Genomic DNA, 55,125 nt, shown 5'->3' on the forward strand with positions numbered 1-55,125 from the left:
GCGCCGGATCCCGGTCCAGTACGCGAAGCGCATGATCGGTCGCCGTGCGTACGGCGGTACCTCGACCTACATCCCGCTCAAGGTGAACCAGGCGGGCATCATCCCCGTCATCTTCGCCTCGTCGCTGCTCTACATCCCGGCGCTGGTCGTGCAGTTCAGCGGGTCCACCGCGGGCTGGGCCACCTGGATCCAGAAGCACTTCGTCAAGGGCGACCACCCGTACTACATCGCGGCCTACTTCCTCCTGATCGTCTTCTTCGCGTTCTTCTACGTGGCGATCTCGTTCAACCCCGAGGAAGTTGCAGACAACATGAAGAAGTATGGTGGGTTCATCCCGGGCATCCGCGCCGGTCGGCCCACCGCCGAGTACCTCAGCTACGTACTCAACCGGATCACCTGGCCGGGGTCGCTGTACCTGGGTCTCATCGCTCTTGTGCCGACGATGGCGTTGGCCGGCTTCGGAGCGAACCAGAACTTCCCGTTCGGCGGGACGAGCATCCTGATCATCGTGGGTGTGGGTCTGGAAACCGTGAAGCAGATCGAGAGCCAGCTCCAGCAGCGTAATTACGAAGGGTTCCTCCGCTGATGCGAATCGTCCTCGTTGGACCGCCCGGTGCGGGCAAGGGAACGCAGGCCGCGTTCCTCGCCAAGAACCTGTCGATTCCGCACATCTCCACGGGTGACCTGTTCCGGGCCAACATCAGCCAGGGCACCGATCTGGGCAAGCAGGCGAAGGCGTACATGGACGCCGGCGACCTGGTTCCCGACGAGGTGACCATCGGCATGGCCAAGGACCGTATGGAGCAGCCGGACGCCGTGAACGGCTTCCTGCTCGACGGGTTCCCGCGCAACGTCTCGCAGGCCGAGGCGCTCGACGTGATGCTCCAGGCCGAGGGCATGAAGCTCGACGCCGTCCTCGACCTGGAGGTCGAGGAGGACGAGGTCGTCAAGCGGATCGCCGGTCGGCGGATCTGCCGCAACGACTCCTCGCACGTCTTCCACGTGACCTACGCCCCGGCGAAGGCCGAGGGCGTCTGCGACACCTGCGGCGGCGAGCTGTACCAGCGCGGCGACGACTCCGAGGCCACCGTCCGCAACCGGCTGGAGGTCTACCACACGCAGACCGAGCCGATCATCGACTACTACAAGGCCCAGGGCCTGCTGGTGACCATCCCGGCCCTCGGTGAGGTCGCGGACGTCACGAAGCGCGCGATGGACGCCCTCAAGAAGTAGTAACTCTTCGTGTGCAGGTACGGCCGCGGTGTCCCCGGGACATCGCGGCCGTACTGTTGAGAAGACCCGAACAACGCAGATCCGAAGGTGGAAGGCATTTCCCATGGTCCAGATCAAGACCCCCGAGCAGATCGCGAAGATGCGCGAGGCAGGGCTGGTCGTCGCGGCGATCCACGCTGCGACCCGTGAGGCGGCCGTACCGGGCGCCACGACGCGTGATCTGGACATGGTGGCCCGCAAGGTCATCGCGGACGCCGGGGCGAAGTCGAACTTCCTCGGTTACGGCGGCTTCCCCGCGACGATCTGCACCTCGGTGAACGAGGTCGTCGTCCACGGCATCCCGGACGACAAGACCGTCCTCAAGGACGGCGACATCATCTCGATCGACGCGGGCGCGATCGTGGACGGCTGGCACGGCGACGCCGCGTACACCGCCTTCGTGGGCACCGGGCACGCCCCTGAGCTCGTGGAGCTGTCCCGGGTGACCGAGGAGTCCATGTGGGCCGGTATCGCCGCCATGAAGCTCGGCAACCGCCTCGTGGACATCTCCAAGGCGATCGAGACGTACATCAAGCGCCAGCCCCGCCCCTCCACCGGTGAGCACAGCCTCGGCAAGTTCGGGATCATCGAGGACTACGGCGGCCACGGCATCGGGTCCGAGATGCACATGGACCCGCACCTGCTGAACTACGTCTCGCGCAAGCGGGGCAAGGGGATCAAGCTGGTTCCGGGCCTCTGCCTGGCGATCGAGCCCATGGTCTCCCTGGGAACCGCCCAGACGGAGGTCCTTTCGGACGACTGGACGGTCATCACGACGGACGGCACCTGGTCCTCGCACTGGGAGCACTCCATCGCGCTGACGGAGGCCGGTCCCATCGTCCTGACCAGCCCGGACTGCGGCAAGGCGAAGCTGGCGGAGTACGGGGTCACCACGGCTCCGGACCCCCTCGGTTAATGATCTAGACTCTGGGGCAAACTTTCCGGATTCGTCTTTCTGGGTGCCCTGACGTAGACTGACTCGTCGGCTCTCGTGCACTTCCATGTCTGCATGGCGCACGGAGCCGATCAAGGTAGCCGATTCGAAAGGCGAAGCGTGGCCAAGAAGCAAGGTGCCATCGAAATCGAGGGCACCGTGATCGAGTCCCTCCCGAACGCCATGTTCAAGGTGGAACTCCAGAACGGTCACAAGGTCCTCGCGCACATCAGCGGCAAGATGCGTATGCACTACATCCGCATCCTCCCCGATGACCGGGTCGTTGTGGAGCTGTCTCCGTACGACCTGACGCGTGGCCGGATCGTCTACCGATACAAGTAGATCTTGCTCTCACTCCTGCCTGGGCGTCCGTCCCGGTGCGGGTGGTGGCACTGACCCGGAGAACCTCACCAACATGAAGGTCAAGCCGAGCGTCAAGAAGATCTGCGACAAGTGCAAGGTGATCCGCCGTCACGGCCGGGTCATGGTCATCTGCGACAACCTGCGCCACAAGCAGCGCCAGGGCTGACGCACGCCGACCGACCTGCCTTCCGCAGTTCTTCGCGCGACGTAAGAAAACGTACATACGCAGAACCCGCCCAGCCCTGCACGGGGCCGGCGGTACCTCCGGCGGGGGCCGGGGACCCGGGCGTACCATCACCCACTTCGGGGTGGTCGGCGGTCGGGGTCGGTTCTGCTGAAGACCCCCGAACACACAGGAGCCATTGAATGGCACGCGTTTCCGGTGTTGACATCCCGCGCGAAAAGCGCGTGGAGATCGCACTCACCTACGTCTTCGGTATCGGGCGCACCCGGTCCAAGGAGATCCTCGCCTCCACCGGCGTGAACCCGAACACCCGCGTTCGTGACCTGGCCGAAGAGGACCTGGTCAAGATCCGCGAGTACGTGGACGCCAACCTCCGTACCGAGGGTGACCTCCGCCGCGAGATCCAGGCCGACATCCGTCGCAAGGTCGAGATCCAGTGCTACCAGGGTATCCGCCACCGTCGCGGCCTCCCGGTGCACGGTCAGCGCACCAGCACGAACGCGCGTACCCGCAAGGGCCCGCGTCGCGCGATCGCCGGTAAGAAGAAGCCGGGCAAGAAGTAGTCCTGTTCAGCGGTCTTGCGCTGTAGGACCGACCACCTCCCGTAGGAGATTTAGATGCCCCCCAAGGGTCGTCAGGGCGCTGCCAAGAAGGTGCGCCGCAAGGAAAAGAAGAACGTCGCTCACGGGCACGCCCACATCAAGAGCACGTTCAACAACACCATCGTTTCGATCACGGACCCGTCCGGCAACGTGATCTCCTGGGCCTCCGCCGGCCACGTCGGCTTCAAGGGCTCGCGCAAGTCCACCCCCTTCGCCGCGCAGATGGCCGCCGAGTCGGCCGCCCGTCGCGCGCAGGAGCACGGCATGCGCAAGGTTGACGTCTTCGTGAAGGGTCCGGGCTCCGGCCGCGAGACCGCGATCCGCTCCCTCCAGGCCACCGGCCTCGAGGTCGGCTCGATCCAGGACGTCACCCCCACCCCGCACAACGGCTGCCGCCCGCCGAAGCGCCGCCGCGTCTGACGCAGCGGACGCACCTGTGCGTTCTTGAGTGTCCGGGCGGTACGACCCCTTCGGGGGACGTGCCGCCCGTACCCTTGCAGTAGCCGTACCCCCGGTACGGCATCCCGTCGGGCGTCAAATAGTGGGCGTCCACGAATGAAGGAACACAGACATGCTTATCGCTCAGCGTCCTTCGCTGACCGAAGAGGTCGTCGACGAGTACCGCTCGCGGTTCGTGATCGAGCCCCTGGAGCCGGGCTTCGGTTACACCCTCGGCAACTCCCTGCGCCGTACCCTCCTGTCCTCCATCCCGGGTGCCGCTGTCACCAGCATCCGCGTGGACGGCGTCCTGCACGAGTTCACCACCGTGCCGGGCGTCAAGGAAGACGTCACCGACATCATCCTCAACATCAAGCAGCTGGTCGTCTCCTCGGAGCACGACGAGCCGGTCGTGATGTACCTGCGCAAGCAGGGTCCCGGCCTGGTCACCGCTGCTGACATCGCGCCCCCGGCCGGTGTCGAGGTGCACAACCCGGACCTGGTCCTCGCCACGCTCAACGGCAAGGGCAAGCTGGAGATGGAGCTGACCGTCGAGCGCGGTCGCGGCTACGTCTCCGCCGTCCAGAACAAGCAGCTGGGCCAGGAGATCGGCCGCATCCCGGTCGACTCCATCTACAGCCCGGTCCTCAAGGTCACCTACAAGGTCGAGGCGACCCGAGTCGAGCAGCGCACCGACTTCGACAAGCTGATCGTCGACGTCGAGACCAAGCAGGCCATGCGCCCGCGTGACGCCATGGCGTCCGCCGGTAAGACCCTGGTCGAGCTGTTCGGTCTGGCGCGCGAGCTCAACATCGACGCCGAGGGCATCGACATGGGCCCGTCCCCCACGGACGCCGCCCTGGCCGCCGACCTGGCGCTGCCGATCGAGGAGCTCGAGCTCACGGTCCGCTCGTACAACTGCCTCAAGCGCGAGGGCATCCACTCCGTGGGTGAGCTCGTCGCCCGCTCCGAGGCCGACCTGCTCGACATCCGCAACTTCGGTGCGAAGTCGATCGACGAGGTCAAGGCGAAGCTGGCCGGCATGGGCCTGGCCCTCAAGGACAGCCCGCCCGGATTCGACCCGACCGCCGCCGCCGACGCCTTCGGCGCCGACGACGACGCGGACGCCGGTTTCGTCGAGACCGAGCAGTACTGAGAAAGCTTGCGGGGGGCTCACGCCCCCCGCACCCACCCTCTTGCGACCGCTTGGGGGAACTGACACCGGTACCTGACACGGCCGGTGCAGATTTGAAGGAGTAACAATGCCGCGTCCCGCTAAGGGTGCCCGCCTGGGCGGTTCCGCCGCGCACGAGAAGCACCTGCTCGCGAACCTCGCGAAGGCGCTCTTCGAGCACGGCCGCATCACCACCACCGAGGCCAAGGCCCGTCGCCTGCGTCCCTACGCCGAGCGTCTGGTCACCAAGGCCAAGAAGGGCGACATCCACAACCGTCGCCTGGTGCTGCAGACGATCACGGACAAGAGCATCGTGCACACGCTGTTCACCGAGATCGCCCCGCGCTACGAGAACCGCCCCGGTGGTTACACGCGCATCACCAAGATCGGCAACCGTCGTGGCGACAACGCCCCGATGGCGGTCATCGAGCTGGTCGAGGCCCTGACGGTCGCCCAGCAGGCCACTGGTGAGGCCGAGGCCGCCACCAAGCGCGCCGTGAAGGAGGCGGAGGCCGCCGAGGCTCCCGCCGCCGAGGAGACCAAGGAGGCCTGATCCCTCCCGGGATCACGCTGAAAAGGCTCTGAACGGGCCCGCCCCTCTCCGGGGCGGGCCCGTTCTGCATGTCTGAGAGGATTCAGGGGTGAGTGACGAGGTGGAGCCCGGGCACGTCCGGGTGCGGCTGGACCTGTCGTACGACGGCAAGGACTTCTCGGGCTGGGCCAAGCAGCGCACGCTGCGCACCGTCCAGGGCGAGCTGGAGAGTGCCCTGCAGACCGTGATGCGGCTGAAGGACCCGGTCGAGCTGACCGTGGCCGGGCGTACGGACGCGGGCGTGCACGCCCGCGGACAGGTCGCCCAGTTCGACATCGCCGACGAGGTGTGGGCCGAGCACCACGACAAGCTGCTGCGCCGCCTCGCGGGCCGGCTGCCGCACGACATCCGGGTGTGGAAGGTCGCCGAGGCCCCCGAGGGCTTCAACGCGCGTTTCTCGGCCATCTGGCGCCGTTACGCCTACCGCGTCGGTGACCACCAGGGCGGCGTCGACCCGCTGCGCCGCGGGCACGTGCTGTGGCACCAGTGGCCGCTCGACGTGGACGCCATGAACGAGGCCGCCGCCCCGCTGCTCGGCGAGCACGACTTCGCCGCGTACTGCAAGAAGCGCGAGGGCGCCACGACCATCCGCACCCTCCAGCAGCTCAGCTGGGAGCGCGCCGAGGACGGGATCGTCACGGCGACCGTCCGCGCCGACGCCTTCTGCCACAACATGGTCCGCTCGCTGGTGGGCGCCCTGCTGCACGTCGGCGACGGGCACCGGCCCACCGACTGGCCCGGCAAGGTGCTGGCGGCCGCGGTACGGGACTCCTCGGTGCACGTGGTCAAGCCGCACGGCCTGACCCTGGAGGAGGTCGGCTACCCCGCGGACGAGCTGCTGGCCGCCCGCAGCAAGGAAGCGCGCAACATGCGGACCCTGCCGGCCGCCGGCTGCTGCTGAGCGCTCCCGGCGGCGTCCGGCTAATCCGTTTGGGCGGATCGGCGCCGGACCGGGACAATGCGCGGCATGGGACATCTCGAAGCCAGCCACCTGGAGTACTACCTTCCCGACGGGCGGGTACTGCTTCCTGACGTCTCCTTCCGCGTGGGGGAGGGGTCGGTCGTCGCGCTCGTCGGGGCGAACGGGGCCGGCAAGACCACTCTGCTGAAGATGATCTCCGGCGAGCTCCAGCCGCACGGCGGCGGGATCACCGTCTCCGGCGGCCTCGGTGTGATGTCGCAGTTCGTGGGCTCGGTGCGGGACGAGACGACCGTTCGGGACCTGCTGGTCTCGGTGGCCCAGCCGCGCATCCGGGAGGCCGCGAAGGCCGTGGACCGCGCCGAGCAGCTGATCCTGACGGTGGACGACGAGGCCGCCCAGATGGCCTACGCGCAGGCGCTGAGCGACTGGGCGGACGTCCAGGGGTACGAGGCGGAGACCCTGTGGGACGTCTGCACCATGGCCGCGCTGGCGATCCCGTACGACTCCGCGCAGTTCCGCGAGGTGCGCACGCTGTCGGGCGGTGAGCAGAAGCGCCTCGTCCTGGAGGCGCTGCTGCGCGGGCCCGACGAGGTGCTGCTGCTCGACGAGCCGGACAACTACCTGGACGTCCCCGGCAAGCGCTGGCTGGAGGAGCAGCTGAAGGCCACCCGCAAGACGGTGCTCTTCGTCTCCCACGACCGGGAGCTGCTGACCCAGGCCGCCGAGAAGATCATCAGCCTGGAGGCGAGCCCGACGGGCTCCGACGTCTGGGTGCACGGCGCCGGCTTCGCCACCTACCACGACGCCCGCAAGGAGCGCTTCGCGCGCTTCGAGGAGCTCAAGCGGCGCTGGGACGAGGAGCACGCGCGGCTGAAGGCGCTGGTGCTGCGGCTGCGCAACCAGGCCGCGAGCAGCCCCGACATGGCCTCGCGGTACCGCGCGATGCAGACCCGCTTCCAGAAGTTCGAGGAGGCCGGCCCGCCGCCGGAGCCGCCGCGGGAGCAGGACATCAAGATGCGGCTCAAGGGCGGGCGCACGGGCGTGCGCGCCCTGACCGTGGAGAACCTGGAGCTGACGGGCCTGATGAAGCCCTTCTCCCTGGAGGTCTTCTACGGGGAGCGGGTCGCGGTCCTCGGTTCGAACGGTTCGGGCAAGTCGCACTTCCTGCGGCTGCTGGCCGGTGAGGACGTCAAGCACACCGGTGACTGGAAGCTGGGCGCACGGGTGGTTCCCGGCCATTTCGCGCAGACCCACGCCCACCCGGAGCTCTTCGGGCGGACCCTCGTCGACATCCTGTGGACGGAGGCGGCGAAGCCGCTGGGGCAGGCGATGGGGGCGCTGCGCCGGTACGAGCTGGAGCGCCAGGGCGACCAGCCGTTCGAGAAGCTCTCGGGCGGTCAGCAGGCGCGTTTCCAGATCCTGCTGCTGGAGCTGGCGGGCACCACGGCGCTGCTGCTGGACGAGCCGACGGACAACCTCGACCTGGAGTCGGCGGAGGCGCTGCAGGACGGACTGGAGGCGTACGACGGCACTGTGCTGTGCGTCACGCACGACCGCTGGTTCGCGCGCACATTTGACCGTTACCTGGTCTTCGGTTCGGACGGTGTTGTGCGGGAGACTCAGGAACCCGTCTGGGACGAACGTAGGGTCGAACGCAAGCGCTAGGGGGAGCCCGTGGCCCCCTCGGTCGAGTGAGGGGCAGGGCGTCGTGGGGCTGCGGCCTAGCATCTGGCTGATGAAGTGGGAGAACCAGGTCGTCGGGAACCGGGATGCCGGGGACGGGGGCACGGGCGGCGGGGGGAGCGGGAGCAGGCTGATCGGCTGGCTGCTGCAGCCGGCCGCCCGGTCCTGGCAGGTGGTCTCCCTCGCGGTGCTCCTCGGGATCGCCGTCTCCACGAGCCTGCGGGCGAACTGGGGCTCCGACAACGCGTTCGTGGTCAAGGCCGCGGAGACGCTGCTGGCGGGCGGGTCCCCGTACGAGGACAAGCGCTTCCTGTACCTGCCCAGTGCCGTGCTCATGGCGGTCCCCGAGGCGCTGCTGCCGCGCGAGGTGCTGCGGTGGGTGCTGCCGCTCGGGATGTCGGGGCTGCTGGGCATCGGCTGGCTCGCCGCGCTGCGGATATTCGCGGTGCCGCTGCGCTCGCGCCTCGCGGTCGGCGGCTTCGCCGTGTTCGCCCTCGTCTACAAGCCGTACATCAACCTCGTGCTGATCGGGAACTGGACCGCCATCTCGGCGGCCGCCCTGCCGGTGGCGCTGCTGCTCGCGCAGCGGCACCGGTGGGGGTCGGCCGGGCTGGTGGTGGGGCTCGCGATCGCGTGCAAGCCGATGCTCGTGCCGCTCGGGCTGCTCTTCCTGGTCGCCCGGCGGTGGCGGGCGCTGGCCGCGGCCGTGCTGGTGCCGCTGGGGTTCTCGCTGGCCGGCGCGCTGGTGATGCCGAGCCCGTCGCTGTTCTTCACCAAGACCCTGCCCTTCCTGCTCCAGGGGCAGGATTCGTACGCGCTGCCGTGGGACGCCTCGCCGATCGCCGTGCTGCCGCGGCTGGGCGTGCCGGCGCCGCTGGCGGTGCTGGTGGCGTTCGCGGGGGCCGGGGCGGGCCTGTGGGCGGCCTGGGTGCGGTGGCGCCGGGAGGACGCCGACGGGGGCGAGCTGCGCCTGGTGGAGACGGCCTGCATGGTGATGCTCGCCGCATTCCTGGTGTCGCGGCCGTCCTTCGACCACTACCTGCTGGTGGTCCTGCCGCTGCTGATGGCCTCGGTGGTGCGGCCGGACGCGGCGGCGCGTTCGCCCTGGTTCTGGGCGGTGCTGGGGCCCCAGGTGGCGGGCATTCCGTGGCCGTCGGAGCTGGAGGCCAAGCGGCGCGCCTTCAAGGACTGCGCCACCCTGTGCGGGCTGGCCTTCGTGCTGGCGCGTCGTGCGCTGCGCCCGGGACGGGTTACTCTGGAGCCCGTAACAACTGCGGGGTCCCCACCCAGGACCGAACCGGAGTGCGCCGCGACGCCAGCAGAATCGGCTTCGCGGACCGCGTTTTGACCCGTATGGGTCTGCTTGGGTATCCTGCTGGTTTGTTATGCGTATTGGCTTTCTCATTCTCACGTGAAAGGGCCTTGCGCCGGTCCACCGGACCGATGACCAGCAGCTTCACGCGGGTGCGTCCCCGCTGTGAACGAGGGCTGTCGTGATCGTCCGTGGTGACCCTGTCAGGACCTTCCCGTGGGGCTTGCGCCCCTGGGATACCACCACTGAAGAAGCGAAGGCATACGCGTGCGTACGTTCAGCCCCAAGCCCGGCGACATCTCGCGCCAGTGGCTCGTCATCGACGCCCAGGACGTTGTCCTCGGCCGTCTGGCGACCCAGGCCGCTGCCCTCCTGAAGGGCAAGCACAAGCCGACCTACGCCCCCCACATGGACATGGGTGACTTCGTCGTCATCATCAACGCCGACAAGGTGCACCTGTCCGGTAACAAGGCGTCGCAGAAGATGGCGTACCGCCACTCCGGCTTCCCGGGCGGTCTCCGCTCCGTGCGTTACGACGACCTCCTGGCGAACAACCCGGAGAAGGCCGTCGAGAAGGCCGTCAAGGGCATGCTCCCCAAGAACACCCTGGGCCGTCAGATGCTCTCGAAGCTGAAGGTCTACTCGGGCGACCAGCACCCCCACGCTGCCCAGCAGCCGGTGCCGTTCGAGATCACCCAGGTCGCGCAGTAGTTCCGGCCACCCCCTAAGACGTAGAAAATTCTGAGGAGCATCGTGGCCGAGACCACCGCCGAGACGACCGTCGAAGAGTTCGAGGGCAACGTCGAGGAGTACACCAGCGAGTCTGAGGTCGTCGTCGAGGGCGACTACACCTCCGAGTCCCTTGCCGGTCGCTTCGGCGACCCCCAGCCGGCCGCCGGCCTGGGCCGTCGCAAGAACGCCATCGCCCGCGTCCGGATCGTTCCGGGCACCGGCAAGTGGAAGATCAACGGTCGCACCCTTGAGGACTACTTCCCCAACAAGGTGCACCAGCAGGAAGTCAACGAGCCCTTCAAGCTCCTCGAGCTTGACGGCCGCTACGACGTCATCGCCCGCATCTCGGGTGGCGGCGTCTCCGGTCAGGCCGGCGCCCTGCGCCTCGGCGTGGCCCGCGCGCTGAACGAGGCGGACGTGGACAACAACCGCCCGGCGCTGAAGAAGGCCGGCTTCCTCTCCCGCGACGACCGTGCGGTCGAGCGCAAGAAGGCCGGTCTCAAGAAGGCCCGTAAGGCTCCGCAGTACAGCAAGCGTTAATCTGCGCCTGCTGTTCTGCAACGAAACCGCCCCGGCAGCACTCTCTGTGCTGCCGGGGCGGTTCGTTTACCGCCACAAGCGGCAAATATCTGTCACAAGCGGTCATACGCGAAGCGGAAACTCGGGAGGACAACAGTGGGACGACTCTTCGGGACGGACGGTGTACGCGGCGTCGCCAACGCGGATCTGACGGCGGAGCTCGCGCTCGGCCTCTCCGTGGCGGCTGCCCACGTACTGGCCGAGGCGGGCACCTTCGAGGGCCACCGGGCGACCGCGGTGGTCGGCCGGGACCCCCGCGCCTCGGGCGAATTCCTGGAGGCCGCGGTCGTGGCCGGCCTCGCGAGCGCGGGCGTGGACGTCCTGCGCGTCGGTGTGCTGCCCACCCCGGCGGTGGCGTATCTCACCGGTGCGCTGGGCGCCGACCTCGGCGTGATGCTCTCCGCCAGCCACAACGCCATGCCCGACAACGGCATCAAGTTCTTCGCGCGCGGCGGCCACAAGCTCGCCGACGAGCTGGAGGACCGCATCGAGTCGACCTACGAGCAGCACCGCACCGGCGCCCCCTGGGACCGGCCCACCGGCGCCGGCGTCGGCCGCGTCTCCGACTACACCGAGGGCTTCGACCGGTACGTCGCCCACCTCATCGGTGTCCTCCCGAACCGCCTCGACGGCCTGAAGGTCGTCCTCGACGAGGCCCACGGCGCGGCCGCGTACGTCTCGCCCGAGGCCTTCACCCGGGCCGGCGCGGAGATCGTCACGATCGGTGCCGAGCCCAACGGCCTCAACATCAACGACGGCTGCGGTTCCACCCACCTCGACCTGCTCAAGGCGGCCGTGGTCGAGCACGGAGCCGACTTCGGCATCGCGCACGACGGCGACGCCGACCGCTGCCTGGCCGTGGACGGCGCCGGCGAGGAGATCGACGGCGACCAGATCCTCGCCGTGCTGGCCCTGGCCATGCGCGAGGCCGGCCAGCTCCGCGAGAACACCGTGGTCGGCACCGTGATGTCCAACCTGGGCTTCAAGCTGGCCATGGAGGCCGAGGGCATCCACGTCGTGCAGACCGGGGTCGGCGACCGCTACGTGCTGGAGTCGATGAAGGAGCACGGCTACGCGCTCGGCGGCGAGCAGTCCGGCCACGTGATCATCCTCGACCACGCGACGACCGGCGACGGCACGCTGACCGGCCTGCTGCTGGCGGCGCGCGTCGCGGCCACGGAGAAGTCCCTCGCCGAGCTGGCGGGCGTCATGCGGCGGCTGCCGCAGGTGCTCATCAACGTCCCCGACGTGGACAAGTCCCGCGTCACCACCTCCGCCGAGCTGGCCGCCGCGGTCGCCGACGCCGAGCGCGAGCTGGGCACCACCGGCCGGGTGCTGCTGCGTCCCTCCGGTACGGAGCCGCTCGTCCGCGTGATGGTCGAGGCCGCCGACATCGAGCAGGCCCGCTCGGTCGCCGGCCGCCTCGCGGACGTCGTGAAGTCGGCGCTGGGCTAGTACTACCGACGGGCTCCGCCCGGCCCGTGTGGCGCACCCGGCTTCCGGACCATCCGGCCCTGCTGGGTGCGCCACAGCAGTTTCCAGCAGACGAGGGTGGCCGTTCCGGCGAGGATGATGCCGCCCAGGTTCACCGCCAGCTGTACGGCCGAGCCCCACATCTGGGAGAAGTCGCCGTAGCTGAGGGCCACCGCCGCGTTCGCGCCCGCCGGGACGGTGGTGACGGAGATCGCCACGCCCACCAGCGCTCCGGCCTTCGCCGAGGTCAGCGACAGCATGCCGGCCACCCCGGCGAGCAGCGCCACGACGAAGGAGAACGGGTCGGGCTGCCAGATGAAGCTGGTGTTCGGCCGGGGGTTCTCCAGCATCCCCTCCTGGAACAGGCCGAGCGCGTTCATCCCGAGGCTGAAGACCGTCGTGGCCACGATCGCCGCCGTGAAGCCGATGAACAGGGCGAACAGCGAGCGGGCGGCGAGCCGGGGCGCACGCTGCACCAGGCCCGTGCAGATGCCGGCGAGCGGGCCGAACTCCGGGCCGACCGCCATGGCGCCCACGATCAGGATCGCGTTGTCCAGGACCACACCGCAGGCCGCGATCATCGTCGCCACGATCATGAAGGCGCTGTAGGTGATGGTGAGGGTGGACTCCTCGTGCGTCGACTCGGCGAGCTGCTCCCAGATCACCGCGTCGGCCGCCTCGCCCGGTGCCTCCGCCTCGGCGTCGTCGGCGCGTCTGGAGATCGACAGGTCGATGTGCTCGACGGCGATCGAACCGCTCTCGTCGATGCCGAGCGAGCGCATCTCCTGCAGCAGTTCGTCCGCCGCCTCGCGGGCGACGTCGCACAGGACGAGATCGCCCTCGGGGTCGCGCGCGGCACCGGCCAGTACGACCAGGTGCGTGGTCCCGACCGTCCGGTCGATCAGCGCCAGCACCCGCTCGGTCAGGTGGTGCGGGGTGATGATCCGCAGATGCAGCATGCCCGCACCCTAGCGACCGGCGCCTAGAGCTTGCGGAGGCTCAGCTTCTGCACCTTGTGGTCGGGTCCCTTGCGGACGACGAGGGTGGCCCGGCCGCGGGTCGGCGCCACGTTTTCCAGCAGGTTGGGCCGGTTGATCGTGCGCCACATCGTCTGCGCGTACTCCATGGCCTCGTCCTCGGAGACCTGGGTGTACTTGCGGAAGTAGGAGAAGGGGTTCTGGAACGCGGTCGCGCGCAGCTTCCGGAAGCGGTTCAGGTACCAGCGCTCGATGTCCTCGGGGCGCGCGTCCACGTACACGCTGAAGTCGAAGTAGTCGGCGAGGGCGACGCGGGTGCGGCCGTCCGTGCCGGGGAGGGCCGGCTGGAGCACGTTGAGGCCCTCGACGATGAGGATGTCCGGGCGGCGGACGACGAGTTCCTCGCCGGGGACGATGTCGTAGATCAGGTGCGAGTAGACCGGGGCCCGCACCTCGTCCTTGCCGGCCTTGATGTCGGCGACGAAACGGGTGAGCGCGCGCCGGTCGTAGGACTCCGGGAACCCCTTGCGGGAGGTAAGCCCGCGCCGCTGGAGCTCCTTCATCGGGTACAGGAAGCCGTCGGTGGTGACCAGCTCCACGCGCGGGTGCTCGGGCCAGCGGGCCAGCAGGGCCTGCAGCAGGCGGGCCACGGTGGACTTGCCGACGGCGACCGACCCGGCGACCCCTATGACGAAGGGGGTGCCCTGCTGGGCGCCGTGCCCGTTGCCCGCGTCGCCGAGGAAGGTGTTGAGGGTGCCGCGCAGGTTGCTGGTGGCGCCGACGTAGAGGTTCAGGAGCCGGGACAGCGGCAGGTAGACGTCGCGGACCTCGTCGAGGTCGATGACGTCGCCGAGGCCGCGCAGCCGCTCCACCTCGTCGGCGGTCAGCGGCAGCGGGGTCCGCTCCCGCAGGGCGCTCCACTCGGCGCGGGTGAGGTCGACGTAGGGCGAGGCCTCGGGGCCCCGGCGGTGTGCGGGGCGCGTGGGGTGCCCGTCCCGGCCGGTGCGCTCCGTTGCGTTGTCCGGCGTGTTGCTTCGTGGCGGCGAAGTGATCACACCGCCATTGTCGGCGCTCCGGGGCGGTTGTGGGTGGTGGGGTCGGTCACGTGCGGAACGGGCGCGGAAGGTGGCCGACGGGGCCCGGCCGGTAGGTGCCGGTTGTACGCAGGGTGGTTTCGATTGGAAATGCCTGGGGTCTCGGCCGGGTCACGATCGGCCGTGATCGCCGCCCGTGGCAGCGGAGCGATCCAGGGCCCCGTACATTGTTGATCACCGCAGTCATGTCCACGCCGCCCCCTTCGGGGGCGCTGTTCGGGCTGCCCTGTCACCGTCGTATCCATGGGGGAGTCTTCTCGTGCGCAACGCTCTTGTCCGTCGTACCGTCCTGACCGCGTCCGCGGTGTCCCTGACCCTGCTGGCCACCGCCTGCGGCTCCGACAAGGCCGACACCAAGGCGGACGCCAAGCCGTCCGAGGCCGCGGCGACGTCGGCGGCCCCGGCCGCCAAGGCGAAGACCACCGCCGAGCTGGCCGGCGTGCTCGTGGTCCAGGCCGACCTGCCCAACCACGTGGTCAAGGCGGCCACTCCGGCCGAGCTCGCTGCCGCGTCCGCCACCAAGAGCGACAAGCCGGAGTGCCAGCCGCTGGTCTCCGCGCAGTCGATGGCCCCGATCGGCACCGCCGTGGGCACGGCCGGGACCAAGGCCGTCGCCAAGGGCAAGGAGCCGGCCGCCGACGCCAGCCCCGAGGACAAGCTCAAGGCCGGTCTGGCCGCTCTGAGCGCCACCGCCACCTCGGTCTCCCTCCACTCCTACGAGGGCAAGGGCGCCGCGGAGGCCTTCGCCACCATCAAGACGGCGGGCACGGCCTGCGCCGGCGGCTACACGGGCGGCCAGGGCGGCGACTCGCTGAAGATCACGAAGGTGGCCCCGGGTGCCGCCGTCACCGCGGGCGACGAGGCCCTCGCGTACACCGTGACGGGTGACGCGGACGGCGAGGCGATGAGCATGGAGCTCGTGGTCGTCCGCAAGGGCAGCACCGTGGCGACCTTCTCGGCCCTGAGCCTGGCCGGCGCCGCCGAGCAGCCGAAGGACGTCGTCGACGCCCAGGTGAAGAAGCTCGGCTGATCCCCGCACGACGACACGTCAGCCCGCCCCGGCGCATGCGCCGGGGCGGGTTTTTCGTCCTGTTCCGCTACGGGGCAGACGGCGAACTACGGCGTACGCTGCGGCCTATGTGCGGAATTGTGGGTTACGTGGGAGCGCAGTCGGCGCTCGATGTGGTCATCGCCGGACTCAAGCGGCTCGAGTACCGCGGCTACGACTCGGCCGGGGTCGCCGTGCTCGCGGACGGCAGCCTGGCGGCCGTCAAGAAGGCCGGGAAGCTCGTCAATCTGGAGAAGGAGCTGGTCGGGCACCCGCTGCCGGCCGGTTCCACGGGGCTCGGGCACACCCGGTGGGCGACCCACGGCGGGCCCACCGACGCCAACGCCCACCCGCACCTCGACAACTCGGGGCGCGTGGCCGTCGTGCACAACGGCATCATCGAGAACTTCGCCGCGCTCCGGACCGAGCTGGCCGGGCGCGGACACCGGCTGGAGTCCGAGACCGACACCGAGGTCGTGGCGCACCTGCTGGCGGAGCAGTTCTCGGCCACCGGCGATCTCGCGGAAGCCATGCGACAGGTGTGCCGGCGCCTGGAGGGCGCCTTCACCCTGGTCGCCGTGCACGCCGACGAGCCGGACGTGGTCGTCGGCGCGCGCCGGAACTCGCCCCTGGTGGTGGGCGTCGGAGAGGGCGAGAACTTCCTCGCCTCGGACGTGGCCGCGTTCATCGCCCACACCCGCTCCGCCATCGAGCTCGGCCAGGACCAGGTCGTCGAGCTGCGCCGCGAGGGCGTCTCCGTGACCAACTTCGACGGTTCCCTCGCGACCGTGCGGGCGTACCACGTGGACTGGGACGCCTCGGCGGCCGAGAAGGGGGGCTACGACTACTTCATGCTCAAGGAGATCGCCGAGCAGCCGAAGGCCGTCGCCGACACCCTCCTGGGCAGGATCGACGCGAGCGGGTCGCTGACCCTGGACGAGGTGCGCATCCCCGTCTCGGTGCTCCGGGAGGTCGACAAGGTCGTGATCGTGGCGTGCGGTACGGCGTACCACGCGGGCATGATCGCGAAGCTGGCCATCGAGCACTGGACCCGCATCCCGTGCGAGACGGAGCTGGCGAGCGAGTTCCGCTACCGCGACCCGATCCTGGACCAGCGGACGCTGGTGGTCGCGATCTCGCAGTCCGGCGAGACCATGGACACCCTGATGGCGCTGCGGCACGCGCGCGAGCAGGGCGCCAGGGTGCTGGCCATCTGCAACACGAACGGGTCGACCATCCCGCGCGAATCGGATGCCGTCCTCTACACGCACGCCGGCCCCGAGGTGGCCGTCGCCTCGACCAAGGCCTTCCTGACGCAGCTGGTGGCCTGCTACCTGGTCGCGCTCTACCTCGGACAGGTCCGGGGCACGAAGTGGGGCGACGAGATCGAGGCCGTGATCCGGGAGCTGTCGGACATCGCCGCCGCGGTGGACACCGTCCTGGAGACCATGGAGCCGGTACGCAAGCTGGCGCGCTCGCTCGCCGACAAGAACACCGTGCTCTTCCTGGGACGGCACGTCGGGTACCCGGTGGCGCTGGAGGGCGCGCTCAAGCTCAAGGAGCTGGCGTACATGCACGCCGAGGGGTTCGCGGCGGGCGAGCTCAAGCACGGGCCGATCGCGCTGATCGAGAAGGACCTGCCGGTGGTGGTGGTCGTCCCGTCGCCGCGCGGCCGGTCGGTGCTCCACGACAAGATCGTGTCGAACATCCAGGAGATCCGGGCGCGCGGGGCGCGCACCATCGTGATCGCGGAGGAGGGCGACGAGGCGGTCGTCCCGTACGCCGACCACCTGATCCGGATCCCCGCGACACCGACGCTGCTCCAGCCGCTGGTGGCGACGGTCCCGCTGCAGGTGTTCGCGTGCGAGCTGGCGACGGCGCGCGGCAACGAGGTGGACCAGCCGCGTAACCTCGCCAAGTCGGTGACGGTGGAGTAGCGGTCGGACAGTGGAGTTGTCGTTGTGATTATCGGCGTCGGGATCGACGTAGCGGAGATCGAGCGGTTCGGCGCGGCGCTGGAGCGCACCCCGAACCTGGCCGGGCGGCTCTTCGTCGAAGCCGAGTTGACGCTGCCGAGCGGCGAGCGGCGCGGGATCGCCTCGCTCGCCGCCCGGTTCGCCGCCAAGGAGGCCCTCGCCAAGGCGCTCGGCGCGCCCGCCGGCCTGCTGTGGACCGACGCCGAGGTGTACGTCGAGGACAGCGGGCAGCCGCGGCTGCGGGTGTCCGGGACGGTCGAGGCGCGGGCGCTGGCGCTGGGCGTGAAGTCCTGGCACATCTCGCTCAGCCACGACGCCGGTGTCGCCTCCGCCGTGGTGATCGCAGAAGGGTAGGGGCAGTCCGTGCGTACTGCTTACAGCGTGGAGACCGTACGGGCCGCCGAGCGGGAGCTGATGGCCCGGCTCCCCGAGGGCGCCCTGATGCAGCGGGCGGCCGCCGGCCTGGCCGCCGCCTGCGCCGGGCTGCTGCGGCGGACCCGCGGCGGGGTGTACGGGGCCCGGGTCGTCCTGCTCGCCGGCCCCGGGGACAACGGCGGCGACGCGCTGTACGCGGGCGCCCGGCTGGCCCGGCGCGGGGCCGCCGTGACGGCCGTGCCGATGGACCCCGAGCGCCTGCACCCGGGCGGGCTGGCCGCGCTGCGGGCCGCCGGGGGACACCTCTCGCGGACGGTTCCGCAGCGGGCGGACCTCGTACTGGACGGGCTGCTCGGGATCGGCGGGCGGGGCGGGCTGCGCCCGGCGGCCGCGGACCTGGTGGAGCGGATCCCACAGGGGGTCCCGGTGGTCGCGGTGGACCTGCCGAGCGGGGTGGACGCGGACACCGGGGAGGTGGCGGGTCCGGCCGTGACGGCCGATGTGACGGTGACCTTCGGGGCGTACAAGCCCGGCCTGCTGATCGACCCCGGGGCCTCGCGGGCCGGCGCGGTGCACCTCGTGGACATCGGGCTGGAACTGCCGTCGCCGCAGGTGGAGGCCCTGCAGCACGCCGATGTGGCGGGGCTGCTGCCGGAGCCGACGGCGACGAGCGACAAGTACCGGCGGGGCGTGGTCGGGATCGTCGCCGGATCCGCGCAGTACCCGGGCGCGGCGGTGCTGGCCGTGGCGGGAGCGCTGCGGGGCGGCGCGGGCGCGGTGCGGTACGTCGGGCCGGCGGCGGACGCCGTCCTGGCGCGCTACCCCGAGACGCTGATCGGGCCCGGCCGGGTACAGGCGTGGGTGGTCGGTCCCGGGCTGGGCGAGGGACGCGCCGGGGAGGTCGCGGAGCTGCTGGCGGGCGACGCGGCGGTGCTGGTCGACGCGGACGGGCTGCGCGGGCTGGACGCGGCCGCCCTGCGGGCCCGGACGGCCCCGACCCTGCTGACCCCGCACGCGGGGGAGGCGGCGGCGCTGCTCGGCGTGTCGCGGGAGTCGGTGGAGGCGGGCCGGCTGGACGCCGTACGGGCGCTGACCCGGCGGTACGGGGCGGCGGTGCTGCTGAAGGGTTCGACGACGCTGGTCGCCTCGGGCGGCGGGCCCGTCCGGGTGAACCCGACGGGTACCCCGTGGCTGGCCACCGCCGGCAGCGGGGACGTGCTGTCGGGGCTGACGGGCTCCCTGCTCGCGGGCGGGCTGTCCGGGGCGGACGCGGGGGCGGTGGGCGCGTACCTGCACGGCCTGGCGGCCCGCCGCGCCGGGGGCCCGCTCCTGGCCCACCAGGTGGCCGAAGCCCTCCCGCACGCCTGGCAGGACATCCGCCGCCCCTGACACGAGCGTGCGCCGCGGACACCGGCAGGGCCGAAATGCCCAGCCCCCGCAAGGCCGGGCGGGGATTCTGAGAGACTGGGGGCGATGAACGAGACAGCGACGCGCGTGTACGCCGAGATCGATCTTGACGCCGTACGGGAGAACGTGCGCGCACTGCGCGAGCGGGCGCCCCGCTCCCAGCTCATGGCCGTGGTCAAGGCGAACGCCTACGGGCACGGGGCCCTGGAATGCGCCAGGGCCGCCCAGGAGGCCGGTGCCACCTGGCTCGGGACGGCCACGCCCGACGAGGCCCTCGCGCTGCGGGCCGCGGGCGTCCGGGGGCGCCTCATGTGCTGGCTGTGGACCCCGGGCGGGCCCTGGCGGGAGGCCGTGGAGGCCGATCTCGACGTCTCCGTCAGCGGGATGTGGGCCCTCGACGAGGTCCGCGAGGCCGCCCGCGCGGCCGGCCGCACCGCACGCATCCAGCTCAAGGCCGACACGGGCCTGGGCCGCAACGGCTGCCAGCCCGCCGACTGGGAGGCGCTGGTCGCGGCGGCCGTCGCCGCCCAGGCCGAGGGGACCGTCAAGGTCACCGGCGTCTGGTCGCACTTCGCCTGCGCCGACGAGCCCGGGCACCCCTCGATCCAGCTCCAGCTGGCCGCCTTCCGCGACATGCTCGCGTACGCCGAGAAGGAGGGCGTCGAGCCCGAGGTCCGGCACATCGCCAACTCGCCGGCCACCCTGACCCTGCCCGAGTCCCACTTCGACCTGGTGCGCTGCGGGCTGGCCGTCTACGGGGTCTCGCCCGCCCCCGAGCTCGGCACCCCGGCCCAGCTGGGCCTGCGGCCCGCGATGACCCTCAAGGCCTCCCTCGCGCTGGTCAAGACGGTCCCCGCCGGGCACGGGGTGAGCTACGGCCACCACTACGTCACCGACGCCGAGACGACCCTCGCGCTGGTCCCGGCCGGCTACGCCGACGGCCTCCCGCGGCAGGCCTCGGGCCTCGGCCCGGTGCTCGTCGCGGGCAGGATCCGCCAGGTCGCCGGGCGCGTCGCGATGGACCAGTTCGTGGTCGACTTGGAGGGAGACCACGCCCGCGCGGGTGACGAGGCAGTCATCTTCGGGGACGCGGAGCGCGGTGAACCCACCGCCGAGGACTGGGCCCGGGCGGCGCACACGATCGCGTATGAGATCGTCACCCGTATCGGTGCGCGTGTGCCCCGGGTGTACCTGGGCGGCTGAGCGGAGTGAGGGCGGCGGCGTGAGCGAGAACTGGCGCAAGGCCGGCTGGGCCGGCGCCGCCATCGGCGTGATAGCCGCGGGCGCGGCGGCCGGTGTCGCGGTCGAACGGATCACCGTCGGGCGCGGCATGCGGAGGAAGGCACGGCTGGCACTCGACGCGGCCGGGGACTACGGCTCCCTGCGCGGTGCCGAGGGAATCTGCCGGGCCGAGGACGCCACCGAGCTCTACTACGAGGTCGACGAGCTCCCCGACGACGGCAAGCGGCGGCGGCTGCGGCGCAAGGCCGAACCCCGCGCCACCGTGGTCTTCTGCCACGGCTACTGCCTCGGCCAGGACTCCTGGCACTTCCAGCGCGCCGCCCTGCGCGGCGTGGTCCGGGCGGTCTACTGGGACCAGCGCAGCCACGGCCGCAGCGCCCGCGGCCTCGCCCAGGCGGACGGCGAGCCGGTCAGCATCGACCAGCTCGGCCGGGACCTGAAGGCCGTCATCGACGCGACCGCCCCCGAGGGGCCGCTGATCCTGGTGGGTCACTCGATGGGCGGAATGACCATCATGGGATTCGCCGAGCAGTACCCCGAGATCGTCCGCGACCGCGTCCTCGGCGTGGCCCTCGTCGGCACCTCCAGCGGCCGCCTCGACGAGGTGACGTACGGACTGCCGGCCGCCGGCATGGGAGCCGTGCGCCGGCTGCTGCCGGGCGTGCTCAAAGCGCTCGGCTCGCAGGTGGAGCTGGTGGAGAAGGGCCGGCGGGCCACCGCGGACCTCTTCGCCGGAATGATCAAGATGTACTCGTTCGGCTCCCGGGACGTGGATCCCGGCGTCGCGCGGTTCGCGGAGCGGCTGATCGAGGCCACGCCCATCGACGTGGTCGCCGAGTTCTACCCGGCCTTCCAGACCCACGACAAGACCTCCGCGCTCCAGCTGTTCGCGGACCTCCCGGTCACGGTCGTCGCCGGGGACAAGGACATGATCACCCCGGCCGCGCACAGCGTCGCCATCAAGGAGGCGCTCCCCGGCGCCGACCTCGTGGTCCTGGAGTCCACCGGGCACCTGATGATGCTCGAACGCCCGGAGACCGTGACGCGGCTGCTCACCGAGCTGCTGGCGCGCACCGGGGCGGCGGCCCCTCCCGCAGCGACTAACGTTGGCGGGCATGGAAGAAGTACCGCTGGAAGCACAGCGCAGCCAGGCGCCGGCACCTGAGGCCGCGGCCGGCGCGGAGACCCGGATCACCATCGACTCCCCGGACGCGATGCAGGAATTGGGCCGCAGGATCGCCGCCCTGCTGCGCCCCGGCGACCTCGTCCTGCTGACCGGCGAGCTGGGCGCGGGCAAGACCACGCTCACCCGGGGCCTCGGCGAGGGCCTGGGCGTGCGCGGGGCCGTGACCTCGCCGACCTTCGTGATCGCCCGGGTGCACCCTTCGCTGACCGGCGGGCCGGCGCTGGTGCACGTGGACGCGTACCGCCTGGGCGGCGGGCTGGACGAGATGGAGGACCTGGACCTCGACGTCTCGCTGCCCGAGTCCGTGGTCGTCGTCGAGTGGGGCGACGGCAAGGTGGAGGAGCTCTCCGACGACCGGCTGCACGTGGTGATCGCGCGGGCGGTCGGTCACGAGGAGGTCCTGGACGACGTGCGCGAGGTCCTGGTGCGCGGGGTCGGGTCGCGCTGGAGTGCCGGAGCCGGGCTGGACGCCCTGGCCGGCGCCCTCTCGGAGTAAACGTACCGACAACTCGTCGGCAAGATATTGCGCTGTCGGCGGCCCTCGTGGTGACATGGTACCGAGAGTTTCTTAGGTATGCCTAAGTACGGTGTCCCGGGTCCAGGAGGCAGCCATGTCGGCACCAGCAGGAGCACAGCGCGAACCCCGCCCGTCCACCGTCTCCATGTGGACGCTCCTCGCCGCCGGCGCCGCCGCCACCGCAGTCTCCACACCGCCCGCGCGGGAGTACGCCACGGCCCCGGGCGGGCCGGCCGCCACCGCACGCGAAGAGGCCGCTCCGGAATCCGAAGCGGCCTGAGGGCAGTGCGGTCGCACCCGTTCGGGTGAACCGGCGGTGTTCCGTCAGGGAACGACGACGACCTTCGACGCGATCGTCGCGAAGGCCCACATCGCGTCGCCGTCGGCCCGGCTCATACGGATGCCGCCGGTCTTCTTGTTCGGGTCGGGCTCCGGCATCGCGCCGTCCGTGCGGGCGCTGAAACCGACCGCCACACCCTCCGCCGTGGCGAACCGCACGACGTGCTCGATCGGCACGCCGTCCGAGCCGGTGACCGAACCCGAGCGCGACCCGACCGCGTAGCTGCCCGGCTTCGGGTGCACCGTGCTCGGCATCACCGCGAACGACTTCGGCGGCTGCGCGGGGTCGCCGACCAGCCACACCCGCTTCTGGCCCACCGAGTACACGACGCGCACCCCGTCACCGGAACCCTCGGGTACGGCCGCCGGCTTCGCCGGGTCCTGCTTGGCGGCCGGGCTCGCGGCGGGGGCCGGTTCCTGCGCGGCTGCCTTCGGGGGACGCGCGGGCGCCGTGGCGGAAGCCTGGTAGCCGAGGAAGCCGACGACGGCCACCGCCGCGGCGGTGAGCCCGGCCACGATTCCCGAGCTGCTGCGTGCCACCTTGCTCCACCTCTCCGTGCCGACCGATACCACGTCCGGTACCCCGTCGAAAGGTAGCAGCCGCCCTGCTCCGAGACCGGCCGCAAGGGGTGCGGCCGCCGGAGTCGTAGGCTGTTCGCGTGCTCTTGCTCGCCGTAGATACCGCCACGCCCGCCGTCACCGTCGCCCTGCACGACGGTGAGTCCGTCGTCGCCGAGTCCGATCAGGTCGACGCCCGCCGCCACGGGGAGCTCCTGCTGCCCTCCGTGGACAAGGTCCTCGCCGAGGCCGGGGTCACGCTCGACGCCGTCACCGGCGTCGTCGTCGGTGTCGGCCCCGGCCCCTACACCGGGCTGCGCGTCGGCCTCGTCACCGCCTCCACCTTCGCCGCCGTGCTGGGCGTGCCCGTGCACGGCCTGTGCACGCTCGACGGCCTCGCGTACGCCGCCGGGGCCGCCGGCATCGAGGGCCCCTTCACCGTCGCCACCGACGCGCGGCGCAAGGAGGTCTACTGGGCCCGGTACGAGGACCCGCGCACGCGCGTCGGCGAGCCCGCCGTGGACCGCCCCGCCGACATCGCCGAGCAGGTCGCCGGCCTGCCCGCGGTCGGCCAGGGCGCGCTCCTGTACCCCGAGGTCTTCCCGGACGCCCGGGGCCCGGAGCACCAGTCGGCCGCGGCGCTGGCCTCGCTCGCCGCGGAACGACTGGCGGCCGGCCTGGAGTTCCTGCCTCCGACCCCCCTCTACCTGCGCCGCCCCGACGCCCAGGTACCCAAGAACTACAAGGTGGTCACCCCGCAGTGACCCCGGCGACCCCGCATGCCGTGCGCGAGATGCGCTGGTGGGACATCGGACCAGTGCTGGAACTGGAGCACGAGCTGTTCCCCGAGGACGCCTGGTCCGCCGGGATGTTCTGGTCCGAACTCGCCCACGCCCGCGGCCCGCAGGCCACGCGCCGCTACGTCGTCGCCGAGGACGCGGCGGGCCGGCTGATGGGCTACGCCGGACTGGCCGCCGCCGGCGACCTGGCCGACGTACAGACCATCGCGGTCGCGCGCGACCAGTGGGGGACCGGGCTCGGCGCCCGGCTCCTGACCGAGCTGCTGCGCGCCGCCACCGCGTTCGAGTGCGCCGAGGTGCTGCTGGAGGTACGGGTGGACAACACCCGCGCCCAGAAGCTCTACGAGCGCTTCGGCTTCGAGCCCATCGGCTTCCGGCGCGGCTACTACCAGCCCGGCAACGTCGACGCGCTCGTCATGCGACTGACCGACCCCGCACAAGCACGAACTGAGAGCAGTGAGAGCAATGGCTGACGAACCGCTCGTCCTCGGCATCGAGACCTCCTGCGACGAGACCGGCGTCGGCGTCGTCCGCGGCACCACCCTGCTCGCGGACGCGATCGCGTCGAGCGTCGACGAACACGCCCGCTTCGGCGGCGTCGTGCCCGAGGTGGCCTCGCGGGCCCACCTGGAGGCGATGGTCCCCACCATCGACCGCGCACTGAAGGAGGCCGGGGTCAGCGCCCGCGACCTCGACGGCATCGCCGTCACCGCGGGTCCCGGACTCGCCGGCGCGCTGCTCGTGGGCGTCTCGGCGGCCAAGGCCTACGCGTACGCGCTCGGCAAGCCGCTGTACGGCGTGAACCACCTGGCCTCCCACATCTGCGTGGACCAGCTGGAGCACGGGCCGCTGCCGGAGCCCACGATGGCCCTGCTGGTGTCCGGCGGGCACTCCTCGCTGCTGCTGGCCCCGGACATCACCTCCGACGTACGGCCGCTCGGCGCGACCATCGACGACGCGGCGGGCGAGGCCTTCGACAAGATCGCGCGCGTGCTCCAGCTGGGCTTCCCCGGCGGCCCGGTCATCGACCGGCTCGCGCGCGAGGGCGACCCGAAGGCGATCAACTTCCCGCGCGGGCTCACGGGGCCGCGCGACGCCGCGTACGACTTCTCCTTCTCCGGGCTCAAGACGGCCGTCGCCCGCTGGATCGAGGCGAAGCGCAACGCGGGCGAGGACGTCCCGGTGCGCGATGTGGCGGCGTCCTTCCAGGAGGCCGTGGTGGACGTGCTGACGCGCAAGGCGATCCGGGCGTGCAAGGACGAGGGCGTCGACCACCTGATGATCGGCGGCGGCGTCGCGGCCAATTCCCGGCTGCGCTCGCTGGCACAGGAGCGGTGCGACGCCGCGGGCATCACGCTGCGCGTGCCGCGGCCGAAGCTGTGCACGGACAACGGCGCGATGGTCGCGGCGCTGGGCGCGGAGATGGTCAAGCGGAACCGGCCCGCATCGGACTGGGACCTGTCGGCGGACTCCTCGCTGCCGGTGACCGACCCGCACGTGCCGGGTACCGCGCACTCGCACGGGCACGGGCACGGGCACGGGCACTCGCACGGGCACTCGCACTCGCACGGGCACTCCCACGATCACGACCACGTGCACGAACTGAGCAAGGACAACCTGTACTCGTGAGCACCGTCGCGCTGATGTGGGAGGCCCGGGCCGCCGACGGCCGGGGCAACGAGCTGCTGGAGTGGGCCCGCGCCCAGGTCCTCGCACGGGAGCCGGTGCGCCGCGAGGTGTTCCGGGCCCCGCAGGACCGGGTCCTCGTGATCACCTGGTGGGAGGCCGCCGAGGGCGTGGCGGCCGACCTTCCCGAGCTGCCCGAACCCGCTGCCGACCTGATCACGCGGGCGGTGCACCGCTGGCGGTTCGAGTCGGTGGAGGCCGACGGAGCCTGACCGGCCCCGCCGCCCGGGCGCCGCGGCCGACGGGCTGCCGGGCGGCACCCGCCGGACGGCCCGGCGCCGCCCGGCGGCTCGCTGCCCGGCAGATCCCTGCCGGACCCGCGCAGCCCGACCTGTGCCGGCGCTGCCGGCGCGGCACGGGCCGGGCCCCGCCGCCCGGCAGGTCGCGGGGTGGCACGTCACTGCCCGGCGGATCGCTGCCCGCGCCGCCGGGGGACCGGCACCTCACCGGCCGGGCGTCGGCCGGCACATGACCCGCCGGGCGCCGCGGCGCGGCAGGCCGCCGGGCGGCACGCCACTGCCCGCCCCGTGCGGCCGGCGGCTCACGCCCGGCACGCTGCTGCCGCGGCCCCGGCCGCCCCCGCCGCCGGCAGCGGCACACCTCACCGGCCGGGCGTCGCCGCAGGCGGGTCGGCAGGCGGGTCGGCCGGGGCGCCGATGAGCATCGAGGGGGCCCCCGCCACCCGCGTCAGGAAGACGATCGCGGAGTTCGGCCCCTGCGGCTTGACCTTCTTGCGCAGCTCCTCGGGCTCGATCGCCGAGCCGCGCTTCTTCACGGTCAGGATCCCGACCCCGCGCTCGCGCAGCAGCGCCTTCAGCTTCTTCAGGCCGAACGGCAGCACGTCGGTGATCTCGTACGCCGTCGCGTACGGCGTCGCGCGCAGCTCGTCGGCGGTGATGTAGGCGATGGTCGGGTCGATCAGCCGGCCGTCCAGCTGCCCGGCCACCTCGGCGACGAGGTGGGCGCGGATGACGGCGCCGTCGGGTTCGTAGAGCCAGCGGCCGACCGGCCCGGCCGCAGGATCGGGCAGCGGATCGGCGGTGTGCAGGGCGCGCGGCCCCGGGAGCAGGGTGGCCCGCACGGTCCCGGGTGCGGTCCCGAACCAGAGCACGGCCTCCTTGACGTCCCCCTGGTCGGAGATCCATTCGGCCTCGGCCTCCGCCGGGACCGCCTCGTGCGGGATTCCGGGGGCGATCTTGATGGCGGCGTACTTCGCCGCACGGGCCGCCTCCACCGCCCACGACAGCGGCGGCGAGTACGCCTCCGGGTCGAAGATCCGGCCGCGTCCCCCGCGCCGGGCCGGGTCGATGAAGACGGCGTCGTAGCCGGCGGTGTCCACCTCCGTCACGTCCGCCTCCCGGACCTCGATCAGGTCCGCCAGCCCCAGCGCCTCGGCGTTGGCCCGCGCGACGGCGACCGTGAGCGGGTCGTGGTCCACCGCGAGCACCCGGATGCCGAGCCGGGCCAGGGCCAGGGCGTCGCCGCCGATGCCGCAGCACAGGTCCGCGAGGCTCCGTACGCCGAGAGCCGCGAGCCGTTCGGCCCGGTACGAGGCCACGGACGCGCGGGTGGCCATCTCGCCGCCGCCGGGCGTGAAGTACATCCGGAAGGCGTCCTCGGCCCCGAACTTCGCCACCGCGCGCTGCCGCAGCCGGGCCTGCCCGAGCGCGGCGGAGACCAGGGCGGCGGGGTGCTCGCGGCGCAGCCGGGTGGCGACGGCCAGCTCCTGGGAGGGGTCGTAGTCGCGGAGCGAGTCGAGGAGGGCGCGGCCCTCGGGGGTGAGGAGGGCGGCGAAGTCTTCGGGGGTCACGGGTCCATTGTCGGCGACGGGCCGGACCCGGCCGGTGTGGGCCAGTCGAAGGAAGGTGGGACCGCGTTCGCGGTGTCTTCCGGGGAGCCCGTGTGTCGGGTGCCAGGATGCGCTGCTATGCAGCTAGTACGACAAAAGGGAAATAAGTCGCAACAGGGTCACCGGTACGCGGCAGGTCCGCGCGGCCGGTTCGGGGTGGCCGTCGCGGCCCTGCTCGTCGCCGCCCTCGGAACGGCGTGCGGCTCCGGGGACGCCGGGCCGGACAGGACCGCGAAGGAGAAGGCCGCCAAGGCCGCGGGGGCGGGCGCCGCGGGCGCGCTGAGCGCCGCCGAGAAGGCCAAGGCTGCCCAGCAGGCGCGCGTCGTCGCCGCGAAGAAGTGGGGACTGCGCAAGACCCCGCTCGCCGCCCCGCCGGCGCCCAAGGAGAAGCCGCACATCACCACGCGCGACGGCTTCGAGGTGGAGGACCAGGAGGAGTACCCCAACGTCTTCACCACCGTCCCGACCGAGGACAAGGTCGTCTTCCTGACCATCGACGACGGCTCGGAGAAGGACCCCGAGTTCCTGAAGATGATGGAGGAGCTCAAGATCCCGTACACGGCCTTCCTCAGCGACTACGTCGTACGGGACAACTACCCGTACTTCAGGAAGATGCAGGCCGCGGGCGTCACCCTGAACAACCACACGCTCAACCACCGCTACATGCCGGGCCTCTCCTACGAGCAGCAGCGCGAGGAGATCTGCGGCCAGCAGGACACCATCCAGAAGCAGTTCGGCAAGCGGCCGACGCTCTTCCGGCCGCCGTACGGCAACTACAACCAGGACACGCTGCGCGCGGCGAAGTCCTGCGGCATCAAGGCGGTCCCGCTGTGGAACGCGGAGGCGTTCACCAACCGGATGGACTACCGGGAATGGGACCGCGACCTGCACCCCGGTGACATCATCCTCACTCACTTCCGGGGCAAGGAGGACTGGAAGGGCACGATGCCTGACATGATCCGTCATGTCATGAAGACCGTCACGGACAAGGGGTACGCCGTGGCTCGCCTGGAGGACTATCTGTGAAGCACGCGCGCCGGTTGGTAGCCGGAACGCTGGCGGCCGGCGCGCTCGCGCTGTCCCTGACGGGGTGCGGGGACAGCGCGGCCCCCACCGAACGACTGGCCGCCAGGACGGCGCAGCCGACACCGCAGGCCGGTGGCGCCACGCCGTCGACGGCGTCGCCGACACCGGCGCCGGGGGGCGCCTCCGACGAGGCGTACAAGAAGTGGGGCCTGACGGCCCCCCTCCAGTACGCGCCCAAGCCGACCCAGAAGCCGCAGCTCCCGAAGCCGGCCCCGGGCAAGGTCCCGGTGATAGACCGAATACCCGTCCCGGCGGACGACAAGGTCGTCTTCCTGACCTTCGACGACGGCGCGGAGAAGGACCCCGAGTTCCTGAAGATGGCGGCCGACCTGAAGCTGCCGATCAGCATGTTCCTCACGGACAACGTGGCTTCGTCGGACTACGGGCACTTCGAGAAGCTCCGCGACAACGGCTCGGCGAGCACGATAAACAACCACACGCTGACGCACGCGAACCTCCGCACCCTGTCCTTCGAAGGGCAGAAGAAGGAGATATGCGGGCAGCAGGAACGCCTGGAGAAGCGCTTCGGCAAGCGCCCCACGCTCTTCCGCCCGCCCTTCGGCAACTACAACGACGAGACCCTCCGGGCAGCCTCGGAGTGCGGAGTCTCGTCCATGGTGCTGTGGCGGGTCTCGATGCAGATCAACAACTTCCAGTACGCCGAGGGCTCCGCCCTCAAACCCGGCGACATCGTCCTCGCCCACTTCCGCGGCCCGTCCGAACTCAAGGGCGCCACGGAGATCCAGATGACGACCCGCATGCTCCAGCGCATCCAGGAACAGGGCTTCCGGATCGGGCGGCTGGAGGACTACTTGTAGGGGCGGGGTCCTCTGGGCCGGTATCAGAGATGCGTATGGGGGTTTCCCGTCAGTCCCATCGTCCCTCCGGGTCGGGCCGGTCCCTCAAGGGCGCTCCTTCGTCGCGTCACTGCGTGATGGCCTGCGGCCACCCTTGACCGACCGTCCCGCCCCGGAGAAACGAAAGACTGCCGGGAAGCCCCCAAAGGAACGGGCCGGGACATCAAGACACGGACGGGGACGGTCGGAGACACCCAGCCCTGTCCCGGGTTGGGGACGGCCGGCAGACGGGGCCGATCGAGACCAGGGGCCCGGGTCGGGGGGCAGCGCGTCCGATCGCTACGCGCTCCTCACCTCTCAGCGTCTGCAGCCCGTCCTGGGTCGCCTTCGGAGCCTAGGCGGAGGCGACGACCTTCCCGGCGGTGACCTGGGGCGGGTTGGGCAGGAGCTGGGCCAGGTTGTCACGGACGAAGTCCGCAGCCCTCTCGACCGACTCCTCGGCGCCCGCACGGTCCCGGAAGACGCTGGTGGACACCATCACCCCCTCCCCGGCATCGATCCAGAAGTACGCCACGAATCCGGTGACCTGGCGCATGATCGGCACGAACCCCTCATCGACGATGCGCCCGGCCTCGGCCGGGTCGGTCACGCCTTCGTAGCGCCGGACAGCTGCGTACATGGTCGATCTCCTCGACGGTGGTCGGCATCGTTGCGAAGAGGGCGTACCCGGACCTTCCCCACCCGCCTCGCGCGGCGCTCGGCAATCACCGGAAGGGACCCCGCCGACCGTGCGAACGGGCGGCATAGGGTGCGGCCATGGACGAGTGCGTGCCACCCGATCTCGTCGACCGGCTCCTCGCCCTCGGGCACACCGACGTGGTGCGCGGGCTGGCGGAGGACGGCGACTGGTTCTGCGCCCGGGGTCAGGAGGCCATCGCCCTCGTCCGCCCCTTCGCCTCGGAGGTCGGAGCGACTGTCCCCCCTTCTAGGTGTCGAAGTCGTACTCCAGCACGTAGGAGGCGGAGTCCAGGGTCATCTCGTTGACCTCGACGACCCGGCCACCTTGGGCGAACGCGGTGCGGACGATGTGGATGACGGGCGTACCCACGGAGAGCGAGAGCCGCTCGGCCTCGTCGGCCGAAGGCATCCGGGACCGGATCTCCTCCCGGAAACGCACGGGAGCATGCCCCAGTTCGGCCAGCCGCGCGTACGCCCCACCGGGGCCGGTGTCGACCTGGGTGATGGCCGAGTCCGCGACGACGTCCGACGGCAGGTACGACACCGCGAACAGCACGGGCTTGCCATCGAGCACGAAGCGGCGGCTGCGCGCCCATACGCGCGCCTCCGCAGGAAGCCCAAGGGCGTCGGAGACGCGAAGGTCCGCCTCTTCCTCGCGCACGTCGATCTGATCGACGACCAGGTCCCGGTCCTCGGACTCGTCGGACCAGACCGAGCGGCCCGCCCCCCACTGCTCCTGCGCCAGCCGCTGAATACCGCGCCGCCGCAGTGGCTTGAACGCCCGGCCGGAGATGTCCTGGCTGGTCATGAAACCACTCCTTGGGATCAGCGCACGACAGGTCCGCCTGCCGTTCGCCAGTCGTTGATGCGTTTGCGGATGCTGGGCACCATCGGGAGGTCCTCGGTCGCTTCGGGGGTGAACCACGCGGCTTCGAAGGACTCGTCGGACGTCCGGAGGGTTCCGCCGGTGGGGTGGGCGAGAAGGCAGATCGAGAATTCCTGACGGACTTCCCCGTTGTCATAGGCGAAGACGTGTCCGGGGTTCGTGTACGTACCGACGATCCCGGCGATCTCGACCGTGATGCCGGTCTCCTCGAGCGTCTCCCGGACCGCGCACTCGCCGATGCTCTCCCCGAGCTCCATCTTTCCGCCGGGCAGGGCCCACATCCCATTGTCCGTACGTCGTTGCAGCAACACCCGGCCGTCGCCGTCGACGACGATCGCGGAAGCGGCCGGCACCAGGCTGTTCGCTTCGGGGGCTTCGGGGTCGTCCTCGTAATCACGCCGGGCCATCACGACCCTCCTCCCGGATGTCACGTCCACGGCTCCACAGCTCTTCCACATGAGCGGCAAACCGGTCGAACATCCCGTCCGCCTGCCTGCGCCGCAAGTGCATCATCGGTGAATCGTGGCCGACCCTGCGGGCGAGGATGGGGGTAACGATCATCTCGTCGTCGAACCGGAACACGGAAAGGTTGACGTGCCCGGTTTCGAACCGGCCTTCGATGCCATTGACGTCGCGTAGCTTCTCCAGCTCGCTCAGGGTCACGGCGATGCGCGTGGAAAGGGTCAGCGGCACGCCTTCCTCGGCCTCTCGTGCTGCCGTTACGGGACTGCTCGGGTCACCGATCAGGAACCGCACCCGGCATCCGCCCTGGGCCTTGCGGCGCAGGGCGCCTGCCAGGTTCGCCTGCTCCAACCAAAGGAAGTAGTTGGTGTAGCCGGCAAACACCAGCTCGCGATGTGCTTTTGTCACGAGGGACTTCCACAGGCTCGCCGGAGCGGCCGATCGATAGGGAAAGACCTGGACTATTTCTCTGTCCGGCCCCGTGGTGAGGGCTGACCGGACTGCGTTGGGCCACAAGGCTGCCTCCTCCTCGCCTAATGCCTCGCAGGCCGCCCATCGGTGGCGCGCATGGGGCACACGATTCGGCTCGGTGATCCAGCGACCGACTGTCTTCGCGTCGACCCGGCAGGCTTCTGCGAGCTGCACTTCGGTCATCCTGGCATTCGCCATGGCTCGACGCAGCGCATGATTCACGGTTCGCCTCCGCGCTCGGTCAGGGACGTACGAACCGTAGCGACAGAGCGTCCCAAACGTCCTGTGAACGCAGTGGCAACGCTCTGACGAGGGACGGAACATCAAATCATGTCTCTTTCGCTACACCAGAGTCGACGCCCCGGAGGAGTGGTCTTCGTGGGTCGACACCGCGAGATGGTCTTCATCACGAGGGAAGGCGACCCATCGGTCCGGACGGCAGTGATGGACGAGCCCGGCACGGATCTGTTGGACCGGGCGCTGGTCGGGTGGGAACGCTTCCTCGACACCTACGGGGTGGCGGATGAGTGATCGGTACGAGTACGTGCCCCACCGGCTGCTGCGCCGCCGCGTCCGTGACATCGCTTCCGGCATCGAGGGCGAGTTGATGGCAGTGATCAACGAGAACGTCTCCGATGCCGGCGTCGAGCGCTGGATGGAGCTGGCGTACATCCGTGGTGCGTCCGGTCGTGAATTCACCACCTCGGTCGCCAATGTGCAGCCTGCCTGACGAGGGTGTCGTGCGCGCGGCGCCGGCTCCAGGGCCGTGCAAGCCTCGCAACGGCCACAGGCGGTCGTCGGGCGCGTGGGTGAGGAGCGCCGACGCGTCATGGGCGGCTTATGTCCGGCCCAGGACGGGCTGGAGACGCTGAGAGGTGGGGAGCGTGTAGCGATCGGGCGCGCTTCCCCCGAACCCGGCCGGCCTTCCATGGGACCCGCCTCGGGGTCGTTGCCGCCAGGGCCGGCCCGAGCATCTCTGATGTCCCCGTCCTTCACGCCTTGGACCGGCCCGTTCCTTTGGGGGCTTCCCGGCAGTCTTTCGTTTCTCCGGGGCGGGACGGTCGGTCAAGGGTGGCCGCAGGCCATCGCGAAGCGACGCGACGACGAAGGAGGAGCGCCCTTGAGGGACCGGCCCGACCCGGAGGGACGATGGGACTGACGGGAAACCCCCATACCCCTCCCTGATGCGGATTGGGTGGACCCCGCCAACGTCGAAGCCCCCGCCGCACCCACCCGACGCCGCCCGAGGGGATCCCGCCGCCCCGAAGCTCCGCCCGGCTACCCCTACACCCGCACCACCGGGGTGATCGTCGTTTCCACCGGGCCGTGGGTGTCCGCCTCGCGTTGGCGTTCCGCGCTGTCGCTGATGCGCAGGAGCAGCGCGATCATGATCCAGTTGGCCAGGAGGGACGAGCCGCCCTTGGCCAGGAAGGGCAGGGCCTTGCCCGTCAGGGGGATCAGGCCCGTCACGCCGCCCGCGACCACGAAGACCTGCAGGGCCAGCGCCGCCGCCAGGCCCACCGCGAGCAGCTTGCCGAAGGGGTCGCGGGCGCCGAGGGCCATCCGCAGCCCGCGCTGCACGAGGAGCGCGTAGAGGATCAGTACGGCCATCACCCCGGCCAGGCCCAGCTCCTCGCCCACCGTCGTGAGGATGAAGTCGCTGCGGCCGGCGAACTTGATCAGCTCGGGGTGGCCCATGCCCAGGCCGGTCCCCGAGATGCCGCCCGTGCCGAAGCTGAACAGCGCCTGCGCCGACTGGTCCGAGGTGACGCCCGGGGGAGGGTTCTCCCAGTAGACGGACAGCGGGTTCAGCCAGGCCGCCACGCGCGCCTTGACGTGCGGCTCGGTCGAGCCGACCACGAAGGCGCCCGCCGAGGCCATGAGCACGCCGCACACGATCCAGCTGGTGCGTTCGGTGGCGACGTACAGCATCACCACGAAGACGCCGAAGAAGATCAGCGAGGTGCCCAGGTCGCGCTCGAAGACCAGGACCAGCATCGAGAGGATCCACACGGTGACGATCGGGCCGAGCTGGCGCATCGGGGGCAGCCGCATGCCCAGGAACCTGCGGCCCGTCAGGGCCAGCGAGTCCCGGTGGATGACCAGATACCCGGCGAAGAAGATCGCGATCATGATCTTCACGAACTCGCCGGGCTGCAGCGAGAAGCCGAAGAGGATGATCCACCGCTTGGCGCCGTACGTGTCCGCGCCGAAGAACGCGGGCGCGATCAGCAGGACCAGCGCGACGGCCATCGTGATGTAGATGAACCGCTGGAGCAGCCGGTGGTCGCGCAGCAGGGCCAGTACCGCGATGCAGGCGGCGACGCCGACCACCGTCCACAGCAGTTGGCCCGGGGCGTTCGCGTCCGAGTTCCACCGCTCGATGTAGCCCTGGTCGAGCCGGTGGATCAGTACGAGCCCCAGGCCGGTCAGCAGCATGGCCAGCGGGAAGATCAGCGGGTCCGCGTAGGCCGCGAAACGGCGTATGCCCAGGTGGCCCACCAGTGACAGCAGGGTCATGCTGACGGCGAAGTCGACGAATTTGGGGGGCAGCTCGCCGTTCATGGCGAGGCCCGCGGCGGCGTGGCCGAAGACCGCGATGCCGGTGACGAAGAGCAGGAGCAGCCCCTCGGTGCGCCGCCGGGCGACCGCCGTCGTCAGTGGCCTCAGTCCACGCACGGGATGCCGCCAACGTCCTGGGAGGTGGACGGGACGGAGGGGGAGGGCGGTGAGGACGGCGGGGGTGCTGCCTCGCGTGAGAACGAGGGCGAGGGGGCGGGCGAGGGTGAGGACGGGGCGCCCGGTGTGCCGGGGGCGGCGGAATCTTTGGGTCCGATCTGCTCGGCAATGAGGCGCTTTATCTTCATATCATCTACGACGTTGATGTCCTCCCCATGGTTCCTTCCGAAACCTTCGATGGGAAGTGTCGTGAATTGCACCTTCCCGCCGGACAGGTTCTTCGCCTGCTTCACGAACGCCAGGAGGTCCCAGCCCTCGTCCGTGACCACGTCCTGCTTGGCGGCGTCGATCAGTTTGATCAGCTTCGCCGGGTCGGTGAAGGTCCCGGCCGAGTTCAGCTTCTTCGTCGCGCCCGCGAGAAACGCCTGCTGGCGCCGGGTCCGGTCCAGGTCGCCCCGGCTCAGGCCGTGCCGCTGCCGCACGAAGGCGAGCGACTGGCGACCGTCGAGCGTCTGCGGACCCGCCGGGAAGTCGGCGCCCGAGTACGGGTCCTTCACCGCCTTGTTCAGGCACACCGGTACCCCGCCGAGCGCGTCCGCGAGGTGGTAGAAACCGGCCAGATTCAGCTCGGCGAAGTGATCGATCGGGACCCCCAGGAAGTTCCGCACCGTCTCGATCTGTGCCGCGCGCCCCGCCTCCCGGCCTTCCTGCTCCCGCTGCCGGCCGTCCTTGACCCCGCGCGCGGCGAGCTCCTCCTGCTTCTTCTCCTTCGCCAGCCCGTACGCCTTCTTGATCTTGTCCTTGCCGTGGCCGGGTATGTCGACGAAGTCGTCGCGCGGCACCGAGAAGGCCTTCGCCCGGCTGCCGTCCCCGGGTACGTGCAGCAGGATCAGGGTGTTCGCGTTGTAGCCGCCGATGTCCGAACTGCCGGCGTGCAGCTTTTCGAGGACCTCCTCCGGCAGCTTCTCGCCGTTCTGGTCCCGGCGGCTGTCCAGCCCCATGAGCAGGATGTTGCTGTCGCCGGAACTCGACTTCTCCGCGCCTTCGAGGGCCTTGGAGCTGCCGATGCCGGCGGCGAGGTCGCGGTAGACGTACCAGGCGCCGCCCCCCGCCAGGGCCACCAGCGCGCAACCGGTGACCAGCAGCGTGCGGCCCGGTCGCCGGCGGCGGGACGGGTGTCGGCGGCGGTTTCGGGTCGTCGGCTTCCTCCGGTGCGCGCTCATGCCTGTCGATGCTGACGGAGGTCCGCTGAAGGAATCCTGAGGCTCCGGCCGGGCTTCGGCCGAGCGCCGGCCGGCGCCTACGGGATGCGCAGCACCAGCCGCGCGCCCCCGGCGGGCGCCGGCAGCGCGTGTACGTCGCCCCCGTGTGCCCGCGCGATCTCCCGGGCGATGGCCAGGCCCAGCCCGGTGCCGCCGCTGGCCCGGCCGCGGTCCGCGTCCAGCCGTACGAAGCGCTCGAAGACCCGGTCCCGGTCCGCCTCCGGGATGCCCGGGCCGTCGTCCGTGACCTCCAGCAGCGCCCAGCCGTCGTGCGTCGCCGCCCGTACGGTCACTTCGGTGCGGGCGTACCGCAGGGCGTTGTCCACGAGGTTGGCCAGCGCCCGCTCCAGCCGAGCGGGGTCCCCGGAGGCCGGTACGGGGGCCTGCGCGTCCAGCCGTAGCGCGACCGGCGAGCCGGTCCGCGAGCCGGTCCGCGCCCCGCCCCGCCGCGCCGCGTCCTCCGCGGCCAGCAGGGCCAGGTCCACCGGCTCGCTCCGCGGCGCCGACGCCGGTCCGCCGTCGAGACGGGCCAGCAGCAGCAGGTCCGCCGCGATCGCCTGGAGCCGCTCGGTGTCGGCCAGCGCGGCCGCGACCGACTCCCGGTCGGGGCGCTCCATGGCCAGGGCCACCTCCAGCCGGGACCGGACGGCGGCCAGCGGGTTGCGCAGCTCGTGGGAGGCGTCCGCGGTGAACTGCCGCTGCCGGGCGTCGGAACGCTCCAGCCGGTCGAGGGTGCCGTTGACGGTCCGGGCCAGCTGCGCGATCTCGTCCGCCCCGCCCGGGTCCGGAACCCGTCGGTCCAGTTCGCTCGCCGTGACCGCCGCCAGTTCGGCGCGGATCGCGCTCACCGGGCGCAGCGCGCGGCCGGTCACCCACCAGGCCAGGGCCGCGGCGAAGCCGGTCAGCGGGGGCGCCCCGGCCAGCAGCCCGATCGCGACGGCCCGGGTGGCGTCGTCCACGTCGCCGAGCACGGTCATCGCGTACACCGTGTGCGCTCCCGGCGCCTCGACGACGACCACCGCCCGCCGCTCTCCGCCGGGGTGCGCGGGCGGGAGCACGGCCGACCGGGAGTCGTCACCGGGGCCGGGCAGCGGAGCGCCCCCGAGGTCGGGGGTGTGCTTGGGGTCGGCGGTGCTGGCCACCGTCCGTCCGGCCGCGTCCCGTACGAGGACCAGGTCCACCCCGCTCTCGGGCGCGGGCAGCCGTCCGCCGGCCGGCAGGGTCCGGCTGTCGAGCTGGGCGGCGACCTTGCGGGCGGCGAGCTCGGCGCGGCCGGTGGTGTTGTCGAGGAGGTTGGCCCGCAGCAGGGCGTGCAGCCACAGCCCGCCGCCGGCGAGGACGGCGGCCATCGCGAGCGCTGCGGCCGCGGCGGTGCGCGCCCGGATGCCGCTAACCACCGTCGGGGGCCATCCGGTAGCCGGTCCCGTGGACGGTGCGGATCGAGCGGCGGCCGAAGGGGGCGTCGATCTTCTTGCGCACCAAGGAGACGTACACCTCCACGATGTTCGGGTCGATGCCGTGCGGGGTGTCCCAGACCTCGTCCAGGATGTCCTGCTTGGCGACGGCGCGGCCGGGCTGTTCCATCAGGCAGGCGAGGACGCCCAGTTCGCGGGCGGTCAGCTCGATGTCGCTGCCGCCGCGGCGGCAGCGGCGGCCCTGCGGGTCCAGGACGAGGTCGCCGGCCTGCAGGGTGCCGCGGTCGGGGGTGCCGGCGCGGCGGGCCAGTGCCCGGATCCGGGCGGCCAGGACCACGAAGGAGAACGGCTTGGTGAGGTAGTCGTCGGCGCCGGAGTCCAGGCCCTCGGCCTCGTCGTACTCGCCGTCGCGGGCGGTGAGCATCAGGACCGGGGTGGTGTCGCCGTGGGCGCGCATGCGTGTGCAGATCGCGTGGCCGCCGGGACCCGGGAGCATCAGGTCGAGGAGGACGACGTCGTACGGGCCGCCGGCGAGGGCCAGGTCGAGCCCGCGGTGGCCGTCGTGGGCGACCTCGACGTCGTGCCCGTCGGCGCAGAGGCCGCGCCGCAGGGATTCGGCGAGGCCTTCTTCGTCTTCGACCACGAGGATGCGCACGGCTCAAGCGTCACATATCGGTGGAACCTTCAGCTGTGGCGCTTCGGTGTCGTGCCGGCGGGCGGCTGCGACCCCGCGGCCGCCGAGGAGACGGCGGAGGGATCGGCGACGGGATCGGCGGCGGCTTCTGCGGCGATTTCTCCGGCGGTTTCGGCGGACGGGATCCTGACCGGCCCGAAATTCGGCGGGAGGTCGGCGGCGGCGGGCCATGCCCGGCGTGTCCGCCGCCGCTCGGCGGCGTCGCGGACGGCCGCAGTCAGCGCCCACGCGGGGAACGCGAAGGCGGTCAGGCCCAGCCCCATGCCCGCCAGCGAGTTCGCCACCCCCGGCCGCACCGCCGCATCGGCCGACGGGCCGCTGACCAGGGTGGCCACGGGCTCCTCCGGCGGACTGTCGAAGAAGCCCTCGGCCTTGACCGGGTGGATCGTGAACGAGCCGTCGGAGGCGGTGAAGTAGCCCTTGCACTCCCACTGCGACTCGCCCTCGGAATCCTCTCCCCAGGTGCAGTGTTCGGCGGTGAAGGAGCCCTCCACGCCCGTCAGTTGGGTCACGAGCCGCGGTACGGCGAACGAGAACGCGTAGATCCCGCACGCGATGCCGATGAGGATGGGGATGGCGTGCTGCACGTCCACACCCGAGCTCTTCCTGGTCATGGAGGGGACAGTAGCGATTCCGAACGCGCGTGCGCCCTGGTTTTCGGGGTTCCGGGCCCGGCCCGCGCAACGCCGGGGGGCGGGAATTGGCACTCCGCTTGACCGAGTGCTAATCGCCGGAATAGTCTCGCACCTGGCACTCGCCCCGGGTGAGTGCCAACACAGCGACAGGCAGGTCCGGCACCCGCGACGACGGATCGACCTGGTCGCCACCTCAGACAGTTAACCCCGGATCTCCGAAGGGGGAGGTCGGATCGTGACGACCGCCAGCTCCAAGGTTGCCATCAAGCCGCTTGAGGACCGCATTGTGGTCCAGCCGCTCGACGCCGAGCAGACCACGGCCTCCGGCCTGGTCATCCCGGACACCGCGAAGGAGAAGCCCCAGGAGGGCGTCGTCCTCGCGGTGGGCCCGGGTCGCTTCGAGGACGGCCAGCGTCTCCCGCTGGACGTCACCGTCGGCGACATCGTGCTGTACAGCAAGTACGGCGGCACCGAAGTGAAGTACAGCGGCGAGGAGTACCTCGTCCTCTCGGCTCGCGACGTGCTCGCGATCGTCGAGAAGTAATTCGCTTCAAGAAGTTTGCTTGAGCTGCGCCCCTGGTCACCCCGCTGATTGCCGGGCGGCGAGGGGCGCGGTTCGTTAAACCTAGTTTTCGAGAGGGCTGAACCGCTCCCATGGCGAAGATCCTGAAGTTCGACGAGGACGCCCGTCGCGCCCTCGAGCGCGGCGTCAACAAGCTTGCCGACACGGTCAAGGTGACGATCGGCCCCAAGGGCCGCAACGTCGTCATCGACAAGAAGTTCGGCGCCCCCACCATCACCAACGACGGTGTCACCATCGCCCGCGAGGTCGAGCTGGACGACCCGTACGAGAACCTGGGCGCGCAGCTCGTGAAGGAGGTGGCGACCAAGACCAACGACATCGCGGGTGACGGCACCACCACCGCCACCGTGCTGGCCCAGGCGCTGGTCCGCGAGGGTCTGCGCAACGTCGCCGCGGGTGCTTCTCCGGCCGCCCTGAAGAAGGGCATCGACGCCGCGGTCAAGGCCGTGTCCGAGGAGCTCCTCGCGACCGCCCGCCCGATCGAGGACAAGTCCGACATCGCCGCCGTGGCCGCGCTCTCCGCGCAGGACCAGCAGGTCGGCGAGCTCATCGCCGAGGCGATGGACAAGGTCGGCAAGGACGGTGTCATCACCGTCGAGGAGTCCAACACCTTCGGCCTGGAGCTGGAGTTCACCGAGGGCATGGCCTTCGACAAGGGCTACCTCTCGCCGTACATGGTCTCCGACCAGGAGCGTATGGAGGCCGTCCTCGACGACCCGTACATCCTGATCAACCAGGGCAAGATCTCCTCGATCCAGGACCTGCTGCCGCTGCTGGAGAAGGTCATCCAGGCCGGCGCCTCCAAGCCGCTGCTGATCATCGCCGAGGACGTCGAGGGCGAGGCGCTCTCCACCCTCGTCGTCAACAAGATCCGCGGCACCTTCAACGCGGTGGCCGTCAAGGCCCCCGGCTTCGGTGACCGCCGCAAGGCGATGCTCCAGGACATGGCCACCCTCACCGGTGCCACCGTCATCGCCGAGGAGGTCGGCCTCAAGCTCGACCAGGCCGGTCTGGACGTACTGGGCACCGCGCGCCGCGTGACCATCTCGAAGGACGACACCACCATCGTCGACGGTGGCGGCAGCTCCGACGAGGTCCTCGGCCGCGTCAACCAGATCAAGGCCGAGATCGAGTCGACCGACTCGGACTGGGACCGCGAGAAGCTGCAGGAGCGTCTGGCGAAGCTCGCCGGCGGCGTCTGCGTCATCAAGGTCGGCGCCGCCACCGAGGTGGAGCTCAAGGAGAAGAAGCACCGTCTCGAGGACGCCATCTCGGCGACCCGCGCCGCGGTCGAGGAGGGCATCGTCTCCGGCGGTGGCTCCGCGCTCGTCCACGCCGTGAAGGTCCTCGAGGGCAACCTCGGCCTGTCGGGCGACGAGGCCACCGGTGCCGCGGTCGTGCGCCGCGCCGCCGTCGAGCCGCTGCGCTGGATCGCCGAGAACGCCGGTCTCGAGGGCTACGTCATCACCTCGAAGGTGGCGGAGCTGGAGAAGGGCAACGGCTTCAACGCCGCCACCGGCGAGTACGGCGACCTGGTCAAGGCCGGCGTCATCGACCCGGTGAAGGTCACCCGTTCCGCGCTGGAGAACGCCGCCTCCATCGCCTCCCTGCTGCTCACGACCGAGACCCTGGTCGTCGAGAAGCCGGCGGAGGACGAGGGCGACGCCGGTCACGGCCACGGTCACGGCCACAGCCACTGATCGCGCGCACCACGCCGGGAAGGCCCCGCTCCGCAGCCGCGGAGCGGGGCCTTCCCGTTTGCCTTCCCGCCGGTGGGGCCTCAGGAGTGGGGTGTCAGGTTCCGTAGGGGGAACCCGTTCCGCCCATCTGCTGCTGCAGGGCGCCGGGGTTGTAGTGCCACCAACCCTCGATGATCTCGCCCTCCAGGCACCGGAACGTGGTGCTCCCGGACATCTCGTACGTCTTCCCGGTCGGTGCGACTCCCATGAACGAGCCCTTGTGGGTGCCGCGCCACTTCCACACCGTCGTGACCATGTCGCCCTCGGCCAGCTGGGCCGTCGGCTCGAAGGACATGTCGAAGGCCGCGCGCCACGTCTCCATGTCCGACCGCATGGCCTCGCGCCCGATGACGGTGGACTCCGCCCTGCTCGCGTCGTGGTCGATGTAGTTCGTCGCGAAGCATTCGTCGAGGACGCTCATGTTCCCCGCCATGGCCGCTTCTTCGAACACCCGGTTGGCGAGCTGCTTGTTGAGGTGCTCGTCGCGGACCACGTCGAGGTTCATGAACTTCGGCATGCCTTCGCAGAGCGCCACCATCTCCTTGAACATCCGGTCCGTCTCGGGGAGGTTGGAGTTCTTCATGGCCTCCTCGTACGAGGCGAACTCCACCATGTCCACGTAGTGGTTCCGGGCTTCGCGGTCCTGGCCGATCATCGTGTGCGTGGCGGTGCGCCTGCCGCTGCTCTGCTCCGCCCAGCGGTCGATGAGCGCGTTCATCTCGTCGAACCGCGTCGTCTCGTAATCGATCACTTGTACGAATGTCATCGCGTCGCCTCCCGCGCTGGATGGGACAGGTCCAGTTTAGGGAGATTTCACCCGGTTGGCTGCTTGTGATGGGGCCCCTCGGGGCGCCCTCCAGGGCTACTGCGGGCCGTACTTGCGGCCCGTGCGCGAGGACATCCCGCCCAGCAGTCCGCGCGGCGTCAGCTTCACCACGCCCATCAGCGCCTTGTACCGCGGGTCCGGGATCGACACCGTCTTCCCGCGGGCCAGGTCGGCCAGGGCCGCGGCCACCAGCTTGTCGGCGTCCAGCCACATCCAGCCGGGGATGTTGTCCGTGCCCATGCCGGCCCGCTGGTGGAACTCCGTGCGGACGAAGCCGGGGCACAGTGCCATCAGCCGCACCCCGGATCCGCCCAGGTCGCGCGCCGCGCCCTGGGTGAACTGCACGACCCAGGCCTTGCTGGCCCCGTACGTGCCCCGCGGTACGAAGGCGGCCACCGAGGCCACGTTGATCACGCCGCCGCGGCCGCGCGAGCGCATCGACTCCGTGGCCGCCGAGGTCAGCCGCAGTACCGCCTCGATGTGCACCTTCAGCATGGTCAGCTCGTCGGCCATGGAGACTTCGAGGTAGCGGCCCTTGTTGCCGAAGCCCGCGTTGTTGACCAGCAGGTCCACCGGGTGGGTGCGGTCGCCCAGGCGCTGCTCGACCGCCGCGATGCCCTCGTCCGTGGAGAGGTCGGCGGCCAGTACCTCGGCCTCGATGCCGTGCCGGTCGTGCAGCTCCGTGGCCTGCTCGCCGAGCCGCTTCGTATCGCGTGCCACCAGCACCAGATTGTGTCCCTGGGCGGCCAGCCGCCGGGCGAAGGCGGCGCCGATGCCCGCCGTGGATCCCGTAATCAACGCAGTCGTCATAGGCGCAACCTAGCTTCCCCGCATGGCGGCGCTACCTCGCCCCGGCCCCCGCCCCGTACTTCTCCACGTACAGGCGAACCCGCTCGTGGGCCTCCGGCTCCATCGCGTCGCCCGCGGCCAGGGTGAGCGGCAGCAGCGCCCGTTCGGTGGTGAAGGCGCGGAACCACAGCTGCACCGTGACGTCGTGGTCCGGCCGGTGGATGATCCGGATCGGGTCGCCGGGGGAGACCGAACCCTCCTCGATCACCCGGAGGTACGCGCCCGGCCGGGCCTCCTGGGTGAAGCGCTTGACCCAGCCGGCCTCGCCCATGGCTCCCTGGAAGGTCCGGCACGGGATGCGGGCCGAGGCCACTTCGAGGACGAGGTCCGCGCCGACCCGCCAGCGCTCGCCGATCCGCGCCGTGTTCAGGTCGATGCCGGAGGTGGTGAGGTTCTCGCCGAAGAGCCCGCCGGGCAGCTCGCGGCCCAGGAGGTGCTCCCACAGGTCCAGGTCCTCGCGGGCGTACGCGTAGACGGCCTGGTGGTCGCCGCCGTGGTGGCGCCGGTCGCAGACGGCGTCACCCTCCAGGCCGCTGCCGAGGCCGGTTGCCCTGGGGCCCGGGGCGACGACGCGGACCGGCCCGGGGACGGGACGCTTGCCGATGCCCGTCACCCCGCCCTCCGCGTCCGTGTAGTCGGCGGCCGTGGCGCGGCCGAGGTTCACAGAGATCAATTGCATGGGGCCCATGGGACCACGCTAACCCCGGCCGACCCAAAGCCACTCCGGGATATTCGCTCGGAAATCAAAGTAGGGCTTATGCTCGAAGGGTGATAGAAGCACGCCATCTCCGGGTTCTGCGCGCCGTCGCCGGGACCGGGTCCTTCTCCGCCGCCGCCCGCGAGCTCGGTTGCACCCAGCCCGCCGTCTCCCAGCAGATGAAGGCGCTGGAGCAGTCGGCCGGCACCCCGCTGCTCATCCGCACCGGCCGCGAGATGCGGCTGACCCAGGCGGGCGAGGCCCTGGTCCGGCATGCCGCGGGGATCCTGGCCGGGCTGACCGCCGCCGAGGAGGAGGTCGCGGCCATCGCGGGGCTGCGCGCGGGCCGGGTCCGGCTCGTGTCCTTCCCCAGCGGCAGCTCCACGCTGGTGCCGACCGCGCTCGCGGCGATGCGGGCCGAGCACCCCGGGACCCGTATCTCGCTGGTCGAGGCGGAGCCGCCGCGTTCGGTGGAGATGCTGCGCGAGGGCGACTGCGACGTGGCGCTGGCCTTCCGCTACGGCGGGGCGGACCATTCCGCCGCGGAGTGGGACGACCTCGTGGTGCGGCCGCTGCTCACCGACCGGCTCGTCGGGCTGGTCCCGGAGGGGCACCGGCTGGCCGGGGCGGAGCGCGTGGGCATGGCGGAGCTGGCGGACGAACCCTGGATCGCGGGCTGTCCGCGGTGCCGACGCCATCTGGTGGACGTGTGCGAGGGCGCGGGGTTCACCCCGCGCATCGACTTCGCCACCGACGACTACCCGGCGGTGGTCGGCCTGGTCGGCGCGGGGCTGGGCGTGGCGGTGCTGCCGGAGCTCGCGGTGGAGTCCGTACGGGCCAAGGGCGTGAGCGCGGTGGCGGTGGAGCCGGCCGTCGAGCGGGAGGTCGTGGCGCTCACCCTGCCCGACCTGGCCCGGGTGCCGGCCGTGGCCGCGACCCTGGCCGAGCTGGAGCGGGCGGCCGCTCGCTGACCACCGGCGGCCGCGCACCGGTCCGCGGCCGCGTGCTCGCCCGCGCGCGCCCCCCGGCGGCGGCCGGGGGCGCACACATCGCAGGGCCCGGTACGGCCGAACGGGTGAAACGCGGGCCGGGCGGCGACACGCCCGGGTGTGCTGGTGATTCGAGGAAACGTTCCTTCGGACGTTTCGGCGACTCTCAGTTCGGCGCGATCGGTCCGATCGCACTCGACGCGGGGATCAGCCGGTGCCGGGCGCGGCCCATCAGTTCCTCGCGCTCGTCCTCGGTGAGGCCGCCCCACACCCCGTAGGGCTCTCGGACGGCGAGTGCGTGCGCGGCGCATTCCGAACGCACCGGGCATCTCATGCAGACCTCTTTAGCCGAGGCCTCGCGCGCGCTCCTGGCCGCGCCCCGCTCGCCTTCCGGGTGGAAGAAGAGAGAGCTGTCGACCCCGCGGCAGGCGGCTAGCAGCTGCCAGTCCCAGAGGTCGGCGTTCGGTCCGGGGAGGCGGGAGAAATCTGCCATTGGTAGTCCCTCTTGGTGCCGGTACTGAGGCGGATACGGTCCATGTCTCCACACCTACTGTCGGAGTAGATGTAAATATGACTCATTGGGAATCTAGCCTCAGACACGTGCCAAACGGAAGGAAAGCCGCCAAATAGGGCATAGCTCCAGATGGAGGACAGGTGGCTCGTGGCTCCGACGCCGTGATCGCTTCCTCACGTAGAGTGCTGAAGGTGTCCGTCCGACCCGTAACTCTTTCGAGTGACCATCGTTGAGAGTGCGAAGGCGGTTGAACCAATAAGTTCTCGGACAGGTGTCCGGGGGCATCGACCGCACAGGTGACGATACGTACCAGCCTGGAGGCTCAAGGTGACGCGCATCAGCAGCTGCGGAGGGCGGTCATGACATCCGTCCTCGTCTGCGACGACTCCCCGCTTGCCCGAGAGGCGCTCCGTCGCGCGGTTGCCACCGTGCCCGGCGTCGAGCGTGTGACGACGGCTGCCAACGGCGAGGAAGTCCTCCGCCGCTGGGGCGCCGACCGCTCCGACCTGATTCTGATGGATGTCCGGATGCCCGGGCTGGGCGGTGTGGAGACGGTCCGCCGGCTGCTCTCGGCCGACCCCGGCGCCCGCATCATCATGCTGACGGTCGCCGAGGACCTGGACGGGGTGGCCCTCGCGGTCGCCGCCGGCGCCCGTGGGTACCTGCACAAGGACGCCTCGCGCGCCGAACTGCGGGCCACGGTCACCCAGGCCCTCGCCGACCCGACCTGGCGACTGGCCCCGCGCCGGCTCCGCTCGGCCGAGATGGGCGCCGCGCCCACGCTCACCGCGCGCGAGATCCAGGTGCTGGAGGGCATGAGCCACGGCCGGTCCAACGCGGAGATCGGGCGCGAGCTCTTCCTGTCCGAGGACACGGTCAAGACGCACGCCCGGCGACTGTTCAAGAAGCTCGGCGCCTCGGACCGGGCGCACGCCGTGGCACTCGGTTTCCGCTGGGGTCTGGTCCGCTGACCTCCCGGTCGCGGCCGGGCCCGGCCCGGTCCGCCGCAGGCCGCGGATCGTCGAGAGAGGTCCCGTCCGCCACCCGCGGACGGGGCGGCGCGCAGCCCTCGACGGCTCCTGTTGTCGAGGGCATCCCTGTCCCCGCCGTACCCGGTGCGCACCCGGGGGTTGGCGGGGCACAATCCGGGGGACGTCTCGCTTCGTGCGCGATGCCGCATCCTTGAGGGTGTGGAGTCTCTCGGGGACTATTCGGCCGAGCGGGAGGGGAGGGCGCAGATGATGGGTTCCGGCGCACCTGCTCATAACGCTTCGATGCACAACAAGGGCCATGGCGACACGGATGCTCCGGCGCCAAGGCACCATGGATTGATGCGCGACGACGAGGCCCTGGGGTCACCCGCGGCCACAGGCCCGACCGGCGCCGCCAAAGGCGGCAGTGCCGGGGGCGTCAGCGCGCTCGTACGCAGGGCGGTGGAGGGTGACGAGCAGGCCACGCACGACCTGCTCGCCTTCGTGCACCCCCTCGCGATCCGCTACTGCCGCACCCGGCTCTCGCGATTGCCGGGTGACGCTCGTCACTTCGTCGAAGACCTGGCGCAGGAGGTCTGCGTCGCCGTCCTGATGGCGCTGCCGCGCTACCGGGACACCGGGCGGCCCTTCGAGGCCTTCGTCTTCGCCATCGCCGCGCACAAGGTCGCCGACCTGCAACGGGCCGCCATGCGGCACCCGGGCAGCACGGCCGTGCCCTCCGACGAGATGCCGGAGCGGCCCGACGACTCGCTGGGCCCGGAGGAGCGCGCGCTGCTCAGCAGCGACGCCGCCTGGGCCAAGAAGCTGCTGGCCAACCTTCCGGAGAACCAGCGCGAGCTCCTCGTGCTGCGGGTGGCCGTCGGGCTGACCGCGGAGGAGACCGGGCAGATGCTCGGAATGTCCCCGGGGGCCGTGCGCGTCGCCCAGCACCGCGCGCTCAGCCGGCTGCGGGCACTCGCCGAGCAGTAGGCGGCCGTGCGGGCCCTCGCGGTCCGCACGGGTCCGTACGGCTTCGTCGCAGGCTCTGCGTAGCTCTGCGTGGGCCTTGGTCGCGGGCCGCAGTCGTAGGAAAAGACGAAACTTCTGCTTGACCTTGGTCGTGGAATGAGACGCGTCGGGATCCCGTTAGCATGGACATCCGCGCTGAGCAAGACCATTGGGAAGGTGTCATGACCGCCGACGGAGTGCCCGACAAATTCGCCACGCTCGGACTGACCTACGACGACGTGCTGCTGCTGCCGGGCGCGTCGGACATGTCACCTGACGCGATCGACACCTCTTCCCTCATCTCGCGCAACGTGCGCGTGAACGTTCCGCTGCTGTCCGCCGCCATGGACAAGGTCACCGAGTCCCGCATGGCCATCGCCATGGCCCGTCAGGGCGGCGTCGGCGTACTGCACCGCAACCTCTCCATCGCCGACCAGGCCAACCAGGTCGACCTGGTCAAGCGCTCCGAGTCGGGCATGGTCACCGACCCGATCACGGTGCACCCGGACGCGACGCTGCGCGAGGCCGACGAGCTCTGCGCGAAGTTCCGCATCTCCGGCGTCCCGGTCACCGACTCCGCCGGCAAGCTGCTCGGCATCGTCACCAACCGCGACATGGCCTTCGAGTCGGACCGCAGCCGCCAGGTGCGCGAGGTCATGACCCCGATGCCGCTGGTCACGGGCAAGGTCGGCATCTCGGGCGTGGACGCCATGGAGCTGCTGCGCCGCCACAAGATCGAGAAGCTTCCGCTGGTCGACGACGCGGGCATCCTCAAGGGCCTCATCACGGTCAAGGACTTCGTCAAGGCCGAGAAGTACCCGAACGCCGCCAAGGACAAGGGCGGCCGGCTCCTCGTCGGCGCGGCCGTCGGCGTCGCCGGCGACGCGTACGAGCGCGCCCAGGCCCTGATCGAGGCGGGCGCCGACTTCATCGTCGTCGACACCGCCCACGGTCACTCCCGCCTGGTCGGCGACATGGTCGCCAAGATCAAGTCGAACTCCACCGTCGACGTCATCGGCGGCAACGTCGCCACGCGTGACGGCGCCCAGGCGCTGATCGACGCCGGCTGCGACGGCATCAAGGTCGGCGTCGGCCCCGGCTCCATCTGCACCACCCGCGTGGTCGCGGGCATCGGCGTCCCGCAGGTCACCGCGATCTACGAGGCCTCGCTCGCCGCCAAGGCGGCCGGGGTCCCGGTCATCGGCGACGGCGGCCTGCAGTACTCCGGCGACATCGCCAAGGCCCTGGTCGCGGGCGCCGACACGGTGATGCTCGGCTCGCTGCTCGCGGGCTGCGAGGAGTCCCCGGGCGAGCTGCTCTTCATCAACGGCAAGCAGTTCAAGTCGTACCGCGGCATGGGTTCGCTGGGCGCGATGCAGTCCCGCGGCGAGCAGAAGTCCTTCTCCAAGGACCGCTACTTCCAGGAGGGCGTGGGCGGCGACGACAAGCTCATCCCCGAGGGCATCGAGGGCCAGGTCCCCTACCGCGGCCCGCTCTCCGCGGTCGTGCACCAGCTCGTCGGCGGCCTGCGCCAGTCGATGTTCTACGTCGGCGGCCGCACGGTCCCCGAGCTGCAGGACCGCGGCCGGTTCGTCCGGATCACCTCGGCTGGCCTCAAGGAGAGCCACCCGCACGACATCCAGATGACGGTCGAGGCGCCGAACTACTCCCGCAAGGGCTGAACGGCATGAGCTGAGGGGGCGGGTCCATCGGGCCCGCCCCCTTCGCCGTGCCCGCGCGGCCGTCCGTACAGCGGTCACCGGAACGCGGCCCCCCGGCGTTCGGGGATACTGGACGGGCAGACCCAGAGGAAAGGCCACCACACGTGACTGAGATCGAGATCGGGCGCGGCAAGCGCGGCCGCAGGGCGTACGCGTTCGACGACATCGCCATCGTCCCGAGCCGGCGTACCCGGGATCCGAAGGAGGTCTCGATCGCCTGGCAGATCGACGCGTACCGCTTCGAGCTCCCCTTCCTGGCCGCTCCCATGGACTCGGTCGTCTCCCCGCAGACCGCCATCCGCATCGGCGAGCTCGGCGGCCTCGGCGTGCTGAACCTCGAAGGCCTGTGGACCCGGTATGAGGACCCGCAGCCGCTGCTCGACGAGATCACGGAGCTGGACGAGGAGGCCGCCACCCGCCGCCTCCAGGAGATCTACTCCGCGCCGATCCAGGCGGACCTGATCCGGCAGCGCATCAAGGAGGTCCGCGACTCCGGTGTCGTCACCGCCGCCGCGCTCTCCCCGCAGCGCACCGCCGAGTTCTCCAAGGCCGTCGTCGACGCGGGCGTGGACATCTTCGTGATCCGCGGCACCACCGTCTCCGCCGAGCACGTGTCGGGCGCCGCCGAGCCGCTGAACCTCAAGCAGTTCATCTACGAGCTCGACGTCCCGGTCATCGTCGGCGGCTGCGCCACCTACACGGCGGCCCTGCACCTGATGCGCACCGGCGCGGCCGGCGTCCTCGTCGGCTTCGGCGGCGGCGCCGCGCACACCACGCGCAACGTGCTCGGCATCCAGGTCCCGATGGCGACCGCCGTCGCGGACGTGGCCGCGGCCCGCCGCGACTACATGGACGAGTCCGGCGGCCGCTACGTGCACGTCATCGCCGACGGCGGCGTGGGCTGGTCCGGCGACATCCCGAAGGCCGTCGCCTGTGGTGCGGACGCCGTGATGATGGGCTCCCCGCTGGCCCGTGCCACCGACGCGCCCGGCAAGGGCAACCACTGGGGCATGGAGGCCGTCCACGAGGACGTGCCGCGCGGCAAGAAGGTCGACCTCGGCACCGTGGGCACCACCGAGGAGATCCTCACGGGTCCCTCGCACACCCCGGACGGCTCGATGAACATCTTCGGCGCGCTGCGCCGCTCGATGGCCACCACCGGCTACAGCGAGCTCAAGGAGTTCCAGCGGGTCGAGGTCACGATCGCGGACTCGCAGCACAGCCGCTGACCCTCCCTGCCTGCTCGTGCCGAAGGGCCCGGCCCCCGAATCGGGGGCCGGGCCCTTCGGCACGAGCAGGCAGGATCAGCCTTCGCCGCGCCGGCGCTTGCGCAGGTACTCGATCCACGGATAGCCGCAGCCCGCGGTCAGCAGGGACGAGAAGAAGACCGCGGCCCAGTCCGGGCCCTCGGGGCTCAGCTCCGCGTCGGTCTGGACGAACGCGACGACACCGGTGAAGACGGTGAGGAGCACGGTGAGGGTGCCCAGCAGCCAGATCCAGGCCGTGACCGCGCCGCTGCGAACCGGCGCGGCCGCCCGCCGCTGGTCCTGCGTCCGACCCGGCTGCGGGATCCGGGCGGGATCACGCGGTGGCATGCGGACCACGACGGAGGGCGCAACGCCCGCGTCGAGCGGGGCGAACCAGCCGAGTGCCAGGCGGTACAGGGTGGGCTCGACCGTGAGGCTGAAGCCGTCGTTGCCGACGAGGTGGCGGGCGCCGTCGGGATAGACCTGCATGAGGGCGCACTCGGCGTACCGCACGGTCACCTGGTTGTGGGGCGCGACGAGGCTGATGCCGTCCTTCGCCACCAGCAGGGCGACGCTGCCGTCCTCCAGGGCCGAGTACCGGCGTCCGTTGACGATCTCCGGGGACTTCGCGGGGGCGGCGGCGAGACCCGCCCAGTCCACACCCCGGCCCGGCACCCGTACGAGGGCATCCGCCCACAGGTCCTGCGCGACACGGTGGAGGTCCGCGACGGTGACCGCCTCGATCTCGGCCCGCGCCCGGGCGGCGGACAGGTGGCGGTGGCGCATCAGCAGGTCCATGGCGGTCGCCGGCAGCATGGCCGCGGCGAGGTCCGGGCTGTCGTACTGCGTCAGTGCGGAGGCCCGTACGGAGTTCAGGTCGGCCTGCTCGATGCGGCCCGCCCGCAGTTTCGCGAGGACGTCGACGAAGGCGCCGACCAGGGCGTCCTGCTTGGCCGGCAGCGCGTCGGCGTAGGCGACGACGGTGGCGTGGCCGGTGTCGCGCGGGTGGTACTCGGCGGCGGCGATGTAGGAGTAGCCGCCCTTCTGGCGGAGCTCGCGGAAGAGTTCCTTGCCGAGGACGTCGGCGAACAGGCACGCCGCGGTCGACCGGGGCAGGACCGAGGTGAGCACGACGCCGCCCTCGTCGCCCTGGTAGTAGGCCGGGGTGGCGGGCAGGGCCGAGGTCGGCTCGGGGGCGGGCCGCCACTCGCCGGCGGGCAGGGTCAGGTCCAGGCCCTCGGGGAGGGTGTCGCTGGTGATCCACAGGACGGCGTTCTCGGTGGTGAACCGGGTCCGGGCCCAGTCGCGGACGTCGTCGGCGGTGATCGCGTACAGGCCCGGCTCGGCGTAGTCGACGAGGCCGTAGGAGCGGGCGCCGTAGCGCCACAGCTCCGCGCCGTGCCCGGGTCCGTGGCCGCGGCCGGCGGCTTCCGTGCGGAGGATCTCCTTCTCGGTCTCCAGCCGGTCCACCGGCAGGTCGCGCAGGGCGGCGCAGACGCCGTTGAGGTACTCGACCACGTCGGAGGTGGTGCCGGTGACGGTGAAGAGGGTGTACGCGGCGGCGGTCGCACCGTTGTAGTGGAGGTCGCCCATGCCGTGCCGGTGCAGGGCGAGGTGCTCGACGAGGTGGGTGATCCCGCTGGTGGCGAGGGTCTCGTCGGCGCGGCCCACGCGGAACAACAGGCCCGCGGTGACGGGACCGGAGCGGGGCGCCAGCAGCGTGCGCACGCCGTCGACGGTGGTCGTGACGACCCCGTCGGCGTCGGTGGTGGTGTCGATGTCCATCTCCGTGGTCCCTCAGCCCTTAGCCAGGGCGATCTTGCGGTGGCGTGCGAACTCGTCCGTGTGGTCGCCGTCCCCGAGGTAGCCCCACGGGAACTCGCTCGCGTGATCGCCTACGGCGCGGAAGTGCGGGGCCGCCGCGGCGTGGCGGGCGGCGGCGCTGTGCGCGGCGGCGAAGGCGTTGTGGGCGTCGACCGCGCGGAAGGCGTCGGCCCGGGAGGCCGGGTGGAGGACGGACCGGGCGGCCGCTTCGAGACGCCGGGTCTGGTTGTCGGGGGTGCGCAGGTACGTGGACGCGGCGCTGATGCTGGTCCGGTCCGCGATCTCCAGGTAGTTCTCCAGCTGGGCGATGGCCACGAGTGCCCCGTTGGGGCTGCCGTCGGGCGCGTTCGCGGCGCACTCCCGGGCGAATCCGTGCGCGGCCTCCCAGCTGCCGCCCCACTTGGGGCAGAGCTGTTGGAGCAGCTGCGACTGGCCGCCGTAGTGATGCGGGTGGTGCTCGGCGAGCCGGTCGTAGCGGCGCCGGGTCTCGCCCGAGCCCAGTTCGAGGCCGCGTGAGGTGATGACCCGCAGGTACCAGGCCAGCGCGTACCGCGGGTGCTCGGCGCAGACGTCGATGAGCAGGATCTCGGCACGCCGCAGGTGGGCGTGGAAGTCGTCGAACTGCTGCTGGGAGACGTGCTGCGCGCGGTACGCGGTACGGATGCCCCAGCCGACCTGGACCAGCCGGTCGGCGAGCAGGGCCCGGGGCAGCGGATCGCGCGGCGAGCTCTCCGCGGCCCGGCGCAGGAAGACCTCGGAGCCGTCCGTCTCGGCGACGACCCGGCAGGCGAGGGCCCGGTCGTCCTCGTCGTGGAGTGCGTCGAAGGAGGCGGCGACGGCGGCCCAGTCCTCGCTCCGTACGGCGGAGCGCAGGACGGCGAGGGCCGGTATGCGGTCGGCGGGTTCGAACACGGGCCAACCGGGGATGGTATGAGCGGGCACGCGCGGATCATATGGACCGGGACGGATCCCGTCGACCGGGATTGGCGTCGTCCGTCGGGCCCGTCCGGCCCGTCGTGCCTGCTCAGTGCCCCGTCGGCTGCCGGTGCGTCAGCCGGCGGACTTGCGGGCGGCCTGGAAGGCCGCGTACGCGCCGATCGCGTAGAAGAGGAGCGAGATCGGGTCGATGTTGTCCACGTAGAACTGGTTCAGCTTCACCAGCTCGGTGGTGAGCAGTTCGGAGACCGGAATCCCTTCGTGCTCGGACACGGCGAGGGCCATGTCGAGGAGGTAGCCGACGTACACGCCGACGAGCGTGAGCACGGCGCTGAGGACCGGGAGGACGGGGTTGCGGCCACCGAGGCGGACGGCGACGAGGGCGACCGCGATGCCGACGCCCGCGGCCAGGTAGCCGATCTGGAACGAGATCGCGCTCATGATGCCGCCGTAGGCGGCGCCCGCGACCAGGGCCGTGCCGGCTGCCGCGAGGATCGCCAGGCCGATGTTGCCGCTGCGGGCCGGGGCCGGGGCGGCGACCGGGGAGTAGGAATCGGGCGCGGGCGGCGTGAAGTTCTGGCTCATCGGAAGGATCCCCCCAGGGAAGCGAACGCACGTGTGGTCATCGGGCGTAAGTGCGAGATAAGTGATGCCGCACGCTAGCAGGCCGGGCGGACATCGGCAGGGGGGATTTCCCGGTGCTCAGAGGCGGTGGGCCGCGCCGACCGGGCTGGCGCCGCGGGTGTCCAGGAGCAGCTGGGCCTTCACGGCGAGGCCCTGCATGTCGTAGGTGCGGTGGTGCTGGAGCAGGATGGTCAGGTCCGCGTTCGCGGCCGCCTCGTAGAGCGACTCGGCGCGGGGGACCGGCTGGTCCCTGACCCGCCAGCCCGTGATGTACGGGTCGTGGTAGCTGATCAGCGCGCCCAGATCGAGGAGGCGGCTGGCGATCTCGCGGGCCGGGGAGCCCTCCTGGTCGGCCAGGTCGGGCTTGTAGGTGACGCCGAGGAGCAGGACGCGGGCTCCGCGGGCGGATTTGCCGTGCTCGTTCAGCAGGGTGGCCGACCGCTGGATGACGTACTGCGGCATCCGGTTGTTGATCTCCTGCGCCAGTCCGACCATGCGCAGGGGGTGGCCGGGGGTGCGGGTGGTGTGGGGGAGGTAGTTCGGGTCGAGGGGGACGCCGTGGCCACCGACGCCGGGGCCGGGGCGGAAGGCCTGGAATCCGTACGGCTTGGTCTCGGCGCAGCGGATGACGTCCCACAGGTCGACGCCGAGGTCGTGGCAGAGCACCGCCATCTCGTTCATGAGGGCGATGTTGACGTGGCGGTAGTTCGTTTCGAGGAGCTGTACGGTCTCGGCCTCGCGCAGGCCGCGGGCGCGGACCACCTTCTCGGTGAGGCGGGCGTAGAAGGCGTGCGCGGACTCCGTGCAGGCGGGGGTCAGGCCGCCGATCACCTTGGGGGTGTTGGAGATGCCGTGGGTGCGGTTGCCCGGGTCGTGGCGGCTGGGGGAGTAGGCCAGGTGGAAGTCGCGGCCCGCCCGCAGCCCGGAGCCGGCCTCGAGGATCGGGCGGAGGTAGTCCTCGGTGACGCCCGGGTGGGCGGCGGATTCGAGGATCACGGTGGTGTGGGGGCGCAGCCGGGCGGCGAGCGCGCGGCCGGCCTCGCCGACGGCGGAGAGGTCCAGTGCGCGGTCGGCGCCGAGCTGGGTGGGGGCGCAGATGACGGCCGTGCGGACCCGGCCGAGCTCGGCGGGGTTGGTGGTGATCCGGAAGCCGGCCGCCGACATGCGGCGGATCTCGGCGGCGGTGAGGGTGGAGTCCGTGACCGGACCGCTGTCGTAGCCGACCGTCTCGATTCCGGCGGCGACGGCCGCCTGGGCGAGTGGGAGGCCGAGATGGCCGAGTCCGATGACGGCGAGATCTGCGGGCATGGGGGTGCCGTCCCTTCCCTGACATGAGGGGGCTGCCGCGCAAGTTCTCCGGAGGGCAGGGGAGCTGGCGCAATGTCAGACTAGGCTTATATATGACAGATATGTCGCATTCTGGAGTGAACGCCACCGTTGTGTTGTCCACAGGCGGTGGCTGATGTGGGTGCGGGCGGTCAGAATCGTGGAACGGGGCATGTGAGCGGGATCTCACCCGCACCAACGGGAGGCAGCCGTGAGGACAGCGACACTGGGGCCGGTGCAACGGGCCGAGGCCCTCACCCGGATGGCCGAGCGGGAACTGGACGTGCTGGTGGTGGGCGCGGGCGTGGTGGGCGCCGGTACCGCGCTCGACGCCGTGACCCGCGGTCTGTCGACCGGCCTGGTGGAGGCGCGCGACTGGGCCTCGGGCACCTCCAGCCGCTCCAGCAAGCTGATCCATGGCGGCCTCCGCTACCTGGAGATGCTCGACTTCGCCCTCGTGCGCGAGGCGCTGAAGGAGCGCGGCCTGCTGCTGGAGCGCCTCGCGCCGCACCTGGTGAAGCCGGTGCCCTTCCTGTATCCGCTGCAGCACAAGGGCTGGGAGCGGTTCTACGCCGGCGCGGGCGTCGCGCTGTACGACGCGATGTCGGTCTCCAGCGGCCACGGGCGCGGCCTGCCCGTGCACCGGCACCTGTCGCGGGGGCGGGCGCTGCGGGTGGCACCGGCGCTCCGCAAGGACGCGCTGGTGGGAGCACTGCAGTACTACGACGCCCAGATGGACGACGCGCGCTACGTCGCCACGCTCGTGCGGACGGCCGCCGCGTACGGGGCGCACTGCGCCAATCGGGCGAGGGTCGTCGGCTTCCTGCGCGAG

Annotated in this window: 60 protein-coding genes (2 of these 60 cut by a window edge); 39 read left to right on the forward strand and 21 right to left on the reverse strand. The window is 71.2% G+C overall.

The features are described 5' to 3' along the window. From secY to glmM, 15 genes are all read left to right on the forward strand, one after another. A protein-coding gene (gene secY, locus ACXNSR_RS23250; RefSeq protein WP_458637419.1) for a preprotein translocase subunit SecY crosses the window boundary here: on the forward strand, window positions 1-586 show its 3' end. It extends 728 nt beyond the left edge of the window; only the last 586 of its 1,314 coding nucleotides appear in the window; its start codon lies off the left edge, out of view; it ends in the stop codon at window positions 584-586. Next, on the forward strand, window positions 586-1,233 hold the full coding sequence (locus ACXNSR_RS23255; RefSeq protein WP_301367804.1) for an adenylate kinase: 648 nt from the start codon (window positions 586-588) through the stop codon (window positions 1,231-1,233). The genes secY and ACXNSR_RS23255 overlap by 1 nt, the downstream gene beginning before the upstream one ends. A 103-nt stretch (window positions 1,234-1,336) precedes the next feature. Next, a complete protein-coding gene (map, locus tag ACXNSR_RS23260) occupies window positions 1,337-2,188 on the forward strand; it encodes a type I methionyl aminopeptidase (protein WP_189733350.1) in 852 nt (283 codons plus the stop codon). A 138-nt stretch (window positions 2,189-2,326) separates the two neighbouring features. After that, on the forward strand, window positions 2,327-2,548 hold the full coding sequence (infA, locus tag ACXNSR_RS23265; RefSeq protein WP_003956442.1) for a translation initiation factor IF-1: 222 nt from the start codon (window positions 2,327-2,329) through the stop codon (window positions 2,546-2,548). 73 nt (window positions 2,549-2,621) lie between these two features. Continuing rightward, window positions 2,622-2,735, forward strand: coding sequence for a 50S ribosomal protein L36 (gene rpmJ / locus ACXNSR_RS23270; RefSeq protein ID WP_003956441.1), 114 nt, complete (start codon window positions 2,622-2,624; stop codon window positions 2,733-2,735). Window positions 2,736-2,935: 200 nt separating this feature from the next. Next, complete coding sequence (rpsM, locus tag ACXNSR_RS23275) at window positions 2,936-3,316, forward strand: 30S ribosomal protein S13 (RefSeq protein WP_030710357.1); 381 nt, start codon at window positions 2,936-2,938, stop codon at window positions 3,314-3,316. 54 nt (window positions 3,317-3,370) lie between these two features. Beyond that, complete coding sequence (rpsK, locus tag ACXNSR_RS23280; RefSeq protein ID WP_003956432.1) at window positions 3,371-3,775, forward strand: 30S ribosomal protein S11; 405 nt, start codon at window positions 3,371-3,373, stop codon at window positions 3,773-3,775. Between the two features lie 151 nt (window positions 3,776-3,926). Continuing rightward, a complete protein-coding gene (locus ACXNSR_RS23285) occupies window positions 3,927-4,949 on the forward strand; it encodes a DNA-directed RNA polymerase subunit alpha (RefSeq protein WP_007265920.1) in 1,023 nt (340 codons plus the stop codon). Window positions 4,950-5,055: 106 nt separating this feature from the next. After that, window positions 5,056-5,520: a 50S ribosomal protein L17 gene (gene rplQ, locus ACXNSR_RS23290; protein WP_215023458.1), complete on the forward strand. Its 465-nt coding sequence runs from the start codon at window positions 5,056-5,058 to the stop codon at window positions 5,518-5,520. Between the two features lie 88 nt (window positions 5,521-5,608). After that, window positions 5,609-6,460: a tRNA pseudouridine(38-40) synthase TruA gene (gene truA / locus ACXNSR_RS23295; protein ID WP_458637420.1), complete on the forward strand. Its 852-nt coding sequence runs from the start codon at window positions 5,609-5,611 to the stop codon at window positions 6,458-6,460. 57 nt (window positions 6,461-6,517) lie between these two features. Then, a complete protein-coding gene (locus ACXNSR_RS23300) occupies window positions 6,518-8,146 on the forward strand; it encodes an ABC-F family ATP-binding cassette domain-containing protein (protein ID WP_458637421.1) in 1,629 nt (542 codons plus the stop codon). Window positions 8,147-8,216: 70 nt separating this feature from the next. Next, window positions 8,217-9,512 carry a glycosyltransferase family 87 protein gene (locus tag ACXNSR_RS23305; protein WP_458637422.1) on the forward strand — a complete coding sequence of 432 codons (1,296 nt, stop codon included), beginning with the start codon at window positions 8,217-8,219 and terminating at the stop codon, window positions 9,510-9,512. Between the two features lie 231 nt (window positions 9,513-9,743). After that, complete coding sequence (gene rplM / locus ACXNSR_RS23310) at window positions 9,744-10,187, forward strand: 50S ribosomal protein L13 (RefSeq protein ID WP_031152754.1); 444 nt, start codon at window positions 9,744-9,746, stop codon at window positions 10,185-10,187. 42 nt (window positions 10,188-10,229) lie between these two features. After that, window positions 10,230-10,748 (forward strand): 30S ribosomal protein S9, encoded by a 519-nt coding sequence (rpsI, locus tag ACXNSR_RS23315; protein WP_030388851.1) that lies wholly within the window; start codon window positions 10,230-10,232, stop codon window positions 10,746-10,748. A 135-nt stretch (window positions 10,749-10,883) separates the two neighbouring features. Further along, complete coding sequence (glmM, locus tag ACXNSR_RS23320; RefSeq protein WP_458637423.1) at window positions 10,884-12,242, forward strand: phosphoglucosamine mutase; 1,359 nt, start codon at window positions 10,884-10,886, stop codon at window positions 12,240-12,242. Window positions 12,243-12,244: 2 nt separating this feature from the next. Here glmM and ACXNSR_RS23325 read toward each other — a convergent pair whose 3' ends face one another. Both ACXNSR_RS23325 and coaA read right to left on the reverse strand, forming a co-directional pair. Further along, window positions 12,245-13,219 carry a DUF389 domain-containing protein gene (locus tag ACXNSR_RS23325; protein WP_458637424.1) on the reverse strand — a complete coding sequence of 325 codons (975 nt, stop codon included), beginning with the start codon at window positions 13,217-13,219 and terminating at the stop codon, window positions 12,245-12,247. A gap of 23 nt (window positions 13,220-13,242) precedes the next feature. Next, window positions 13,243-14,292 carry a type I pantothenate kinase gene (gene coaA / locus ACXNSR_RS23330; protein ID WP_458637425.1) on the reverse strand — a complete coding sequence of 350 codons (1,050 nt, stop codon included), beginning with the start codon at window positions 14,290-14,292 and terminating at the stop codon, window positions 13,243-13,245. Between the two features lie 298 nt (window positions 14,293-14,590). Here coaA and ACXNSR_RS23335 point away from each other — a divergent pair, with 298 nt between their 5' ends. From ACXNSR_RS23335 to ACXNSR_RS23370, 8 genes are all read left to right on the forward strand, one after another. Further along, window positions 14,591-15,361 carry a hypothetical protein gene (locus ACXNSR_RS23335; RefSeq protein ID WP_458637426.1) on the forward strand — a complete coding sequence of 257 codons (771 nt, stop codon included), beginning with the start codon at window positions 14,591-14,593 and terminating at the stop codon, window positions 15,359-15,361. 107 nt (window positions 15,362-15,468) lie between these two features. Further along, on the forward strand, window positions 15,469-17,316 hold the full coding sequence (gene glmS / locus ACXNSR_RS23340; protein ID WP_458637427.1) for a glutamine--fructose-6-phosphate transaminase (isomerizing): 1,848 nt from the start codon (window positions 15,469-15,471) through the stop codon (window positions 17,314-17,316). A gap of 24 nt (window positions 17,317-17,340) precedes the next feature. Next, window positions 17,341-17,709 carry a holo-ACP synthase gene (locus ACXNSR_RS23345; RefSeq protein ID WP_458637428.1) on the forward strand — a complete coding sequence of 123 codons (369 nt, stop codon included), beginning with the start codon at window positions 17,341-17,343 and terminating at the stop codon, window positions 17,707-17,709. A gap of 9 nt (window positions 17,710-17,718) precedes the next feature. Further along, window positions 17,719-19,119, forward strand: a complete 1,401-nt coding sequence (locus ACXNSR_RS23350; RefSeq protein WP_458637429.1) for an NAD(P)H-hydrate epimerase — start codon at window positions 17,719-17,721, stop codon at window positions 19,117-19,119. 84 nt (window positions 19,120-19,203) lie between these two features. Continuing rightward, window positions 19,204-20,340 (forward strand): alanine racemase, encoded by a 1,137-nt coding sequence (gene alr, locus ACXNSR_RS23355; protein WP_458637430.1) that lies wholly within the window; start codon window positions 19,204-19,206, stop codon window positions 20,338-20,340. After that, the gene (locus ACXNSR_RS23360) at window positions 20,285-21,544 is read left to right on the forward strand and encodes an alpha/beta fold hydrolase (RefSeq protein WP_458637431.1); all 1,260 of its coding nucleotides are present in this window, start codon (window positions 20,285-20,287) and stop codon (window positions 21,542-21,544) included. Before alr ends, ACXNSR_RS23360 begins: the two co-directional genes overlap by 56 nt. Then, window positions 21,495-22,061 carry a tRNA (adenosine(37)-N6)-threonylcarbamoyltransferase complex ATPase subunit type 1 TsaE gene (tsaE, locus tag ACXNSR_RS23365; protein WP_382599211.1) on the forward strand — a complete coding sequence of 189 codons (567 nt, stop codon included), beginning with the start codon at window positions 21,495-21,497 and terminating at the stop codon, window positions 22,059-22,061. The genes ACXNSR_RS23360 and tsaE overlap by 50 nt, the downstream gene beginning before the upstream one ends. Before the next feature lie 115 nt (window positions 22,062-22,176). Next, window positions 22,177-22,362 (forward strand): hypothetical protein, encoded by a 186-nt coding sequence (locus ACXNSR_RS23370; protein ID WP_458637432.1) that lies wholly within the window; start codon window positions 22,177-22,179, stop codon window positions 22,360-22,362. 44 nt (window positions 22,363-22,406) lie between these two features. Here the strand turns inward: ACXNSR_RS23370 and ACXNSR_RS23375 are convergent, their stop codons facing one another. Further along, window positions 22,407-22,961 (reverse strand): hypothetical protein, encoded by a 555-nt coding sequence (locus tag ACXNSR_RS23375; protein WP_458637433.1) that lies wholly within the window; start codon window positions 22,959-22,961, stop codon window positions 22,407-22,409. Between the two features lie 119 nt (window positions 22,962-23,080). Here ACXNSR_RS23375 and tsaB point away from each other — a divergent pair, with 119 nt between their 5' ends. Genes tsaB through ACXNSR_RS23395 form a run of 4 tightly spaced genes read left to right on the forward strand, consistent with a single transcriptional unit; the run spans window position 23,081 to window position 25,677 of the window. Then, window positions 23,081-23,743 (forward strand): tRNA (adenosine(37)-N6)-threonylcarbamoyltransferase complex dimerization subunit type 1 TsaB, encoded by a 663-nt coding sequence (tsaB, locus tag ACXNSR_RS23380; protein WP_458637434.1) that lies wholly within the window; start codon window positions 23,081-23,083, stop codon window positions 23,741-23,743. Window positions 23,744-23,772: 29 nt separating this feature from the next. Continuing rightward, window positions 23,773-24,252 (forward strand): ribosomal protein S18-alanine N-acetyltransferase, encoded by a 480-nt coding sequence (gene rimI, locus ACXNSR_RS23385; RefSeq protein WP_458643368.1) that lies wholly within the window; start codon window positions 23,773-23,775, stop codon window positions 24,250-24,252. Further along, window positions 24,245-25,408 carry a tRNA (adenosine(37)-N6)-threonylcarbamoyltransferase complex transferase subunit TsaD gene (gene tsaD, locus ACXNSR_RS23390; protein ID WP_458637435.1) on the forward strand — a complete coding sequence of 388 codons (1,164 nt, stop codon included), beginning with the start codon at window positions 24,245-24,247 and terminating at the stop codon, window positions 25,406-25,408. The genes rimI and tsaD overlap by 8 nt, the downstream gene beginning before the upstream one ends. Further along, window positions 25,405-25,677, forward strand: a complete 273-nt coding sequence (locus ACXNSR_RS23395; protein ID WP_458637436.1) for a hypothetical protein — start codon at window positions 25,405-25,407, stop codon at window positions 25,675-25,677. Before tsaD ends, ACXNSR_RS23395 begins: the two co-directional genes overlap by 4 nt. Before the next feature lie 389 nt (window positions 25,678-26,066). Here ACXNSR_RS23395 and ACXNSR_RS23400 read toward each other — a convergent pair whose 3' ends face one another. Continuing rightward, window positions 26,067-27,275 carry a class I SAM-dependent methyltransferase gene (locus tag ACXNSR_RS23400; RefSeq protein ID WP_458637437.1) on the reverse strand — a complete coding sequence of 403 codons (1,209 nt, stop codon included), beginning with the start codon at window positions 27,273-27,275 and terminating at the stop codon, window positions 26,067-26,069. Between the two features lie 195 nt (window positions 27,276-27,470). Here ACXNSR_RS23400 and ACXNSR_RS23405 point away from each other — a divergent pair, with 195 nt between their 5' ends. Together ACXNSR_RS23405 and ACXNSR_RS23410 are read left to right on the forward strand one after the other, a co-directional pair. Then, window positions 27,471-28,340: a polysaccharide deacetylase family protein gene (locus ACXNSR_RS23405; protein WP_458637438.1), complete on the forward strand. Its 870-nt coding sequence runs from the start codon at window positions 27,471-27,473 to the stop codon at window positions 28,338-28,340. Further along, window positions 28,337-29,218, forward strand: a complete 882-nt coding sequence (locus ACXNSR_RS23410; protein WP_458637439.1) for a polysaccharide deacetylase family protein — start codon at window positions 28,337-28,339, stop codon at window positions 29,216-29,218. Before ACXNSR_RS23405 ends, ACXNSR_RS23410 begins: the two co-directional genes overlap by 4 nt. A 373-nt stretch (window positions 29,219-29,591) precedes the next feature. Here ACXNSR_RS23410 and ACXNSR_RS23415 read toward each other — a convergent pair whose 3' ends face one another. From ACXNSR_RS23415 to ACXNSR_RS23430, 4 genes are all read right to left on the reverse strand, one after another. After that, window positions 29,592-29,876, reverse strand: a complete 285-nt coding sequence (locus ACXNSR_RS23415; RefSeq protein ID WP_458637440.1) for a hypothetical protein — start codon at window positions 29,874-29,876, stop codon at window positions 29,592-29,594. Between the two features lie 306 nt (window positions 29,877-30,182). After that, window positions 30,183-30,743, reverse strand: a complete 561-nt coding sequence (locus tag ACXNSR_RS23420) for a GntR family transcriptional regulator (protein ID WP_458637441.1) — start codon at window positions 30,741-30,743, stop codon at window positions 30,183-30,185. Window positions 30,744-30,760: 17 nt separating this feature from the next. Further along, the gene (locus tag ACXNSR_RS23425) at window positions 30,761-31,228 is read right to left on the reverse strand and encodes an NUDIX domain-containing protein (RefSeq protein WP_458637442.1); all 468 of its coding nucleotides are present in this window, start codon (window positions 31,226-31,228) and stop codon (window positions 30,761-30,763) included. Beyond that, on the reverse strand, window positions 31,215-31,976 hold the full coding sequence (locus ACXNSR_RS23430) for an XRE family transcriptional regulator (protein WP_458637443.1): 762 nt from the start codon (window positions 31,974-31,976) through the stop codon (window positions 31,215-31,217). The genes ACXNSR_RS23425 and ACXNSR_RS23430 overlap by 14 nt, the downstream gene beginning before the upstream one ends. Window positions 31,977-32,132: 156 nt before the next feature. On the opposite strand from ACXNSR_RS23430, the gene ACXNSR_RS23435 reads away from it, so the two are divergent. After that, window positions 32,133-32,285, forward strand: coding sequence for a hypothetical protein (locus tag ACXNSR_RS23435; protein ID WP_458637444.1), 153 nt, complete (start codon window positions 32,133-32,135; stop codon window positions 32,283-32,285). Next, window positions 32,278-32,484 carry a hypothetical protein gene (locus ACXNSR_RS23440; protein ID WP_458637445.1) on the forward strand — a complete coding sequence of 69 codons (207 nt, stop codon included), beginning with the start codon at window positions 32,278-32,280 and terminating at the stop codon, window positions 32,482-32,484. Before ACXNSR_RS23435 ends, ACXNSR_RS23440 begins: the two co-directional genes overlap by 8 nt. 554 nt (window positions 32,485-33,038) lie before the next feature. Here ACXNSR_RS23440 and ACXNSR_RS23445 read toward each other — a convergent pair. The 5 genes from ACXNSR_RS23445 to ACXNSR_RS23465 all read right to left on the reverse strand — a co-directional run bounded on the left by ACXNSR_RS23445 (window position 33,039) and on the right by ACXNSR_RS23465 (window position 38,418). After that, window positions 33,039-34,433 (reverse strand): FtsW/RodA/SpoVE family cell cycle protein, encoded by a 1,395-nt coding sequence (locus ACXNSR_RS23445; protein WP_458637446.1) that lies wholly within the window; start codon window positions 34,431-34,433, stop codon window positions 33,039-33,041. Beyond that, complete coding sequence (locus ACXNSR_RS23450) at window positions 34,421-35,656, reverse strand: LCP family protein (protein WP_458637447.1); 1,236 nt, start codon at window positions 35,654-35,656, stop codon at window positions 34,421-34,423. The genes ACXNSR_RS23445 and ACXNSR_RS23450 overlap by 13 nt, the downstream gene beginning before the upstream one ends. 77 nt (window positions 35,657-35,733) lie before the next feature. Beyond that, window positions 35,734-37,092, reverse strand: a complete 1,359-nt coding sequence (locus ACXNSR_RS23455) for a sensor histidine kinase (RefSeq protein ID WP_458637448.1) — start codon at window positions 37,090-37,092, stop codon at window positions 35,734-35,736. Continuing rightward, on the reverse strand, window positions 37,085-37,765 hold the full coding sequence (locus ACXNSR_RS23460) for a response regulator transcription factor (protein WP_458637449.1): 681 nt from the start codon (window positions 37,763-37,765) through the stop codon (window positions 37,085-37,087). The genes ACXNSR_RS23455 and ACXNSR_RS23460 overlap by 8 nt, the downstream gene beginning before the upstream one ends. Before the next feature lie 29 nt (window positions 37,766-37,794). Next, window positions 37,795-38,418: a hypothetical protein gene (locus ACXNSR_RS23465; RefSeq protein ID WP_458637450.1), complete on the reverse strand. Its 624-nt coding sequence runs from the start codon at window positions 38,416-38,418 to the stop codon at window positions 37,795-37,797. 256 nt (window positions 38,419-38,674) lie between these two features. Between ACXNSR_RS23465 and groES the strand changes: the two genes are divergently transcribed. Next, window positions 38,675-38,983, forward strand: a complete 309-nt coding sequence (gene groES, locus ACXNSR_RS23470) for a co-chaperone GroES (protein ID WP_030011064.1) — start codon at window positions 38,675-38,677, stop codon at window positions 38,981-38,983. A gap of 110 nt (window positions 38,984-39,093) precedes the next feature. Continuing rightward, window positions 39,094-40,722 (forward strand): chaperonin GroEL, encoded by a 1,629-nt coding sequence (gene groL, locus ACXNSR_RS23475; protein ID WP_458637451.1) that lies wholly within the window; start codon window positions 39,094-39,096, stop codon window positions 40,720-40,722. A 94-nt stretch (window positions 40,723-40,816) separates the two neighbouring features. Here the strand turns inward: groL and ACXNSR_RS23480 are convergent, their stop codons facing one another. The 3 genes from ACXNSR_RS23480 to ACXNSR_RS23490 form a co-directional block, all read right to left on the reverse strand. Then, the gene (locus ACXNSR_RS23480; RefSeq protein WP_458637452.1) at window positions 40,817-41,527 is read right to left on the reverse strand and encodes an ester cyclase; all 711 of its coding nucleotides are present in this window, start codon (window positions 41,525-41,527) and stop codon (window positions 40,817-40,819) included. Between the two features lie 96 nt (window positions 41,528-41,623). Further along, window positions 41,624-42,397 carry an SDR family NAD(P)-dependent oxidoreductase gene (locus ACXNSR_RS23485; RefSeq protein ID WP_189733292.1) on the reverse strand — a complete coding sequence of 258 codons (774 nt, stop codon included), beginning with the start codon at window positions 42,395-42,397 and terminating at the stop codon, window positions 41,624-41,626. Window positions 42,398-42,428: 31 nt separating this feature from the next. Continuing rightward, on the reverse strand, window positions 42,429-43,115 hold the full coding sequence (locus tag ACXNSR_RS23490) for an MOSC domain-containing protein (protein ID WP_458637453.1): 687 nt from the start codon (window positions 43,113-43,115) through the stop codon (window positions 42,429-42,431). Between the two features lie 89 nt (window positions 43,116-43,204). Between ACXNSR_RS23490 and ACXNSR_RS23495 the strand changes: the two genes are divergently transcribed. Further along, window positions 43,205-44,104: a LysR family transcriptional regulator gene (locus tag ACXNSR_RS23495; RefSeq protein ID WP_458637454.1), complete on the forward strand. Its 900-nt coding sequence runs from the start codon at window positions 43,205-43,207 to the stop codon at window positions 44,102-44,104. 184 nt (window positions 44,105-44,288) lie between these two features. On the opposite strand, the gene ACXNSR_RS23500 is transcribed toward ACXNSR_RS23495, so the two are convergent. Further along, entirely contained in the window at window positions 44,289-44,615 is a 327-nt protein-coding gene (locus ACXNSR_RS23500; RefSeq protein ID WP_030011164.1) for a WhiB family transcriptional regulator, read from the reverse strand. A gap of 380 nt (window positions 44,616-44,995) precedes the next feature. Between ACXNSR_RS23500 and ACXNSR_RS23505 the strand changes: the two genes are divergently transcribed. The 4 genes from ACXNSR_RS23505 (at window position 44,996) to ACXNSR_RS23520 (ending at window position 49,565) form a co-directional block, all read left to right on the forward strand. After that, window positions 44,996-45,607 carry a response regulator transcription factor gene (locus tag ACXNSR_RS23505; RefSeq protein WP_003948568.1) on the forward strand — a complete coding sequence of 204 codons (612 nt, stop codon included), beginning with the start codon at window positions 44,996-44,998 and terminating at the stop codon, window positions 45,605-45,607. A gap of 360 nt (window positions 45,608-45,967) precedes the next feature. After that, window positions 45,968-46,597: a sigma-70 family RNA polymerase sigma factor gene (locus ACXNSR_RS23510; RefSeq protein WP_030389108.1), complete on the forward strand. Its 630-nt coding sequence runs from the start codon at window positions 45,968-45,970 to the stop codon at window positions 46,595-46,597. A gap of 200 nt (window positions 46,598-46,797) precedes the next feature. After that, window positions 46,798-48,297: an IMP dehydrogenase gene (guaB, locus tag ACXNSR_RS23515; RefSeq protein ID WP_458637455.1), complete on the forward strand. Its 1,500-nt coding sequence runs from the start codon at window positions 46,798-46,800 to the stop codon at window positions 48,295-48,297. Window positions 48,298-48,440: 143 nt separating this feature from the next. Continuing rightward, entirely contained in the window at window positions 48,441-49,565 is a 1,125-nt protein-coding gene (locus ACXNSR_RS23520; RefSeq protein ID WP_030767410.1) for a GuaB3 family IMP dehydrogenase-related protein, read from the forward strand. Between the two features lie 75 nt (window positions 49,566-49,640). Here the strand turns inward: ACXNSR_RS23520 and ACXNSR_RS23525 are convergent, their stop codons facing one another. From ACXNSR_RS23525 to ACXNSR_RS23540, 4 genes are all read right to left on the reverse strand, one after another. Further along, the gene (locus ACXNSR_RS23525) at window positions 49,641-51,368 is read right to left on the reverse strand and encodes a M16 family metallopeptidase (RefSeq protein ID WP_458637456.1); all 1,728 of its coding nucleotides are present in this window, start codon (window positions 51,366-51,368) and stop codon (window positions 49,641-49,643) included. A 12-nt stretch (window positions 51,369-51,380) separates the two neighbouring features. Then, the gene (locus ACXNSR_RS23530) at window positions 51,381-52,349 is read right to left on the reverse strand and encodes a hypothetical protein (RefSeq protein ID WP_458637457.1); all 969 of its coding nucleotides are present in this window, start codon (window positions 52,347-52,349) and stop codon (window positions 51,381-51,383) included. A 108-nt stretch (window positions 52,350-52,457) separates the two neighbouring features. After that, window positions 52,458-52,928 (reverse strand): hypothetical protein, encoded by a 471-nt coding sequence (locus ACXNSR_RS23535; protein WP_458637458.1) that lies wholly within the window; start codon window positions 52,926-52,928, stop codon window positions 52,458-52,460. A gap of 117 nt (window positions 52,929-53,045) precedes the next feature. Continuing rightward, window positions 53,046-54,275, reverse strand: coding sequence for a nucleotide sugar dehydrogenase (locus ACXNSR_RS23540; RefSeq protein WP_458637459.1), 1,230 nt, complete (start codon window positions 54,273-54,275; stop codon window positions 53,046-53,048). A 229-nt stretch (window positions 54,276-54,504) separates the two neighbouring features. Between ACXNSR_RS23540 and ACXNSR_RS23545 the strand changes: the two genes are divergently transcribed. After that, window positions 54,505-55,125, forward strand: partial view of a glycerol-3-phosphate dehydrogenase/oxidase gene (locus ACXNSR_RS23545; protein WP_458637460.1) — the 5' end (the start) only. It continues 1,086 nt past the right edge of the window; only the first 621 of its 1,707 coding nucleotides appear in the window; the start codon lies at window positions 54,505-54,507; its stop codon lies off the right edge, out of view.

This window comes from Streptomyces sp. NC-S4 (genome assembly GCF_054353315.1).

Bases quoted from the DNA above. Each gene is read 5' to 3' on its own strand.
- groL (WP_458637451.1), top strand. From the start codon at position 39,094: ATGGCGAAGATCCTGAAGTTCGACGAGGACGCCCGTCGCGCCCTCGAG.
- ACXNSR_RS23370 (WP_458637432.1), top strand. From the start codon at position 22,177: ATGTCGGCACCAGCAGGAGCACAGCGCGAACCCCGCCCGTCCACCGTC.
- ACXNSR_RS23540 (WP_458637459.1), bottom strand. From the start codon at position 54,275: ATGCCCGCAGATCTCGCCGTCATCGGACTCGGCCATCTCGGCCTCCCA.
- ACXNSR_RS23440 (WP_458637445.1), top strand. From the start codon at position 32,278: ATGAGTGATCGGTACGAGTACGTGCCCCACCGGCTGCTGCGCCGCCGC.
- alr (WP_458637430.1), top strand. From the start codon at position 19,204: ATGAACGAGACAGCGACGCGCGTGTACGCCGAGATCGATCTTGACGCC.
- ACXNSR_RS23255 (WP_301367804.1), top strand. From the start codon at position 586: ATGCGAATCGTCCTCGTTGGACCGCCCGGTGCGGGCAAGGGAACGCAG.
- ACXNSR_RS23300 (WP_458637421.1), top strand. From the start codon at position 6,518: ATGCGCGGCATGGGACATCTCGAAGCCAGCCACCTGGAGTACTACCTT.
- ACXNSR_RS23525 (WP_458637456.1), bottom strand. From the start codon at position 51,368: ATGGACATCGACACCACCACCGACGCCGACGGGGTCGTCACGACCACC.
- ACXNSR_RS23500 (WP_030011164.1), bottom strand. From the start codon at position 44,615: ATGGCAGATTTCTCCCGCCTCCCCGGACCGAACGCCGACCTCTGGGAC.
- ACXNSR_RS23505 (WP_003948568.1), top strand. From the start codon at position 44,996: ATGACATCCGTCCTCGTCTGCGACGACTCCCCGCTTGCCCGAGAGGCG.
- ACXNSR_RS23325 (WP_458637424.1), bottom strand. From the start codon at position 13,219: ATGCTGCATCTGCGGATCATCACCCCGCACCACCTGACCGAGCGGGTG.
- tsaE (WP_382599211.1), top strand. From the start codon at position 21,495: ATGGAAGAAGTACCGCTGGAAGCACAGCGCAGCCAGGCGCCGGCACCT.
- ACXNSR_RS23485 (WP_189733292.1), bottom strand. From the start codon at position 42,397: ATGACGACTGCGTTGATTACGGGATCCACGGCGGGCATCGGCGCCGCC.
- map (WP_189733350.1), top strand. From the start codon at position 1,337: ATGGTCCAGATCAAGACCCCCGAGCAGATCGCGAAGATGCGCGAGGCA.
- ACXNSR_RS23465 (WP_458637450.1), bottom strand. From the start codon at position 38,418: ATGACCAGGAAGAGCTCGGGTGTGGACGTGCAGCACGCCATCCCCATC.
- ACXNSR_RS23415 (WP_458637440.1), bottom strand. From the start codon at position 29,876: ATGTACGCAGCTGTCCGGCGCTACGAAGGCGTGACCGACCCGGCCGAG.
- ACXNSR_RS23425 (WP_458637442.1), bottom strand. From the start codon at position 31,228: ATGGCCCGGCGTGATTACGAGGACGACCCCGAAGCCCCCGAAGCGAAC.
- ACXNSR_RS23510 (WP_030389108.1), top strand. From the start codon at position 45,968: ATGCGCGACGACGAGGCCCTGGGGTCACCCGCGGCCACAGGCCCGACC.
- ACXNSR_RS23360 (WP_458637431.1), top strand. From the start codon at position 20,285: ATGAGATCGTCACCCGTATCGGTGCGCGTGTGCCCCGGGTGTACCTGG.
- ACXNSR_RS23285 (WP_007265920.1), top strand. From the start codon at position 3,927: ATGCTTATCGCTCAGCGTCCTTCGCTGACCGAAGAGGTCGTCGACGAG.
- ACXNSR_RS23480 (WP_458637452.1), bottom strand. From the start codon at position 41,527: ATGACATTCGTACAAGTGATCGATTACGAGACGACGCGGTTCGACGAG.
- ACXNSR_RS23420 (WP_458637441.1), bottom strand. From the start codon at position 30,743: ATGACCAGCCAGGACATCTCCGGCCGGGCGTTCAAGCCACTGCGGCGG.
- ACXNSR_RS23305 (WP_458637422.1), top strand. From the start codon at position 8,217: ATGAAGTGGGAGAACCAGGTCGTCGGGAACCGGGATGCCGGGGACGGG.
- rpmJ (WP_003956441.1), top strand. From the start codon at position 2,622: ATGAAGGTCAAGCCGAGCGTCAAGAAGATCTGCGACAAGTGCAAGGTG.
- guaB (WP_458637455.1), top strand. From the start codon at position 46,798: ATGACCGCCGACGGAGTGCCCGACAAATTCGCCACGCTCGGACTGACC.
- rplQ (WP_215023458.1), top strand. From the start codon at position 5,056: ATGCCGCGTCCCGCTAAGGGTGCCCGCCTGGGCGGTTCCGCCGCGCAC.
- glmS (WP_458637427.1), top strand. From the start codon at position 15,469: ATGTGCGGAATTGTGGGTTACGTGGGAGCGCAGTCGGCGCTCGATGTG.
- rpsM (WP_030710357.1), top strand. From the start codon at position 2,936: ATGGCACGCGTTTCCGGTGTTGACATCCCGCGCGAAAAGCGCGTGGAG.
- rimI (WP_458643368.1), top strand. From the start codon at position 23,773: ATGCGCTGGTGGGACATCGGACCAGTGCTGGAACTGGAGCACGAGCTG.
- ACXNSR_RS23535 (WP_458637458.1), bottom strand. From the start codon at position 52,928: ATGAGCCAGAACTTCACGCCGCCCGCGCCCGATTCCTACTCCCCGGTC.
- ACXNSR_RS23450 (WP_458637447.1), bottom strand. From the start codon at position 35,656: ATGAGCGCGCACCGGAGGAAGCCGACGACCCGAAACCGCCGCCGACAC.
- rpsK (WP_003956432.1), top strand. From the start codon at position 3,371: ATGCCCCCCAAGGGTCGTCAGGGCGCTGCCAAGAAGGTGCGCCGCAAG.
- ACXNSR_RS23490 (WP_458637453.1), bottom strand. From the start codon at position 43,115: ATGCAATTGATCTCTGTGAACCTCGGCCGCGCCACGGCCGCCGACTAC.
- tsaD (WP_458637435.1), top strand. From the start codon at position 24,245: ATGGCTGACGAACCGCTCGTCCTCGGCATCGAGACCTCCTGCGACGAG.